Origin of the sequence: Flavobacterium bernardetii, from assembly GCF_011305415.1 — a bacterium.
Lineage (GTDB): Bacteria > Bacteroidota > Bacteroidia > Flavobacteriales > Flavobacteriaceae > Flavobacterium > Flavobacterium bernardetii.
This window is the reverse complement of sequence record NZ_JAANOQ010000003.1, coordinates 230,686-288,356: the sequence shown is the minus strand read 5'-3', so window position 1 is coordinate 288,356 and position 57,671 is coordinate 230,686. Positions and strand designations below refer to the sequence as shown.

Genomic DNA, 57,671 nt, shown 5'->3' with positions numbered 1-57,671 from the left:
TATGGTGAATAGCCTCTGCGATTTTGAAACAACATAATTTGTTCATTATTCGCTAAGGTTTCGTGCATTCTCTCCAATAATTCATCGGAAAAATGACCGTCCATTCGTTTACGGAAATATTTATCTTTTAAATCAATCAGATGAATTTCGGGTAAAACCACATTATTAAATCGGGTAAACAATTCAATTAAGCCATATTTATTGGTTTTCGCATTGTGATACGATTCTAAACTTGGCGTCGCACTTCCTAACAACACTTTTGCATTATGAAATTTTGCTAAAACAATTGCAGCATCTCTGGCGTGATAGCGTGGCGCTGGATCTTGTTGTTTGTATGTCGCCTCGTGTTCTTCATCTACCACAATCAAACCTAAGTTAGAAAATGGTAAAAACAACGCACTTCGTACACCTAAAACCACTTTTGCTTTTTCAGAATTCTGCAACACATGATTGTAAACCTCAACACGTTCATTAGAATTGTATTTCGAATGAAAAACCGCAATTTGATTTCCAAAATACGCCGATAAACGTTGAACTAATTGTGTGGTTAAGGCAATTTCAGGCAACAAGAATAATACTTGTTTGTCTTGTTGTAAAAATTCTTCAATAAGTTTTATATAGACTTCCGTTTTACCAGAAGCGGTAACGCCGTGTAATAAATTGACATCAAACTGTTGAAATTTTTCTTTAATACTTTCTAAAACCGTAGTTTGAGATTCGCTTAACTGAATTTCGTAATCAGCTTCTTTTTCGAAGGAAACACGGTCAGTATTGATATAATATTCTTCGAAAATTTGTTTATCGACTAACGATTTAATAACCGCAGCACTTACACCAGAAGTTTCGATTAATAATTTTGCAGGAATTGGTTTTTTCTCCGTCGCTTGCAATTGAAAATAGGATAAAACAATTTCTTTTTGTTTTTTTGCTTTACCTAAAATTTCTAATAATTCTTGAAGTTTTTCTTGTTGTAAAAATGCATCTTGAAGTTTGATGTATTTTACTAATTTGGGTTTGTAATTGTCTTGCACCTCATCTTGCATTGTTAGCAAACCTTTCGCTAGCAAACTTTGAACAATTGGAATTACATTTTTCTTATTTAAAATCTGAGTAATTTCAGAAATAGTTATGGAAGATTTATTTTCTAACGCTTCTAAAACTAGGAATTCTTCATCAGTTGCCAATGTTTTATCCGATTCTGTATGCGAAGAAGAAATCATCGTTTCACTTTCTAAAATCAATCCAGAAGGCAAAGCCGATTTAAAAACTTCTCCTATCGAACACATATAATACGAGGCAATCCAACTCCAATGTTTCAGTTGAATTTCGTTTACAATAGGAACCTCATCAATAATTTGACTGATTTCTTTGGCTTCGTATAATTCTGGTGGATTCGTATGCTTCTCAACCACTAAAGCCGTGTACACTTTTGTTTTCCCGAACGGAACTGTAACTCGCATACCAGGTTGCAAAAACTTATATTCTTCCACATTTACGGAATACGTAAACGTTTTATCAAGATTTAAAGGAAGAATGACGTTGATGAAGTGCATGTATAGTTGGGAGTTTGGAGTATTTAGTTGGAAGTTTACCTGTTTTTGTCTTCTAAAATAGATTTTAAATCTTCAATTCTAACATTTGTACGTTCTGATAAACAAGTCGAATAAATTAATGGCGAAATACTACCTCCTTTGAATTGTTCAATTTCAAATTTACAATGTGAATCTCGAAATTTCAACCAATCTTTTTGGGCTTTAATCATTAATTGCTTTTCGGTTACATCCAAAACTTCAATTACTTTTTTATAGACTTTATTAAGTTCCGCATCTGCTTTCTTAAAATCATCATGAGCAATTTTATTCATTTCAGCTTGAGTTTGTGCACTCAGGTTAAAACTAAAACATAAAAAAAACAGTAAAAATATTTTATTCATATTGAAATTAAAAAAGAGATTCTTTCTTCGTGAGAACGACAAACTAAACTTTTAACTTTTGCCTTTTTACTTTTGCCTTTTTACTTGGCTCTTTAACAATTAATCCAACTTCTCTGTTAATTTACTGAACACTGCTTTCGCATCTTTTCCTTCGTATAAAATTTGGTAAACGGCATCTATTATTGGCGTTTTGGCTTTGTATTCTAAATTTAGATTGTAAGCACTTTTTACAGCGTAATAGCCTTCAGCCACCATGCTCATTTCCATTTGAGCCGATTTTACGGTGTAGCCCTTCCCTATCATATTACCAAACATTCTGTTTCTGGAGAAAACGGAATATCCTGTTACTAACAAATCGCCCAAATAAGCCGAGTCGTTAATATTTCGTTTCATTCTATGTACTTTTTTAATGAATTTCTTCATTTCACGAATGGCGTTACTCATTAAAACCGCTTGAAAGTTATCTCCATAACCTAAACCGTGAGCAATACCTGCTGCAATAGAATAAATATTCTTTAATACCGCTGCATATTCTGTTCCAACAATATCGTCAGACGTTTTGGTTTTTATATAGTACGAAGAAACATTTTTAGCTAAATATTTGGCTTTTACTTTATCTGAACAAGCAATAGTTAAATAAGATAAACGCTCAAGAGCTACTTCTTCTGCGTGACAAGGTCCTGTAATTACACCAATATTTTCATAAGGAATATTAAATTGCGAATGAAAATGTTCTCCAACAATTAAACTGGTTTCTGGCACGATTCCTTTAATGGCAGAAAAAATAGTTTTTCCTTCTAAAGATTCGGTCATTTTTTCTAATTCTCCGCTTAAAAACGCAGATGGAATAGCAAAAATAAGTATATCAGCAAATTTTATAGCTTCATTAATATCATTAGTTAATTGTAATTTATCGGTGTCAAAAGCAACTGAACTTAAATAATTTGGGTTGTGTTTTTGGTGCTTCAAATGCTCTAAAGCATAAGTACTACGCATGTACCACGCAATTTTTTCTTGATTCTCACATAACATTTTAGCGATGGCTGTTGCCCAACTTCCTCCTCCTATTACTGCAAATTTTTTATTGTTTTCCATATTCAAAATAATGAACATCAAAAATACACTTTTTCAATTAGAAGTGCAAGTTCAAAAATCAACATATAGGAACACAGATTGAACAGATTTTAAAAATTTCTATAATATATGTTTTAAAAAACAACTTCAATACGATAAAAACACAGAAAGTAGATCTTTAAAAAAATTATGTTGCGGTAAATCTTCTGAAGCCTTAATTATAAAGATACTTCTTCATCTTGGTTCTATAAAAATTTGTTAATGAGTTGTGAATAAACCATTTTTGGCACGGCAATTGAAATATACTTTATAACCTTAAAACTTAAAAAGATGAAAGCAAAATTACTTATAGTGGCATTTATTTCACTCTTCACATTACAATCTTGTACAACTGATGTAGTAGTAAATGATTATCAGGATAATATTAGTTTACCTGATTTGATGGAAAGTTATGATGTATGGTATGTAGATTATAATATGACCACTGGAAATGGAGATGTTCCGTTTTTATCAAAAGCTTTTACAGTTTCTTTTTTAGGAGGAGATTTATTTGCTAATAATAATTTGGTAGGAATTGGAAGCACAGGGAATGGTTACGGTGTGAATATTGGATATTACAATTACACTTCAAATTCAGTTCGTGTCTATCACAATATTTATGGATTTTATGAGTTAGATGTATATCAGATTTCTCCAAATGAAATTAAGTTAGTCGATCCACATACAAATACAACATATTATTTGATTGGCTACCAAAGAAGTTCTTTTGATTATGATAGAGTGTTTTATGACAACATGCATTATTTCTTACAAGAATATGTAGCTTGGGAAGAAGTATACACAAGTGCTGGAGGGAATCCGAATGCTTTTGATGCTGAAAACTATCTGAAATTTGTAATTGGAAGTAACGACACGTTTCGTTCATCACAAGATTATATGATTGGAAATGTGAACAACATTTATTGGGATTATACTGGAAACTATAACATTCAGAATTTAGCCGGTAATTTTTATATGAAAAAATTGAATCTTTACTACAATAGTAATGATTATGAAGGATTTAACATCACCGTTATTAACGATGGCAGAATAAGGTTATACCACATAGCAAGTGGAACAACATACGAATTTGTAGGAAGAGGCTTTATTCCAATTATGAGAAATGCAGCCTCAAGAACCAAAACAAATTTAGAATCGGTTTCAAATGCGAAAAAATAGTTAGTAGTTTTAGTTTAGTTTGCAAAAAGCGTCTCGAGGTTTAGTCTCGGACGCTTTTTCTTTTTTATTTACTGCCACGAAGACGCAAAGGCACGAAGTTTTTTTCTTTTTACTTGGCTCATTTGCCTTTTTACTTGGCTCTTTTTATTTGCCTCTTTGCTTAATAGCTCATTTCTACAATTTCTCTAACTTTTTCTGGAGTAATATTTTGTTTTTCTCCTAAAGCTTTCCAGCCTCTTTCTTCAAAACGGTTTACAATGAAATCAGCTGTTTTAGCATATTCTTCTGTATTCTCAGATAACTTAGTTTTCATTCCCATGGTGTGGAAAAATTCTACTGTTTTTTCGATAGCTTTATGAGCAATTTCCTCTTCTGAATCTCCAGTTAAATGAAAAACTCTTTCACCAAATTGTGCTAATTTTTCTTTTTTTGTTTCGAACATTACTCGGTATAAATTCGGACCGATAATTGCTAAAGTTCTAGCATGATCAATTTCATACAAAGCGGTTAATTCATGTCCAATCATATGCGTTGCCCAATCTGAAGGAACTCCTTTTTGAATTAAACCATTCAAAGCCATTGTGGCGCTCCAAACAAAATTGGAAGCTAATTTATAATCGGTTGGGTTTTCTACTACTTCTGGACCAATTTCAACTAAAGTTTGCAAAATTCCTTCTGCAATTCTGTCTTGTAAAATGGCATCATGCTTAAACGTTAAATATTGCTCCATAGTATGCGTAAAAGCATCTACAACTCCATTTTGCAATTGTCTTTTTGGTAAAGAAGCAATAACTGTCGGATCAACAACAGAAAATTTAGGAAATAAAGCACTTCCGCCTAATGTTAATTTTTCATGAGTAGCGTTAATAGTAACTACTGCACCAGAATTCATTTCCGAACCCGTTGCTGGTAATGTTAACACAGTTCCAAAAGGAATAACTTGAGATAAATCTGTAAAAAGAATTCTCTTTCTTAAAATTTCAGCGGCATCACCTTTATAATTTACAGCAGCAGAAATAAATTTCACGCCATCAATTACACTTCCACCACCAACAGCTAAAACAAAACCAATTTTTTCGGTACGAATAATTTCTACCGCTTTCATTAACGTTTCATATCTTGGATTAGGCTCTATTCCACCAAATTCTACAATATTATTTTCTTCAAATTGTGTCGATAATGCAGCTTTTACTTGATCATACACGCCATTATTAAAAATACTTCCACCACCATAAGCAATCATGATTTTAGTATTCGCAGGAACCAAATCTTTTAATTTTTCAATTTGTCCTTTTCCAAAGACATAATTTACAGGATTATACAATTCGAAATTATTCATAGTATTATTTATTTAATTGTTCTAATAATTTTTTGGCAACTAATTTTGATGAAGCTGGATTTTGACCCGTAATTAACAAACCATCTTCCACAGCATATGGTGCCCAATTTTCTCCTTTACTATATAATGCGCCATTGGCTTTCAAAGCATCTTCTAATAAAAACGGAACGATTTTGGTTAACCCAACAGCTTCTTCTTCTTCATTGGTGAAACCTGTAACTTTTTTATCTTTAACCAAATAAGCATCATTTACTTTTACGTTTTTTAATACTGCTGGAGCATGACAAACAAATGCAACTGGTTTATTGGTCGTATAAAAAGTTTCGATTAAAGATATAGAATTTTTATCAGAAACCAAATCCCATAATGGTCCGTGTCCTCCAGGATAAAAAATTGCGTCATAATCATCCGCATTAATATCTGCTAATTTAACTGTGATTTTTAATTTTTCTTGTAAAGCTTTATCTCCATCAAAACGTTTGGTATCTTCAGTTGCTGCACTTGGATCTGAGCTTTTCGGATCAATAGGTGGCTGTCCTCCGTTTGGTGAAGCGATTGTAATTTCTACACCTTGATCAGCTAATTCATAATAAGGCGCTACAAATTCTTCAATCCAAAATCCTGTTTTTTCTCCAGTGTTTCCTAGTTCATCATGACTAGTTAATACAAATACTACTTTTTTCATGTTTTCTTTATTTATTAATTGATTTTTTTGAGATGTGGTTGCTGTTGATTTTACTTTACAACCGAAAGATAAAATTACAAGTAAGCTGACTAAAATACGTTTCATGATTTCTTATTTTTTTTTCAAAATTACGACTTATATGATATTAGTAAAAATAATTTAAATTATATTTGTGATAAATAAAATTATATCATGGTAAATTTAGAATGGTATCGAACCTTTAAATCTGTATATAAAAACGGGAATTTTTCACTTGCGGCTAAGGAATTATTTATTAGTCAGCCAGCTGTTAGTCAGCAAATGGCTATGTTAGAAGCGCATGTTGGCTATAAACTATTCAATAGAAAATCGAAAGGTGTAGAACCCACCGATTATGCCAAGTTACTCAATAATTTGATTATAGAAGCTTTAGATAGGTTGGAAAGTGTAGAAAACGGTTTTCGAGAAAAAGCTTTCAATGCGAATAAAGTAGTTTCTGTTGGAATTTCACAACATTTATTCACGAGTATAGGTTCGAAGTTACTTTCAAAATTTGATTTTATTGATTTTTCTTTTGGAACGAATGATGAATTATTTCAGTTGGTAGATAACAAGAAAATTGATTTCGCTATAGTTTCTAAAAAATACGACACGTTTGATACGATACAAAGAATAGTAGGAACTATAAAACAAATACTTGTTGCCAGTAAAGATTTAGAACTAGTTACCGTTAAAAAAGAGATTGAAAATGAAAAGTATACCGCGATTGAAAACTGGTTGAACCAACAAAAATGGTATAATTATGATGCACAAATTCCACATGTGAAATTATTTTGGCTATATGTTTTTGATAAAAAAAGACCGTCAATAATTTCAAACTATATTATTCCTTCTGAATCGGAATTGTTAACCACATTATCTGAAAACTCAGGAGTTTCTGTTGTTTGGGATATTAATGCGAAACCATTTATCGAAGAAAAAAAACTGCAATTACTATGGAACAGCACAAAAATGCCAAGTACAGAAATTTATATTTTATCAAGAAAAAACGACACTTTAAGTTCGATATTAGAAGAGGTTCAGAAAGAAATCAGTGTGTATTTGGTATAAAAATCTTAGCCTTAAATTCCATTAAAATTGTATTAATCTCTTCTTGAATTATATCTATTTCTGAAAAAATTCATGGTTATTATAATTTCTTCTGTGTCAAAATAGTTGTATAAGCCATAACTCACTTTCTCACCAAGAGTCGTAAAGATTACAAGATAATAGGTAGAACTTTTGTGCTTAGGTTCGATTGTAAAACCATAATCATAAATTTGATTCCAATAATATTGGGTCTTTTCAATTATAATTCCATCTTCAGATATTTTAATTTCTTCTAATTTTCTCTTTTTATTATACCAAAAAACAAGAAGCAAAACAAGTAAAAAAAACAGAACAACATACCTGCTAAAAACGTCTCCAATCGCTCGAAAACCAAAAATAAAAATCACAAATCCAAATACGAAATAGATGTAATTATCAGAACCCGTATTTTTGAAAACGATTTCTTTACTATACTTTTTAATGATAGAACCATATTTAGTTGACCTAACAAAATAAGGTGTATCAAAAACAAAATCGATTACTGTGTTCTTCTTTTTGGGTTGATTTTCAATCAGATTTTCTAATTCCAGATTTTGCATTTCATTACTTCTTATAAAACAAATTATGCTCTACATATTCCCAAACTTTGTGTGGCAACATAGGAATCACATTTTTATTGTTTTTAATGCTTTCGCGAATGAATGTTGATGATAATTCGACAACTGGTGCTCCTACTCTATGAATTTTTGGATGATTGACAAATTGTTCGTCTATTTCTCCAGAATTTAATCGTGGATACACATAAATTTCATGATGTTGTAAAATGGCTTCGTAGTTTTTCCATTTATGAAGAGAATTCAAATTGTCTTCACCCATAATTAAAGAGAATTCGTAATTAGGATGTTTCTCTTGTAAATGCACTAACGTATTTATCGTATAATTAGGCTGTGGCAATTTAAACTCAATATCAGAAGGTTTAATTTTCGGAAAATCTTCTGTTGCTAAATGCACCATGTGTAACCGATGGTAATCATCTAACAAAGTGTTTTTCTGTTTGTGTGGATTGTGCGGCGTTACGACCATCCAAATTTGATCTAAATCCGAATGCTCCGCCATATGATTAGCGATAATTAAATGCCCAACATGTATGGGATTAAACGTTCCGAAATATAAACCTATTTTCATTTTTTATTGTTGTTTCGCAGAGATACACAAAGTTTTTTCACAGAGCATCGCAAAGAATAAAAGTTTTGTGTAACTCTGAGAATCTTTGCGAAACTCTGTGTAATATTTATTTGTTTACAAATTCTTTTACCAAATTATATGCATCAACCTTTGCAACGTCTAAATCGTAATTTTTAATGATGGTGTCAAATTGTGGTGCAGTGGCTAATTCTACTGAAGCTTTTGCAATTCGCATGTTGATTTTATCATCACTTTCTGTAGAACGCTTTTTCAATCGGATTTTCAACTCGTCAATACTTGGTGGTTTTACAAATACTGCCAATGTTTCTTGTTTGAATTTCGATTTAATTCGTAATCCGCCCGATACATCAATATCGAAAATGACATTTTTTCCTTTTGCCCAAATGCGTTCCACTTCGTTTTTTAAAGTACCGTAGAAATTATCTCTATATACTTCTTCCCATTCTACGAAATCTTCCGCTTTAATGTGCTTTTTAAATTCGTCTAAAGAAATAAAATAATAATCTTTTCCATGAACTTCTTCGCCACGTGGCTCACGAGTCGTACAAGAAATTGAAAATTCTAAATTTAAATCTTCTTGTTTTAATAAATGCCTTACTATAGTTGTTTTTCCCGACCCTGATGGTGCTGAGAATACTAATAATTTACCTTGATTCATTGTGTGTTATGTTGTTATCCTGCAAGGTTTCCAAAACCTTGTAGGTTTAATTTAATAGATACCTACAAGGTTTTGGAAACCTTGCAGGAATTTTATAATACGTTTAGTACTTGCTCTTTAATTTTTTCTAATTCGTCTTTCATCATCACGACCAATTTTTGCATTTCGGCATGGTTTGATTTGGAACCCATGGTATTGATTTCTCTACCCATTTCTTGCGTGATGAATCCTAATTTTCTTCCGTTAGCTTCACTTCCGTTTAAAGTTTGTAAGAAATAATCTAAGTGATTGGTCAAACGTACTTTTTCTTCTGTGATATCTAATTTTTCTAAATAATAAATCAATTCTTGTTCGAAACGATTTATATCCACATTGACTTTTAATTCATCAATAGCGGTTTGTAAACGTTCTTTAATTGCTGTTACTCTTTCTGGATCTAAAGCTAAAGCCTGATTCATGTAACTTCTAATATTTTCAATTCGTAATGTGAATTCTTTTTCTAAAGACGCACCTTCAGAAGTTCTGAAAGACAACATGTTTTCAATCGCTTCGTCAATTACAGTTTGAATTTGTTTCCATTCGTTCGGATCAATTTCTTCACGCTCGGTTTTCATCGTATCTGGCATTCTAACCGCCATTTTCATCAACTCCGTTTCGTCAGCATCTGGCAGAATAGCTTTCATTTGAGCGATGTAAGCTTTTACAATAGCCGCGTTAATTTTAGAAGAGGTTTCTTCACCAGTTACCTCAACAAATAAAGAAAAATCAACTTTACCTCTTTCTAACTTTTGAGCTAGAAGATTTCTTAAAGCCAATTCGTTTTCTCTATAAACAGAAGGCATTCTTGTGTTTAAATCGAGTCCTTTACTGTTTAAAGATTTAACTTCTACTGTAATTTTCTTGGTTGATAATTGCAAACTTGCTTTACCAAAACCGGTCATTGATAATATCATATATTTTTATAAAAGAGTGTAAAGATAAGTTTTTTTAGTGATTCGTAAAAAGTGAATAGAGATTAGTCGCTACTAGTCTCTTTCTTTTTATGAATTACCAAATAAACGCCAACAAATATCAATGTAGCAGAAATAATTTTAACTAGATTCAAATTGTCTTTTCCTAAACCAATTGCGAATATCGTAGCGAAAAAAGGTTGTAAATAAATAAAAACGGCTACAGTTGTTGGTTTTAAATTTCGCATGGAAATTAAGTTTAGCAAATACGTAAAAAACGTTGAAAAAATCACTACAAATCCAATTTTCAGACTAATATCTAAAGGAATTTCGTTCCAATTTACCATTTGTAATTCGTTATAACCAAACGGTAAAACCATAAAAAACCCGAATAAATAAATGTATTTCACAAAAGTAAACGCGTTATATTTATCCATTAATTTCTTTACGAAAATCAGGTAAAAACCATAAGAAACTGCATTTACAAACACCAATAAATTTCCTAAAGTGGCATTTGGTGCGTTGTTTAGCGCTTTTCCGTATAAAATTAAAGTGATGGTTCCTGCTAATCCTAACAAAATACCAATGACTTTTTTAGATTGCATTCTTTCTTTCATAATAATCGAAGAAAGTATCAACACAATCATTGGTGTGGTTACCATTAAAACTGCTCCCATAATTGGAGAAGTATAACTTAATCCTTTAAAAAAGGTCAGCATGTTAAAAGCTACTCCGAAAAAGGCACAAGCAGCAATTCGAAGAAAATCGTTTGTAGCAATTTTTTCTTTTGGTCCGAAAAAAGAAACCAACCAAAATAGAATTGTCGCACCACCAACTCGCAATACAATAAAGCCAAACGGATTTACATATTGTGGCATTACATCTTTAGCGATGGTGAAGGTAACTCCGTAAATAATAGCTACAATCCAAGCGCAAACTAACGCCCAAGAACGACTATTCATTACTCAAAGCCTTTTGTAATTTTAAAATATTAGGTTGAGTGTTTCCTATGAAAATTTCATTCTCTAAAATCACCACGGGACGACTCAAAAAAGTATAATGTTCTAATATAAATTTTTTATAATCTTCTTCAGATAAAGCGATGTTTTTCAAACCTTTTTCTTTGTATAATTGGGCTTTTTTACTAAAAAGTGCTTCATAACTTCCAGAAAGTTGGTGCATGAATTCTAGTTCTTCAACTGTAATTGGATTTTGACGAATATCGTGAAACTCTAAATTTGCATTTGAAGGTAACGACTTAATTATTTTTCGACAGGTATCGCAAGAAGCGAGATAATATATTTTTCGCATAATAAATTTAAAGTGCAAAGGTAAGAAAGTTATTTTTTATTATGATTTAGAAATAAAAAACATCATTTAATTTTCAAATTTAATATTTACTTAGTTTTGCCACGAATTAACGAATTTGAATCTTCATAATTGTGAAATTTGTTCGTCTTTGACGAATATTCGAATTAAATCGAATTAAAAAATAAAAACATTCGAGAATTCGTGGCAAATAAAACATATTGACTTTATTTTTTTAATAAATTTACGGAAACAATTTAAATGCAGGTTATGAACACCCTTTTCAAATCCATAAAAAGAAGTCGAGAAATTTACGCTTCTTACATAGAAAACTATACTTTAGAGCAATTGAACCTTATTCCTGAAGGTTTAAGAAATAATTTGATTTGGAATATCGGACATATTATTGTTTCGCAACAACGTTTAGCCTATTTACTTTCTGAAAACGAAACGTTGTTAACTGAAGAATTCACCAATAAATACGTAAACGGAACCATTCCTGATGGAAAAACTACACAAGAAGAAGTGGATGAAATTAAAAGTCTATTATTTTCTACAATTGAACAAACCATTTTAGATTATGAAAATGGAAAATTTGAAAATTACACCGAAACACAAACTAGAACAGGATTTTTATTAACAAACTTTGAAGAAGGCATGCTTTTCAATCATTATCACGAAGGTGTTCACTTAGGATTTATGATGAAAATTAAACGTTTTATTTAATTAGTAAATATTTGTCGATTTCTTGATACGTTAAAAAAACCTCGTAAGAACCTTTATCGTATGAAGAAATTTCGTTGATATTGTAAATGAATTTCACACCTTCAATATTGAAAAATATATTATTTGTAAGATAAAAAGAACCATTTTCAAAACAATAACCTTGTTGGTTTAAAGGAATAGAATTATTCACTTTATACTTATCTCTAAATTTGGCTTCCACTAATTTAGATACTGCTTTTGTATTTAAAAAAACATCTTCGGTTTTTAACTGATTCCCCGTTTGTTTATTAAAAACAAGGGAACGTTTTCCTCCAAAACCTGATGCATCACCGTAAGAAGAAGTATAATTAATGCCAATATTTACAAATTCTTCGGTTTCATATTCAATGATTGATTCTAGTTCGAAATCCCAGTTTTTAATATTATTTTCAGGAGTTTTATTTTTTGCGTTTTTATATGTCTCAACAAACCCTTTAGTAAGTTGATTATAATTATTTATTGTTAAGTTTTGACTGTCAATAAAGCTAGAAAGCTCTTTAATATTATCAAATATTACTTTATTAATATTTTCGTCATTCTTAGCTTCTAAAACTTCCATTTTAATGTTCGCAGAATTATAACTAGAAGTATAATTTGGACTATAGGAAGAATTGTATTGCTTGCGTTCAAAAACTAATTGTTGCGCGCAACCAGAAAGCAGGAATAAAAGAAGTATAAATATTGAATTTTTCATTTTGAGTTTTGCAAGATTTTGCTTTGTATTACCTATCAAAAATCAAGCCAAGCGAATGGTTTAAAAAAAAACAATGCTTTCTCTTTATTTCATTCACAAAAAAAAATATATTTACTATACAAAAATCACTAAAAATTACCTTTATAAATATATAATAACCAAAACTTTAACTTATGAAAAACAAAATTCTATTTGGTTTAAGTCTGATTTTCGGACTAATGATGCTTAATGCAGGATTGGATAAATTATTTCATTACATGCCAATGCCTGAAAATATGCCTGAAAGTTTAACTAATGCTTTTAAAGCATTTAGCGATATTGGTTGGTTATTACCTTTAGTGGGAATTGTAGAAATTATTGGTGGAATTTTATTTATTTTTCCAAAAACAAGAGCTTTAGGTGCCATTATAATTTTTCCAGTAATGGTAGGAATTATGTTGACCAATACCGTTACAGACATGTCAGGTTTCCCAATTGCTTTAGCGTTCTTTTTAGTTAATCTTTGGGCAATTTATGACAATAAAGAAAAGTATTCTATATTGGTTGGTTAATCAATTAAAATAAAAAAATCGGATATAAAATCCGATTTTTTTATAAATATGTGATAAGAACTTAGTCTTTACTTGCTAAATATCTTTCCGCATCTAACGCAGCCATACAACCTGTTCCAGCAGCAGTAATTGCTTGTCTGTACACGTGATCCGCAGCATCTCCACCAACAAACACACCTGATACATTTGTTTTAGAAGTTCCTGGTACATTTACAATATAACCAGTTTCGTCTAACGTTAAATAATCTGCAAAAATATCTGTATTTGGCTTGTGACCAATCGCTACGAAAAATCCAGTTGCAGGAATATCGAAATCTTCATTAGTAGTTTTGTTTTTAGCTTTAACACCAGTAACCACTTGTCCGTCTCCTAAAACTTCAACCGTATCGTGATTCATTAAAATAGTAATGTTTTCTGTATTTTTCACACGTTGTTCCATGATTTTAGAAGCTCTAAATTTTTCACTTCTAACCAACATGGTAACTTTTTTACATAATTTAGATAAGTAATGTGCTTCTTCACAAGCGCTATCTCCTGCTCCAACAATTACAACTTCTTGGTTTCTATAGAAAAACCCATCACAAACCGCGCAAGCAGAAACACCACCACCAGTTTGTAAATAATGTTGTTCAGAAGGTAAACCTAAATATTTTGCTGTTGCACCTGTAGAAATAATAACCGTATCAGCGTGAATTTCTTTAGTATCGTTAATCCAAATTTTATGTGGTTCAGAGCTAAAATCTACTTTTGTTGCCCAACCATCTCGAACATCTGTTCCAAATCGTTCAGCTTGTTTTTGCAAACCAACCATCATTTCTGGACCTGTAATTCCTTCTGGATTTCCTGGCCAGTTTTCTACTTCATTCGTAGTTGTTAACTGTCCACCTGGTTGTGTTCCTTGGTATAAAACCGGGTTCATATTCGCTCTAGCCGTATAAATTGCAGCAGTATATCCTGCAGGACCAGAACCGATTATAAGGCATTTTACTTTTTCTATTTCGTTTGACATTGTCGTGTTTTTTTTAATTTGTAGCAAAAATATAAAATTCAAATGCTTTTTTATGTAATAAAAGTTACATTTTTTATTATTGTGATATAAATGTTTTCAATGCCGAAATCCCAATCTAAGTTCAAAACAAATTACAATTTAGCTTTTAGAACATCCGCCAACTTGAAACCTTAAACTTGAAACAATATTTTAAACCTACAATTGATCCAATTGATTTGTTTTTTTATTATCGGAAATCGTCCAAAAGAAACCTATAAAGAAAAAACGGCTTGCTGGTTGTGTAACTGCTTGTCTTTTAAACGTTCCAGAAGCATCAGGAGAATTGGCATATTGATATCCGAAAACGTTATTCGCACCTAATAAGTTGGAAACGGATAAATATAATATTTTCTGTTGTGATAGTAAATACGACCAACCTAAACTAAAATTGTTATACGATTTGGTTTTCTGATTCATAAATTCTGTTTCATTTGGATTATCGTAAGGTCGTCCCGAATTGAAACTATACGTTAACCCAATTTGCGATTTCAATTTATCTATCCAATATTTCGTTACAACTGAAAAATTATGATTGGCGATAAAACTTGGCGTGACTTGTTTCTCATAATTTTTATAATCTCTTTCCGAATCTATAAAAGAATATGTTACCCAATAATCTAAACCTTTGAATGTTTTATTATCTCTCCAAAACAAATCGATTCCTTTGGCGTAACCCAATCCATTATTGTTGAAATTTGAAGTGTTACTGGAAACATTCGAATCGAATTTCACTAAGTTATCATAGTCTTTAAAATATGCTTCTGCACGAAACATTTTTCCATCATTATTATATAAATAATTCAAAATATAATGATTGGTGTTTTCATATTTTAAGTTTTGAGTGAACTTTAAATAATCAGGATTGGCGGTTTGATAAAAACTTCCATAAGCTAAAGAAAGCTGACTCTTTTTTGCGATTTTGTAAGCAACTGAAACTCTTGGTTCCATCGTAAATTCATTCACAATTGAAGCATTTGATGAACGTAATCCAACATTAAAAGCTAAATCTTGTGATAAGAACACTTCTGCTTCTGTAAAAAGAGCTACCGTGTTATTTTGATAACCATAATCGAATCTGTTTTGAGAAAAAGGTTTGTAATTTTCGTTGAAATTTGTGTGAAAAAACTCTCCACCAACATTTAACTTGAACATATTAGAAAACGTTTTTCGTAACTTCAATTTATAATGTAAAGCGCGTTCGTAATTATTCAATTTATCTGAATTAATTCCGATTTTATTGTTTCCGTATCCGAAACTAAAACCAGTTTGCAATTGTAAAGCGGTTGCGATATTTCCTTTATATACAGAATTGATGTAAAAATTATTGTTAGTCAATCCGAACTTAATTTTGTCAGAATAGTTTATGTCTTTCTGATTAACATTCATGGTTGAATGATCAAAAGCCGCATACACTTTTAGTAATCCATCTTTAATTTTAGTTCTATAAACCGTTTCACCTGACATAGATTCTGGAGCTTTATTCCAATCTAAACTTTGTGGTGCTAATAAATAATAAGGTTTCAAATTGATATAACTCGAGTTAAACGAAATCGAACTATTTTTCCATTTTTTCGATTTTCCTAATCCTACTCCAACCGTCATAATTGAAATATCAGTCTGATTTTGAGCGGGTTCATCTACTGTATTCAATAAAAGCACACTTGATAAAGCGTCACCAAATTCGGCACTATAACCACCTGTTGAAAACGTAATTCCTTTAAATAAAAAAGGCGAAAATCGACCACGAGTTGGAATATTATTAGGTGATGCTCCGTAAGGTTGTGCGACACGAATCCCATCAACATAAGTCTGAGTTTCTCCTGCTTCACCACCACGAACAAACAAACGTCCGCTTTCACCAACAGCATTTACACCTGGCATAGTTTCCAAAGCTGCAACAATATCACCAGAAGAACCTGCTGTAGTTACAATATCTAAAGGTTTCAAAGCGGTGACTTTACTATTATCACCCGCTTTTATTGTTCCTGCAGAAATAACAACCGTGTCAATTGTATTCATATCTTGAAAAAGTGTGAAAACCCTATTCGTATAGGTTTCTATCACAATATTTTCGGTAACATCTAAAAAGCCATTCAAAGTAAATTTTAAAATTTGATTTTCTTTAGCATCAGTTTCGAAACTAAATTCTCCTTTTTCATTGGTTAAAGCGCCATCGTAAGTTCCGTCAATAAAAACGTTTACGCCTTGCATTGGTACATTTTTCTTATTAATTACTTTTCCAGAAATTTTAGTTTGAGAAAAAGCAGTTACACTGAATAGCGTTACTAAAATAAAGATAAAATTTTTCATGTTTTGTGTTTTTTGATGAAGCAAAGTTGTTATAATTGACTGAAAACAGAAAAAGTAATGTGCCGAATTGTAGAATTTTGCATCTGAATTGTAAAACAAGTATCTTTATATTTTCCAAAAACAATATATAATGAAAAAATTACTAATTACTCTTTTATTTATAGCTTTCAATCAAGTTGGATTTTCCCAAGAAACTTCTAATTATGACGAAGCTTTGTCCAAAAAATTGGGTGGAGATGAACGTGGCATGAAAACCTACGTGTTTTGTATTTTAAAAACTGGCACCAATACAACAGCAACTGCCGAAGAAAAGAAACTACTTTTTGATGGTCATATGGCGAATATTAAAAAGTTAGCTGATGAAAATAAGCTAGTTGTAGCCGGACCATTTATGAAAAACGAGAAAAACTACAGAGGAATTTTCATTTTTAATTGTACTACAATTGAAGAAGCAGAAAAGTTAGTCAATTCTGATCCTGCAGTTCAAGCTAAACTTTTCGAAGCAGATTTAACCATTTGGTACGGTAGCGCAGCATTAGGAGCAACAAAGGAAATTCACGATAAAATTACGAAACCAAAAAAATAATTTTGGCCCGAAATAAACAATTCAAAATTCTTAAAAACTTATAACTGAAAACGATACTGAATTTATTAACAATCGTAGTTTTCAATAAAATAAGTTTCAAATATTACGTACTTTTGCGTTTTAAAATTACATATTATGATTTATAAGTTTAGAGCCATTTTAGACAACGAAGAAGATATTTTTAGAGATATTGCTATAGAAGCGAAAGATACTTTAGAAGATTTACACAACGCTTTAGTCAACGCTTTTGGCTTTGATGGTTCCGAAGTTGGTGCTTTTTACACTTGTGGTGACGATTGGGCTTGGCATGAAGAAGATGGAATTCCAATGTTTGACACAGGAGATATTCCAGGTGAGATAAAAACAATGGCCGAATATAAATTAGACGATTTAGTACACGAACAAAACACCAAATTGGTTTATGTGTACGATTTGTTTTCGATGTGGACATTTTTCGTAGAATTAGCTGCCATGGAAAATAATAAGGAAGGTGTGGATTATCCAGCTTTACTTTTTTCTCACGGTGTTTTACCTGATGAAGCTACAACAAGTGGTTTCAGAGGTGGCGATTTAGAAAACGAAGACTTATTTAATGACTTTGAAGATGATTTAGACGAAGATGATTTAGATGCTTATGGCGATACAGAATCTTATGACGATCCTGGTTTTGAAGAAAATTGGAACTAATCTAATTAGCCAATAAAATAATGTGGCAATACGCCAATTAAAAAATAAAATACTAATAATTGGCTGATTGAAAATTGGCTAATTGACTAATTGACTATGATAAACTTATTTAATACACACGTAGAAAACCTTTCTATACACCGAGTTGGAAATAAAAATAAAGAAGAACAAATTTTCTTATCTGAAAGTCCGTATTCGTTGAATGATGAAATTATGCCGATTTTAAAGGAATATTTCTTCAAGGCGTTTCGTGAAAAAGAAGAAAACTACTATCAGTTTGCACATGATGTAGATTTAGAATACAATGAAATGTTCAACATGGCGACGGAAATTTTCAATAAACCAAGCGAAATTCATAACGTTTCTAAAAAAATTACACAGCATTTATTTGAGCAATCTAATCATCCACACATTAAAAGTGGTGAAGTATATATTGCTTATTTAACTAACGTTTCTATCGATAATAATGTGGTAGATGCGATTGGTGTTTTCAAAAGTGAAATCAAAACCGACTTCTTACAATTTCAAGAAAACGGAAGTAATTTAGAAATGATTTTACAAGACGGTATCAACTTAAACAAGTTAGATAAAGGTTGTTTGATTTTCAATTACAAAAAAGAAGAAGGTTATAAAATTTTAACGGTTGACAGTAATAGATACGATGCACGTTACTGGTTAGAACATTTTTTAAGTGTAGATGTGTTTCAAGATGAAACGTTTATGACTAAAAAATACTTACAATTTTGTAAAGATTTTGCTAAAGAAGTAGTTTTACCAGCAGAAGACAAAAAAGAAGAAGTTTTATTTATGAACCGTGCCGTAAATCACTTTGCGAAAAACGACGAATTTGAAGAAACGGCTTTCTTAAACGATGTTATCAATAATCCAGATTTGATTCCAGAATTTAAAAACTATAAAGTAGATAAAGGTGCGAAATACAGCATTGAAGATGTTTCTAATTTTCCAATTGCAAATGCAGCAGTAACAGATGTTCGTAGAAAATTAAAGAACACCATTGAATTAGACACCAACATACAAATTAGATTAGATTTCATCAATCCGGAAAGTGCAGAAAAATTTGTAGAAAAAGGTTGGGACGAAGAAAAACAAATGTATTATTACTTAGTTTACTTCAATAAAGAGAATAAATCTTAAGTTACCTTCGAGAGCCTCAGGCAACTTAAAAAGCAAAAATATAATATTCCTCAATTAGCGATAATTGGGGAATTTTTTTTTAGATTTACCGCAGTTATAAATCTCAAAAAAATGAAAAAAGCATTCTTAATCGCAATAATTTTATTAAATTTAAAAGGATATTCTCAACTTAAAGAAGGTCAAAACTTCTGTAGTCCAAATGAGGATGGTGTATATTTTCCTTTGGCAATCGATTCAAAAAAAATATTTTGGAAAAACACCTATTATATCGAAACTAATAATGGTAAAAAGATAATTAAAGAAAAAGAGTATACTGAAATCAAACAAGAATGGGAAAATAAGACTGTTGATTTAATGTATTTGAGAGAAGAAAACAACATTGTTTATGAATTTGATGAATGTTGTGAAAATGAAACGATTCGTTTTAGTAAAGATTTTAAAATTGGTGATAAATGGAATAAAGTTGATAATTCTATGGAATATGAAATTATATCCTTTAGTGGTGAATTAAAAACTCCTTATTGCGAATATAAAAACTTGCTTGTCATGCAAGCAAAAAGTGCTTCTAATACATTTCAATTCTATTATTTGAAAGGACATGGGTATATTGGTGCAACTGTAAATATCAATGGTGCAACAGTTACAAAAAAACTAATTTCCTGTGTAACACCTGAATAGTCATTTTAAAAAATTGTGAAGCATTATGAAAAAAACCGCTACAATACTTCTCCTCTTTTTTACCTTTTGGAGTCAAGCTCAAAATGACAAAACTACTACGCCTATTTTTGAAAAAATTGCGTTAGAAATGAAAGAATTTAAGTTGGATACGACTTCGGTTCCAAACGATAAACTTTCCAAAAGAATAGAAAAATTAAGAAGTTTAAAAGGTGGTTTTAATATTAATGAAGCCATAGAATTTAAAATTGCTGAAGAACGAAGTAAAGAAAATGCACCAACGGAAGAATTAGATAAAATTGAAGCTTTTTTCAAAAATGGAAATGGTAAAAAATGGTTAAATAATGCAATCATCTGGATTTATAGAAAGCAATTTACTTTAAAAGAAATCAACCAACTTATTCGGTTTTACAAATCGTCTGCTGGACAAAAAATGGCTGATAAACTTCCAATATTAATGCTACAGTCTTTAAAAGCGGGTGAAGAAATTAAAGAAAATTTCGTGCAACAATTGAAAAAGTAACTCTCCATCCAAAACAATACTTAATGGACGGAAGAACTGGAACTTGTGGCTTCCATAATTAACAAACTTCCTTTATATAAAACCCATATTTTACAAGGAATTGGCTTGAATGATAAATACAAATAAAAAAAAACGGAACCAACTTTAAATGTTGTTCCGTTTTTTGTAATGCAAAAAAATTTGAGTTTTATCTAACAAAAACTTCAATATTTCCAGCATCATCTTTTAATTTCAATTGATTAAATGTAAGATTCACAATATCTTGAACTTTTGTAACACCGTTTACAACTCTGGTTAAATCATTATGAGAACGAGAGTAAATTCCATTATCAGTGAATAAAGCACAAGGATCAATAGTTGAATCATAATTTCCTTCAATTACAGTGTTGTCTAATTTAAGATCAATGTAATCTCTATTACATCCTGATTGATTTTGTGGTGCATCAATTAATGTTTCTGTAGTACCTGATGTAGTTCCTACTTTAGAATAATTCCATTTTCCAGCTAAAGGTGCAATTGTTTCTCCTCCATTACTGTCGTCATTGTTACACGAAACTGCAAATAATCCGATACTTGCTACTAAGGCTAATATTATTCTTGAATTTTTCATATCTAATTTGTTTAAATTATTAAATACGAAATTAGGTGTAACACCATAGAAGGCTGTTACATGATTATAAATATAACTTATATAATTAATTCTTCACTTATGAAAAGACCTGGTTAAGAAGAATTTTAGTCTTTATGCACATCTAATTCGTTAATTTGAGCTTTATAATCTGATGGAAGAAGTATGTTTTTTAACAAATCGTCTATTTTTATGACTCTACTAAATTTATAAATTGGAATGAATGGTGTTATGATAGAAAAATTACTAAAATGCATCAATTCTTTAACTCTTTTTGGTACAACTAATTTCTGACCTTCGAGTAAAACCTTGTATCGCATCGCACCTAGATGTTTTTTATATTGTTTAAATAAATCAATGGTGAATTCGCTCTTTTGCAAATTTTCCATTAAATGCGATTGCCTTACAGGAAGCCATTCTATATAATTTTCTGGTAATTCTTTCAATCCCATTCTGATACCAACACGATAAAAAACATTATAAACTTCTTCTTTTTCGGCATCGCTTAATTTTTTTTCCAATACTTCATAAGCCGCAATTGAATAATGAATTAGCATGAACAAAACATCTCTATAGGCCCAATCTGGAATAACATCACCCCGATTTTGTTCCACAGCAGAATGTATTTTTCGCATCGTATCAATAGCAGCATTCGCATCATCCATGGAAGAAAAAACAATTTTTTTAGCATATCGAACCGTTGAAAAAAGTCGCCCTAAAGGATCGGAAGGCAATTTTCCAGTAAAATACAACCAATCTACGGCTTTATTAAGAGCAAATTCTGCAGAAGCACCTGCAAAAATAAAAAGTATGGTATCACTTTTACCCCATATTTTTCTAACAACCGAATCGTTTTCAACAAAGTTTATCATAGAATCAAATATACAAAAACACACCTTTAGTGATATTAATTATGTAGCATCTGAAATTGAATTTTGACCATTTTAAAAACGAAAACCTACTTTAATTCCGCCCCATTTACTGCTATTTCCAACTTCAAATTCTCTTGTAATTAGAGAACGTGAATATTCAAAAAACATTGTTCGAGTTTGCATAATCATACCGAAATTTATTTGAGCAGTCAAACGTTCAATTTCACTATTGGAAATCCTATATGGACTTTTCTTGTTGAAAATTCCGCCTTGTAAAGTCGCATCATAACCAATAACATTCACCATAGATTGTGCAAAACCATACAATGAAAAGCTTTTTTTGGTTTTTATTGACGAAAATGGTGTGTTAACAATTCCAAATGTAGTAGTTACTCCAATTCCAGCATTTGTAAATAAAGTTCCTAAACGCAATCTTGTATTAGAGGATAATGAAAATAAATTCCGATAACTTATCAATTGTTTTTCATAACTAACTTCGTAATTTAAAACTACATCATTTTTTATTTGATTTTGCCAACCTTCTGGAATCGTATTTCCAGTTGCTTCATGAATAGCGACTTGCATTTCTTTTCCAAATGCACCTGGACCAATTAATCCAATATTCATAGAAGAAATTAAACGAGATGTATTGATTGTATCTGTGGCAATCGCAAAGCTTTTTAGCATAATTGTTGCAGCGAAAGGACGATCGCCATATTCAATTTTAGAATTTTTAATATTGAAAGGTGTAAAACCGATGTGTTCAATGGTAATTCCGTACTTATTTTCGGTGTTTTTGGGATTAAAAAGCATCTTATTTATTGGATTATTTTTCATATTCGGTGAAACCAATTCAAAACTATAACCTTGTGTATAATCTTGATCTTGTGATGCAAAATAATCGTTATCATAATTAAAACGGAAATAGCGTTTCGCATTCATATCACGAAATGATGCCATATTATCAATCTTCTGAGCCAAAAGACAAATCGGAAATAGAAATGTAAATAAGAAATATAGTTGGTAATTTTTCATACTTTTATATACGCAAAATAGATCCAAATAGTTTTCAATTTGTTTAGAAAAAAAACATTTAAAAGACAAATTAATCTTCTTTTGGTACATTATTTGCTAACTATAGAAATGAAAAATCTAAATAAATTAGAATATGAAAAAGATCACTTTTGCCTTTGTTAGCCTTTTAACACTTGCATTTAATTCATGTACCACATTAAAAAACACTACAACTCTTTCAAATGAAACTTGGGAATTAGAATATATAACTGGACCAAGAATTGCTTTTGACGGTTTGTTTCCTGAAAATAAACCTCAAATTACGTTCAATACAGCAAAAAAAGAAGTTAGCGGAACAACTGGTTGCAATGGCTTTTCGACGAAATATACTTTAGATGTGCAAACTATTAAATTTGATGAAAATTTCCCAATGACTATGAGATATTGTGAGGGCGGTGGCGAACAAGTTTTCTTAAAAATGATAAAAGAAGTAAACTATTATTATATTGATGCAGAAGGAAAACTCTTTTTAAATAAAGGCGATGTTCCAATGATGCGATTCAAAAAAATCACTAAATAAGTTATGAAAAAGTCAATTTTTTTCGGAATTTTAGTTTTGACGATTTTAAGTTGTAAAACAGCTTCGGTTTCCAACACAACAGTTGTAAATGATACCGAAAAACTTCCGTATTTTAAAGCAAGTGGAACAGAACCATTTTGGAATATTTCAATTTCAGAAGAACAAATTGTGTATAAAACTCCAGAAGATTCTATTATTTTGCCTTATGTTAAACCAATTTTTGCAATGGATAGCAATGTGAAATTATATAGAGTTAAAACCGAATCGGCTGAGTTTACTATTCAAATTTCACAACAAGAATGTCAAAATGAAATGTCGGGAGAACTTTCTCCATACAAAGTTTCTGTCGATTATAGAAAAAATAAGACTTCTGCATTTGAGAACATTAAAGGTTGCGGACAATATATTACAGATTATCGTTTGCATGATATTTGGGTTTTAGAAGAATTAAATGGCAAAAAAATAAGCTCTGAAGATTTTGGTAAAAAATTCCCAATGATCGAAATTTATGCCAGTACAAACAAATTTTCTGGGTTTTCGGGATGCAATCAAATGAATGGCACTTTATTTTCGGAAAAAGAAAAACTACGATTTATCAATATTGTAACCACTGAAATGATGTGTGATAATTCATATAAAGAAACGGAATACATAACCACACTTCAAAATATAACAAGTTATTCCATTGGAGAAAATAGATTAATTTTATCAAATCCATCAGGAAAAAAAATCATATTTAAAAAAATTGATTAGACATTTAAAAACTTAAAAAGATGAAGAAGTTTACTATCCTATTTTTTACGTTATTAACAATGTTACATTGTAAAAACAAAGAAGAAAATCCGGAAAACACAAATAATCAAGAGATTACAACTGAAGAAAAAAAGTTGGATACGTTAGCAATGGGAAACTATCTTTTTGAAGATGGGAAAAACTTAATCACTTTTGTAATTGAAGAAAATGGAAATAAAATTAAAGGTTTTTTAACTTATGAATTAGCTGAAAAAGATAAAAATTCTGGAAAATTCTCTGGAAAATTTGAAAATGGAATTTTAATTGGAAAATACACTTTTAAGTCTGAAGGAAAAGAAAGCACAAGAGAAGTAGCTTTTAAAGTTGATGGAGACAAATTAATTGAAGGTTATGGTGAATTAAATGATGATGGAACAACATTTAAAGATGCTTCAAATCTGAATTTTACTTCAAAAATGCCATTAACAAAAATAGATGGCGTTTTTGAATAACTAAATCTTTTTAAAATATTTTGGAAATATCAGGAATCGGTTTCTGATATTTTCAAATTTTTTATTGAAAGGATAAATTCTGTTGGAAGTCATGTTGTTAAAAACAAGTGCTATCAATAATAGAATCAAAACTCCACTTAAAACGGGAGAAATCACATAAAAATATCCCATTTTTTTAATCGCAACAGAACCAGTAACGGCAATCAAAGCTGTTGCGCCTCCTGGTGGATGAAGCGTTTTCGTAATCTGCATAAAAACAATAGATAAAGAAACCGCTAATGGTGCGGAAATCCATAAAATATCTGGAATTAGTTTTTGAACTGTAACTCCAATTATGGCAGAAACTAAATGTCCGCCAACCAAATTTCGCGGTTGTGCTAAAGGACTTTGAATCACACCATAAACCAAAACACTTGAGGCTCCAAAAGAACCAATTAGAAAAACCAAATCAGAAGTTTCTAAGGTTTGACTTTGCAAATACGCAATAATTCCAATTCCGAAAAACGAACCAATAAACGACCAAAAATGTTCTTTAAAGTCGATTAAAGTTTCCTTATAAAAGATATATCTTGTTTTTCTATAACCACGTTTTATCTTTTGAATGGGCATACTAACTATTTAGTTTAATTTAGGTGCAATACAAAAATAGTCAAATTTGCTTTTGAAAATTTTAATCTTCTTACTTTTAAGATAACTTTATACTAATTTATATTAGAAAGAAAAACGGTAAATAATCGCCTTAATAAGTTTATTTATTAATTATAAATTTAGACTTTGTTTTGTACTTTTGAAAATAGTACTACTATTATTTACGACACAACTTTTTAAAAATAAACATTTTATGAGGAAATACATAGACATTTTAGGATTTCTTATTGGTTGGTTAGCAATTATTGGACAGTTTATTTTGATGATTCAAAACAGGCAAGCAGATATTCAAGAAACTATAATTCGCTTTTTTAGTTTTTTTACCATATTAACCAATATTTTAGTAGCTTTATATTTCACTTCTCGAATATCAATTTCCAAAAACACTTCTTTATCAAGATTAACAAATAGTGGCAATTTGACCGCATTAACAGCTTTCATTTTAGTTGTCGGATTAGTATATCAATTCATTTTGAGAGGAACTTGGCAACCTACTGGTTTACAAAGAATCATTGATGAGTTATTGCACTCTGCAATTCCTCTTTTTGTGTTTCTATATTGGCTAAAATTCGCAAATAAAACTGATTTAATTTTTAAAAATATTAAAATTTGGCTTTGGTATCCAATTGGTTACTTTTTATACGTAATTATCCGAGGACATTTCTCGAATTTCTATCCTTATCCTTTTGTTAATGTTATTGAAATTGGTTACTCACAAGTTTTCATTAATGCTTTAATAATCAGTCTATTTTTTTTATTTATAATGTGGGTTTTAATCTTAATTGGAAACAAAACTCGTAAATCGTAAATTTTCTATATCGTAATTATCCTAACCAACCTTCTCTGTCTAAACTTCTATATTGAATGGCTTCAGCGATATGATGTGAATACACATTTTCAGAATTTTCTAAATCGGCTATTGTTCGGGAAACCTTTAAAATTCTATCATAAGCACGTGCCGATAAATTCAAACGTTCCATAGCCGTTTTTAATAGTTGTAACGAAACTTCATCTAAAGCACAATATTCTCGAATAAGTTTACTGCTCATTTGTGCATTATAATGTATGTGATTGTAGTTTTCAAAGCGTTGTGTTTGAATGTTTCTGGCTGTTGTTACCCGTTTTCTTATTTCTACACTACTTTCTGCTTTTCGAGTTTCTGATAATTTATCAAAAGGAACTGGTGTTACCTCAATATGAATATCAATTCTATCTAAAAGTGGTCCTGAAATTTTACTTAAATAGCGTTGCATTTCCATTTGTGAAGCTCCATTTGAATTTTTAGAATCATTAAAGAACCCACTCGGACTAGGATTCATACTTGCCACTAACATAAAAGAAGATGGATAAGTAATGGTGAATTTAGCTCGAGCAATGGTTACTTCTCTGTCTTCCAAAGGTTGTCGCATCACTTCTAAAACTTCCCTTTTAAACTCGGGCAATTCATCTAAAAATAAAACGCCGTTATGTGCCAAAGAAATTTCTCCCGGTTGCGGATAACTTCCACCACCCACTAAACTCACCGAACTCGCTGTATGATGAGGAGCACGAAATGGTCTTTGCGTTAACAAACCCGCATCTTTAATTCTGCCTGTAACGGAATGTATTTTTGTGGTTTCCAGAGCTTCTTGCATACTCATTGGTGGTAAAATACTTGGTAAACGCTTGGCTAACATTGTTTTTCCTGCTCCAGGCGGACCAATTAAAATAATATTATGTCCGCCTGACGCAGCAATTTCCATACATCTTTTAATAGACTCCTGCCCTTTGACATCAGCAAAATCAAATTCTGGAAATTCTAAGTTTTTAGAAAATTCTTCTTTGGTATCAATTACGGTCGGAATTAAAGTCTCTTTTCCTTCAAAAAAATTAATGACTTGTAACACATTATCGACACCATAAACATCTAAACCATCTACAATTGCGGCTTCTTTCACATTTTGTATTGGAAGAATAATTCCTAAAAAACCTTCTTCTTTCGCTTTTATAGCGATGGACAACGCGCCTCTGATAGGCTGTAAACCGCCATCTAAAGACATTTCTCCCATAATAATATACTTACCAACTTCTTCCGCATTAATTTGGCCTGAAGCAGCTAAAATTCCGATAGCGAGTGTTAAATCATAGGCAGAACCTTCTTTCCTTAAATCGGCGGGTGCCATATTTATGGTGATTTTCTTTCCGGGAAGATTGTAATTGTTGTTTTTGAGAGCGGCAGCAATACGATAACTACTTTCTTTAATGGCAGAATCTGGTAATCCTACCAAGTGGTATCCGATTCCTTTATCGATATTTACTTCTACTGTAATGGTTGTGGCGTCAACACCAAAAACGGCGCTTCCGAAGACTTTTACTAACATGGCTTGTACTTTAAAAATTGGCTTATAAGGTTACAAATGTAGAAAAGTTTTCGAAATAAAAAAACCTGCATGAAATTTATCACACAGGTTAACTTTATTTTAAAAAGAGAGATTCTTATTTTTTAGAAGCTTTGGCAATACCAACTTCTAACCATTTTTTGTATTCTTGAATGTCAGTATTAAATGCCATTGGCTCAAAACCTTCTATATCATTTCCATCATTATCAATAATTACATATAACGGTTGTGAATTACTGTTATATCTCGTAATTTGTAAATCTGTCCATTTATTACCAATTGTAACTACTTCTTTTCCAGTAGTTTTAGAAACATATTGTTGTTCTTTTGGCAATTCAATTTTTCTATCGCAGTATAATGAAATTAAAACTACTTTTTCTTTTAAAATTGGCATAATATTTTTATCCGACCAAACATTATCTTCCATTTTACGGCAATTCGCACAAGCATCTCCTGTAAAATCTAATAATACTGGTTTACCAACTTTTTTCGCGTAAGCTAAACCATATTCATAATCTTCAAAAGCAATAATCCCGTGTGGACCTTTGTGTGCATGTTCTGGCAATTCAGCTGTACTAGAACCTCCTCCGTTTCCGAATCCCGAAGCACTTTCCGAATAATTAATTGGAGGTGTTAATCCGCTTAATATTTTTAAAGGTGCACCCCATAATCCTGGAATCATATAAAAAGTGAAAGTTGTAACAATGATTGCCATAATTAAACGACCTACTCCAATTTTATCTGCTTTTTCATAATCGTGTGGCAACATATATTTTCCGAATAAATATAAAGCCCAAGCTGCAAAAACGGCAATCCAAATGGCGATAAATAATTCACGTTCTAACCAATGTTTTTGCAAAACTAAATCGGCATTAGATAAAAATTTGAAAGCAAAAGCTAATTCTAAAAATCCTAAAGAAACTTTAACTGTATTTAACCAACCACCTGATTTTGGCATAGAATTTAACCAACCCGGAAACATGGCAAATAACATAAATGGTAATGCAATGGCTAAAGAAAAACCAAACATTCCAACAATCGGTGCAATCCCACCGTTTCTAGACGATTCAACTAAAAGTGTCCCAACAATTGGACCTGTACAAGAGAAAGAAACAACGGCTAGTGCTAATGCCATAAAAAAGATACCAATTGTTCCGCCTTTATCCGCTTTTGAATCGATTTTTGTTGCCCAAGAACTTGGTAACATAATTTCAAATGCTCCTAAAAATGAAAGAGCAAAAACAACTAATAAAACAAAGAAAATCACATTAAAAGTGACACTTGTAGATAATTCGTTTAATGCTTCTGCACCAAAAGCCCAAGAAATAAAAGAACCTAATAACACATAAATAGCAATAATAGCTAAACCATATATTACAGCATTTCTAATACCAGCTGCTTTAGTTTTACTTTGTTTGGTAAAGAAACTTACCGTCATTGGAATCATAGGGAAAATACACGGCATCAAAAGTGCTGCAAATCCACCTAAAAAGGCTAAAAAGAAAATAGTCCATAAACTTTTTTCTTCTTTGTTTGAAGGTTTTTCAATGTTTAAATCCTTTACTGGTGCAACCTCAGTATCTGTTGTATCAGTTACTGTTGTTGCTACAGAATCTGTTGGTTTAGAAACAGAATCATTAACTGATTCAACTGTTGTAGTTTCTGCAACTTTAAGTTCTGGTAATTTAAATTTTAAATTAGATTCTGTTTGTACACATTTTCCATCTATACAAGCTTGCCCGTCTGCAAGAACATCTATTGTTTTTAATTTTGTATTTAAAATTTTTATACGTTGCGTAAATTTTGCTGAACCTTCAAAATAATATTCATCAATTTCAAAAGTTTCATTAAATGATTTTTTATATTTACCTTCCTTAGTTTTTCCAACTAATTGATAATTTCCTTTTTGATTTTTATAAGTTAAAACCAATGGTAAAGCGCCACCATCTGGTGTAAATTGTGAATATAAATGCCAATGATCTTCAATATCAGCAGTAATAACTAAATCTAATTCTGTATCTGAAACTTTAACAACACTTGCACTCCATTTTACGGGTTCTACAATCTGTGCTGTTCCTAAAAAGGTAATTAGTAGGGCTAATAAACTAAATATTTTTTTCATTATTAAATTCTATTTTTATTTGGGTTTGAGTTGAGTTATTTGCTATAAATCGTTCGTCGGCTCTATGTCCAATTATCCAAACAATTTGATTATTACTTTCTAAAATCCGAGTTTCTTGCTTTTGAAATAGTGTGAATTTTTCGTCTTTAAAATACTTACTAACTTTCTTTTTTCCTTGCATGCCAGATGGATAAAAATAATCCCCTTCTTTCCATTTTCTAATAGTTAACGGAAACTGGATTTTATTTTCATTCACAAATATAACATTCTTCATTTGATTTGAAATGTTACTTAAGTTACATAAGGTCAATTTTAACGGAAAATTAGTTTTTTCTGTTATAGAATTCACAATAATCGCTTTAAAATCAGCTGTTTTCTTAGCTGAAAGAATTAAAAAACCTCTGTCTTTCAGCAAAATATAGTTTTCGGAGAAAATTTGTTTACCCGATTGGGATTCCACCAAATTATACACATCATTCCAGGCCGAAAACCCGAATTTATGTAACCATTGATATAAATAAGCTTTGTAATTTTTATATTGAAGTAACACAGAAATATCAATCTTTAGTTGCTCATTTTCTTCAGACACCACTTTTTCATACACCATTTGAACTGCATCATTCACTAATGATTGGTCTTGATTTATATGTTCTAGCGTATTTTGAAATGATTGTAAAAATGAATCATTAATTTCCTTAAAAACAGGAACAATGTGATGACGAATTTTGTTTCTCAAATATTTATCTGAGGCATTGCTGCTGTCTTCTCGCCATTGCAAGTTATTTTCTGAAACATACTCTTCAATTTCTTTACGAGAAAAAGGCAACATCGGTCGAATAATGTTTCCGTTTTGTGATGGGATTCCAATTAAACCATCCAAACCTGTTCCACGAGAAAGGTTAATCATAAAGGTTTCTACCACATCATCAGCGTGATGCGCCGTGACAATATAATCGAAATTATTTTGCTCTAAAATCTCGTTAAACCAATTATATCGCAGATTTCTAGCAGCAACTTGAGTGGATAATTTATGTTCTTCAGAATACTTTTCAGTATCAAATTTTGTTATAAAACAATTAATAGTGTTAGATTTAGCATACTCTTTTACAAAATTTTCATCGCCATCACTTTCCGATTCACGTAATTGAAAATTGCAATGAGCTAAAGCAAAATTTAGGTTTAATTTTTGAAATAAATGTACCAAAACCATACTATCCATGCCGCCACTTGTGGCAACAAGTAGTTTCTTATCTTGTAGAAAAGAAAAATTTTGCTGGATATGATTTTGAAATTTTTGTTCCATTATTTTAGTTTAAAAGGGATAAGTTATAAGGGATAAGTTATACACCTTTCAACTTAGACTTTTAATTTATTAATTAGCGAATTTAGCATTTTTTCTACTTCTAAAGTTAAATCAAAAATTTCTTTTACATCCATTTCTGAAATAAAATTTAGATTTTTAGAAATTTCAATTTGAGTTTGCATTTCATATAATGAACCTCTAGCTATTTGAAGAAATCTTGAATAATCCTTTGTGTAATTTCTTCCATAACCTTCAGCTATATTTGAAGGAACCGAAACTGAACTTCTTTTAATTTGGGAAACTAAACCAAACTTTTCTTCATCTGGGAATTTCTTTAAAATAGTATATATTAATGTTACTAATGACATGGATTTATTCCAAACTATTAAATCTCTATAACTTTTCATGGCGTCAAATTAATTAATTTTATATTTCTATTGGCGTATAAACTTCTTCCTTATCTATTTCTCTTTTTTCTTATGCCTTACTAGTTATACCTTATGCCTTTTCACTTATGCCTTTTGCCTATTCACTTATGCCTTTTCACCAAAACCTCAAACATTGCTTTGGCTTTCAGTAAGCATTCTTCATATTCCTTTTCAGGAATGGCTTCCGAAGTAATGGCACTTCCGACAGAAAAACTCAGATATTTATTTTCCGAATTATACAGAATACTTCGAATGACCACATTGAAATCGAAATTTCCTGTTGGTGTAAAATAGCCAACGGCTCCGCTGTATAAACCGCGTTTGGTTTCTTCCAATTCTTCAATTATTTGCATGGCAGAAATCTTTGGAGCGCCTGTCATACTTCCCATTGGGAAAGTCGTGCGTAAAATTTCAATTGGTGAAGTCGTGTGTTCTACATTGGAAACAATGGTTGAAATCATTTGGTGGACTTGCTTAAATGTATAAATTTCGCATAATTCTTCCACTTCTACTGAACCTTTTGTTGCAGTATGAGACAAATCGTTTCGAACCAAATCGACAATCATGATATTTTCAGAACGTTCTTTTGGATTATTTTGAAGATCAATTTTGCTTTGTTCGTCTAATTCAATATCCAAATTGCGTTTCGCAGTTCCTTTGATAGGTTGCGAAATCACTTTTTCGTCTTCCTTTTTTAAATAACGTTCTGGTGAAGCCGAAAGTAAATAATGCTGATTTTTCTTGAAATAAACCGCAAATGGTGAAGCTGAGATTTCATTCAATTTCTGATAAATGTCAACTGGTTCTATATTCGCATCTTCAGCAAAAAATTCCATACAAAAATTAGCTTCATAAATGTCGCCACGATGAATGTGAGCTAACATTTTTTCTGTTTTTTTAAGGTAATTTTCTTTGGAAATTCGTTGTTGGATATTTATTGGTAACTTTTGACTTTTGACGTTTGACATTTGACTTTGAGTAATTTCTTCAAAATCAGATTCCACTTCATCATCACACATGTTCAAATATTGAATTTCAACTGTATCTCCTTTTAGTAAGAAGATTTTTTTAGGTTGAAAAAAGTATAAATCAGGAAATTGTAAGCCATCAAAATTTTGAGATTTTAGATGTTCTACGTCGTTTTTTAAATCGTAAGATAAATAACCAAATAACCAATCGTTTGCTTTGGATTGGTATTGATACACATCTTCGAAAGCTTTTTCATAATCTGTTTGAATAGAAGTAAAAGCTTCAACAGCCACAACTAAATCGTAAGATTTATATAACTGATTTTCATTGTTTTCGATATTACTATCTAAAACAACAACTTCTCGGAACTGATTGCTCCAATACAAAAGTTGCTCTTTAAAAAGAGCAACATTGTGGATATATTTTGAAATATTTGTACGCAAGAATTATTTTTTTTCGCCTAAATAAATTAAGTCGTATTCAATGATCATTTCTTCGTTAGCAATGTAAATTTGTTTACTACTTCCTGCATCTTTTGGAGATACGATTGTAATAACTGTTTCTAAACCCACATTATCTACACAAAAATATTTGTTTGAAGTTCCGGTTTCGTTTTCTACTTTATCTTCATATTTAACAATACTATAAAGTTGAATAATTTCTGAATGAACTACAAAACGATGTTTATCTCTATCTAAATTGATTAACAATTCTGTAGGTTGCACTTTTGACCATTTTGTCCAAGTTCCTTTTTCAGTTTTTTGAGAAACAGAAAAATTAACGGTTTTAAATTGATAGGTTTGAGAAAATCCTAATTGTGCACACAAACCAAAAAATAAGATGGCAACTAATTTTTTCATTTTTCTTTATTATTAAAATTGAATTTCATTTATAGCAACTTTTGCCGAATTGAACTCAGCAATAACATTGCCAATTATGGTTTCCACTGGTAAAATATCGTGAATTAATCCTGCAATTTGTCCAATTTCTAATTCGCCTTCTACTAAATCACCTTCAAACATGCCGCGTTTTGCTCTTGCTCTGCCTAATAAAGTTTTCAAATCTTCTGTTGAAGCGCAATTCGCGTAAGCTTCTTGAACATCATTAAAAAACTTATTTTTAATTAAACGAACAGGTGCTAATTCTTTCAAAGTTACCAACGTTTCGCCTTCTTGTGTTTCTAAAATAGTTTTCTTAAAATCGATATGCGCGCTAGATTCTGTTGAAGCTGCAAAACGGCTTCCCATTTGTACACCATCTGCGCCTAAAACCATTGCGGCTAACATTCCTTTTCCTGTAGCGATTCCACCCGCTGCGATTAATGGAATTGTAATATTTTCTTTAACCATTGGGATTAATGTCAATGTAGTAGTTTCTTCACGACCGTTGTGTCCGCCCGCTTCAAAACCCTCAGCAACAACTGCATCTACACCAGCTTCTTGTGCTTTTAATGCGAATTTAGAACTACTCACGACATGAACTACTGTTATTCCATTTTCTTTTAAGAAAGGCGTCCATGTTTTTGGATTTCCTGCTGAAGTGAAGACAATTTTCACGCCTTCCTCTACGATAATTTTCATGATTTCTTCCACATTAGGATATAACATGGGAACGTTAACACCAAAAGGTTTTGTGGTAGCTTTTTTACATTTTTGAATGTGTTCTCTTAATACTTCTGGATACATGGAACCTGCACCAATAAGTCCTAATCCGCCAGCATTACTGACTGCGCTTGCTAATTTATAACCACTATTCCAAATCATTCCTCCTTGAATAATTGGATATTTTATGCTAAATAATTTTTTAATTCTATTCATTTTATTGGTACACGGATTTAACGGATTAAACAGATAAACGCCGATTTTATTTAAATATTATTCTTTCTAAAAAACCTATTAACTTTTTACTTGGCTCTTTTTACTTTTTACTTGACTCTTTTTACTTGGCTCTTTTGTTTTGCGTTAGGGATTGTAGCGGCATCTTTTTTAAAAGCTGCCTGAGGCACTCGAAGGCAATTTTTAAAAAAATATAGCGAAAAGCCCGACCCTTGTGGTAACGCCCAAATTATTTTTTTATTATTTTTCCTTTAAATACTTTATTCGATTCAAAATTATAATAATAAACGCCGTTTGACAAATTTTGGATGTCAATTGCATTATTGTTCTCTGAAATTTCTTTTGTTAGTATATTTTGACCTAAAACATCGTATAAATAAAGGATCCCTTTTTGTTTATTTTCCAATTGAAAAGTGATTTGATTTTCGGCTGGATTTGGATACACTACAAAACTCTTATTTGATGAAACTTCTTCTAAATTTAACGCGTTCGTTAAAGCCAATTGAAAATCTGGAATTCCGTATCCTTTTTGAGTGGTTGGCGCGTTATAATTATCAGCAGATTGCTTTATAAAATTAACAACTTGTTGTGCAGTTAAATTTGGCACTGCAGACCAAAAAGTAGCCACCATTCCGGCCATAACTGGACTTGAAAATGACGTTCCACTTGAAGTTGTTATGGTACCAGTTGTAGAACTAACTGTGGTTTGCAATCCTTTTGCGCAAACATCAGGTTTAATTCTTCCATCAAAAGAAGGTCCGATGGAACTAAAACTAGCATATGCTTCTAAACTATTTACAGCTCCAATTGTTAAAGCACCAATTGCATCAGCTGGAGTTGCAATATGTGGGTCTGAAGTAGCACCAGAATTTCCAGCACTTATTACTACAACAATTCCTTTATTAAATGCCATATTTACACCTCGAGAAGCGAAAGTTTTGTTACCAATCATGTCATCATATTGATGCGAATAGGCTGTATTATCATAAGCGAAATAGCCTAAAGAAGAATTAATTACATCCACTCCATAATAATCTGCTAATTCGGCTGCCTCAACCCAATATGATTCTTCTACTGGATTTTCTGAATTCACATCTTCGGTAATAAATAAATAATATTGTGCACTTGGAGCCGTTCCTACTAATTGTCCGTCAGCAAAACCACCCATTGTAGACAATACATTTGTTCCGTGATTATGTCTGAAGAAATAATTTGTATTTGCATCAGGGAAATTATATCCACCTAAAATTTGATTGTTTGTGATTAAGTTTTGAAACGGTGCTACTGTGTTAACTCCTGTAAAACCTGAATCTAAAACGGCAATAATTTTTCCTTGACCTGTAAAATTTTGTTGATGTAATAAATGGCCATTCAACATTTCAATTTGATTTTGAGAACCACCATAATTGTAGTTTACTTGAACATCATATTGTTTGTTTACTGGCTTAATCGCTTTTGGAGTTTGAGAAAATTTTCCACCCGGATTTAAAGAATGATTGGCAAATTTTACATTATTCACAAAACTTAAAGCCGTTAATGCTTGAATATCAGTTTGTGTACCACGAATATGTAAGGCATTTAACCATTTTGATTTGGCCATAACCGTAACTCCGGTAGCGGCTGAAATTTGAGCAATGTACGTTTGTTCTACAGGAACATCTGTAATATCTAGTGAAATATTTTGAGCTGTTCTTCTGTCCAAAGAACGTTGCGTTAGCATTGTCAGTGGGTTTGAAAGAAAAGTTGCAGAACTTGGCTTATCATTAAAATATACCCAAGCATCTTCAATTTGTGCGTATCCAAAATTGGCTACTACTATGATCAGTAAAAAGTATAGTTTTTTCATATCAACAAAGTTTTACCAAATATAATAAATTTCTAATTAAGAAATCACACCACTTCCCTGCAATTCATCATCCATATACCAAGCTACAAATTGTCCTTCAGTAATGGCAGATTGCGGATTATCGAATTGCACATACATACCGCTTTCAAATTGATGTAAAATAGCTTTTTGCAAAGGTTGACGGTATCTAATTCGCGCCATTACTTCAGTTGTCTCACCAACAGCTAATTTTAAATCTTGACGAATCCAATGTACTTCATCAACTTTCACAAATAAAGTATTTTTGAATAATCCAGGATGGTTTGCTCCTTCTCCAACGTAAATAATATTATTTATGACATCGGTTTGAATGACAAACAAACCTTCTTTTGTCCCACCAACATTAAGTCCACGACGTTGTCCGTTTGTGAAATAATGCGCACCTTGATGCTTACCTTTAACAATTCCGTTTGCGTCAGAATACTCTTTATTTTGAGATTCGAAAGCCAATTCAGCTTCTAAATTTTCGAAACGAGGTTTTGGGTTAAGATATATTTGAGTATTTGCTGGAATTTCAATAATTAAACCTTCTTTTGGTTGTAATTTTTGTTGTAGAAACTCTGGCAAACGCACTTTTCCGATGAAACATAAACCTTGAGAATCTTTTTTCTCAGCAGTTACTAATTCCATTTGAGTGGCAATTTCTCTTACTTCTGGTTTGGTTAATTCACCAATTGGAAACAACGCTTTTGCTAATTGATCTTGCGATAATTGGCATAAAAAATACGATTGATCTTTGTTATCGTCTTTTCCAGCTAATAATTGGTGTACTTCTTTTCCGTCAACTTCAATTGTGTTTTTACGACAATAATGTCCGGTCGCAACATAATCAGCACCAAGTGAAACCGCAATTTTCATGAAAACATCGAACTTAATTTCTCTATTGCATAATACATCAGGATTTGGCGTTCTTCCGTTTTCGTATTCTTTAAACATATAATCGACGATTTTTTCCTGATATTGCTCAGATAAATCAACCGTTTGAAAAGGAATACCTAATTTTTCTGCTACTAATAACGCGTCATTACTATCTTCTAACCACGGACATTCGTTTGAAATAGTAACCGAATCATCGTGCCAATTTTTCATAAAAAGCCCAATCACTTCATAACCTTGTTCTTTTAAAAGATAGGCTGCAACGCTTGAATCTACACCTCCGGAAAGTCCTACTACTACTCGCTTCATTATTTTTTCTCCTCTACTTTTTTCTCTTCTACAGTTTGTTCAACTGGTTTGTTTTTTGCAGCTTTTTTAGCTAATTTTTCTTCGAATTTGATTAATTCTTTTGAGAATTTTTCTGCTTTAACTTGTTTTACAACTTTGTCATTTTCGTAAAATTTCCATGTACCAATTTTCGAATTATTTTTATATTCGCCTTCGTACATTTTTTTCCCACTAACATTAAAGTAAATGGCTTTTCCTTCAAAAACATCATTTACAAAAGTATGCTGATGAATTTGTTTTCCGTTTTCACCGAAAGTCTTACCTATTCCGTTTTTCTTTCCATCTACATAATTAACTTCTTCAGCCAATTCATTTTCCTTGTAAAACACTTTTTTTGGACCATTTAACTTTCCATTTTTGTAATTCTCAAGGGTCATAATGTCTTTTGATTCTTTATGATAATATTTCCATTGTCCTTCGAAAAGTTTGTTTTTTACTAAACCTTCGCTGACTTTATTATTTTTTTGGTCGAAAAAAATCGTGTAACACGAACCGTCACCTTTTGAAAAATCACGTGTTGCAATTACAGTTCCTGCTTTTGTATCATCGAAATAATTAAAAGTTCCTGTTTCTTTTCCGTGGTCGAAAGTTCCTTCATAACGCGGACGTTTACTTTCGTCGTGATATCCTTTCCAAAGTCCATGACGTAAACCTTTATCATCAAATTGATTTAATTTATCTTGTGCTGAAATAAAATTTGAAATCGCTAAAAAGGCAATAAATACTATCTTTTTCATATGTTTTTTGTTGTTTTTCTTCTCTTTTTCTAACGTTAAAATCTTAAAAAAATTGCTTGGTAAAAGTATATAATAATATTTATTTATCAATTACTTTGCCAAGTTCTTTTGCTCTTGCATTCGCTTGGATAATTCCTTCGTTTATTTTCGAATTTAAATCGTGTGAATAAAACACATTTAAAGCAGCTTCAGTTGTTCCGCCTTTAGATGCTACTTTCTCAATCCACTCTAAATTTGATAAATTACTTCTGTTTTGCAATTGTGTAGACCCTAAAAAAGTCTGTTGCACCAAAAACTCTGCTTCCGATTTGGTAAAACCTAAATTTACGGCTGAATCCACCATCGCATTCATAAAATAATATACATAAGCCGGACCGCTTCCAGAAATGGCAGTTGCTGCATTTATCATTTCTTCATTTTCAATAAACAACGATTTTCCTGTGGTATTAATTAGATTCTGAATGATGAATAAATCCTTTCTATCTACTTCTTGAGAAGCTGTAAAAACCGTCATTCCTTGTCCGATTTGAGTCGGAATATTAGGCATAGAACGAATGACTTTTTTGACTTGTAATTTTTCTGAAATATTTTCAATTGAAATTCCTGCCATTACTGATAAAATCAAATGGTTTTCTGTAATGAAATCTTTAATTTGAAAACATAAATTTTCAAAATCTTGGGGTTTTACGGCAATAATTACGATATCAACCGACAAAAATGACGCGCTGATTTCTGTAAAAAAATTCTCGTTGGGAATATTGTATTTGTTTGAAATTTTAGACAAATCTCGTGTCAATACAAAAATATCTTCCGATTTAATAAAACCTGAACTGACAAAACTACTTGCGTACGTTTGTCCCATATTTCCAAAACCAATTATTGCTATTTTCATATATGTAAAATATATTTTTTAGTGGTCATATCCCGAATTATCGGGACAAGTTATGTTATCACCTTTTTATTTATTGGTGTTTGCTTACGCAAACTTTTTGTTAATGGTGATTTCATATTTTATTTAAATAAAAAAGCCTGTTCACAAAATGAACAGGCTTTTAAAGAATTTATTTTTTCTTTTGATTTAGAGCTTTTTGAGCTTCTTGCTGTTCCATTATTTCACGCATTTTCTTTTGAAATTTCGATTCCGTTTTCGGTTTCGTTTTATTCACTTGAATTTGTGCGTGGATTTTTTTCTCGTCAACTACGTAGTTTTTAATTACTAACATGATTCCGATAGTAATTAAGTTAGAAATAAAGTTATATAAACTCAATCCAGAACCGTAATTATTGAAGAAAATCAACATCATAATTGGAGAAACATAAATCATAATTTTCATGATTTTTCCCATATCTGGCATTCCTTCTTGTTGTGGTGTTTGCATGGCTTGATCTCCAGTTGTCATTTTCATGTAGAAGAAAATCGCTATAGCCGCTAAAATCGGGAATAAACTTACGTGATCACCATAAAATGGAATATTAAATGGTAATTTATAAATTGAATCGTATGAAGATAAATCATCTGCCCAAAGGAAGCTTTTTTGTCTTAAATCGAATGCAGAAGGGAAAAACTGAAACGAAGCGTACATGAATGGTAATTGAATTAATGCTGGAATACAACCCGCCATTGGGTTTACTCCGGCTTTAGAATACAAGGCCATTGTTTCTTGTTGCTTTTTCATTGGGTTGTCTTTGAATTTTTCACCCAATTCTGCAATTTCTGGTTTCAATACTTTCATTTTTGCTTGAGACAAGAATGATTTATAAGTAATTGGCGACATGGCAATTTTAATGATTATCGTAAAAATAATAATTGCAATTCCGTAAGACATAAACCCTGATAACAATCCGAATAAAGGAATGAAAACAAACATATTTATCCAACCGAAAATTCCCCAACCTAATGATACAATTTCGTCTAAGTTTTTATCGTATGCACTTAATGTTTTATAATCCGTTGGACCATAATACATATTCATATCGTAATTTAAAGCCCCATTTTTAAACTCTAATGGCATTTTAGCTGTGAAGTTCTTAGTAAAAACAGTATCTATTTTTTCATCGTCAACTAAATTATCAGATTTTAATTCAGCTGTTTTAAAAGGCGTATTTGTTAATAAAACCGAAGTATAAAAATGTTGTTTGAAAGCCACATAAGAAACTTCTTCAATAGTGTCATCATCATCAGTTGTATTACTTAAATAAGAATCTTTTCCATTTTCAAATTCATAAGCAATTTCCGTATATCTGTTTTCGTATGATACACTTTTTTCGTTACGATAAGATTTTAAATTCCATTCTAAACTTGGAGATTTAGACGTATTTAATACATTTTCTAAACCTTGAGTACGAATAGAAAATTCTAACATATGGTCATTATTTTTCATCACATAACGGTACTCTAAAAACTGATTTTCACCTGTTCTTAATTGCATCGTAAGTACTTGATTTTTTCCTTCTTTAGTGAACTTTGGTTCGAAGTATAAATCCTTAGTATTGATAACTTTACCATCTTTCGTAGTTAAAGTTAAGTTGAAATTCGCGTTATTATCTTTAATAATTTGAACCGCTTTTCCTGAACCTTTTTTAAATTGTTCTTGATTTAAAATGGTTGCTTCAGAAATGTAACCACCTTTGTTCGCAATTTTTAAACTTAATAAGTTGTTTGCTAATAAAGTTGTTGCATTTTTGGCAGAAGGTAACGTTTCGGCATAAGCAAATGCACCTAATTTAGCTAAAGCTTCTGGTGAAACTTTTGCTGTAGAATCAGTACTTTGAATAGTTGGAGATGCAGAAGTTACACTTTTTGGTGTTTTTGCTTCTTTTTCCGCTTGTTCTTTTTTTGCTTTTTCGGCTAATTCTTCTTTTGAAGGTTGATTTGAATACATCATCCACATTAAAATTCCGAAGATTAATGTGAAACCAATTAACGACTTAATGTCGAACTTTTTTTCTTCCATGTTATAAATGTGCAACTCGGTTGGAGTTGAGTTAGTTATTATATGTCTGCTTTTATTATAATTCGTTACGTTTTATTTGTTTTTAACAGCAGCAGCAACCAATCCCAAGAATAATGGATGTGGATTTAACACTGTACTTTTGTATTCTGGATGGTATTGCACTCCGATAAAGAAAGGATGATTTGGTAATTCTACAATTTCTACCAATCCTGTATCTGGATTTAAACCTGAAGCTACTAAACCAGCGGCTTCCATTTCTGATAAATAATCTCCATTGAACTCAAAACGGTGACGGTGACGTTCTAAAATATCCGTTTTTCCGTAAATTTTGTGTGCTAAAGTATTTTCTTTGATGGCACATTTCCAAGCACCTAAACGCATGGTTCCACCTTTTTCAGTAACTGTTTTTTGCTCTTCCATTAAACTGATAATTGGATAGCTTGTATTCGCGTTCATTTCAGTTGAATTGGCGTCTTTTTTTCCTAAAATATTTCTAGCAAATTCGATAGAAGCCATTTGCATTCCTAAACAAATTCCTAAAAATGGAATATTGTTTTCACGCACATATTTTATCGCTTCAATTTTACCTTCAATTCCTCTTTCACCAAAACCTGGAGCAACTAAAATTGCATCTAAACCTTTTAATTTATCAGCTACATTCGATTTATCTAAAAATTCTGAATGAATACTTACTACATTTACTTTCGTTTGTTGTGTCGCACCAGCATGAATAAAAGCTTCTAAAATTGATTTGTAAGAATCTTGTAATTCCACATATTTTCCAACCAATCCGATATTTACTTCGTGTTTTGGATGTTCTAATTTATATAAAAACTCGTTCCATTGTTTTAAATCTGGAGTCGCTTTTTCTGGTAAATTTAATTTCTTTAAGGCTACTTTATCTAAACCTTCTTCTTGCATTAAGTTAGGCACTTTGTAAATCGTTGAAGCATCAATAGATTGAATTACTGCTTCTTTTTTCACATTACAAAACAAGGCTAATTTCTGACGTAAATCTTGAGACAATTCGTGTTCTGTTCTACAAACTAAAATATCAGCTTTGATTCCGCTTTCCATTAAAGTTTTAACAGAATGTTGTGTTGGTTTTGTTTTTAATTCTCCCGCAGCAGCCAAATAAGGCACTAACGTTAAATGAATTACAATTCCGTTATTATCACCTAATTCCCAAACCAATTGACGAACTGATTCGATATAGGGTAAAGATTCAATATCTCCAACTGTTCCACCAATTTCAGTAATTACAATATCATAATCGCCAGAATTTCCTAGCAATTGCATGCGTTCTTTAATTTCGTTGGTAATATGAGGTACGACTTGAACCGTTTTACCTAAAAATTCACCACGACGTTCTTTTTCGATAACAGATAAATAAATTCTACCTGTCGTTACGTTATTTGCTTGAGACGTTGGAACATTTAAAAAACGTTCGTAATGTCCTAAATCTAAATCTGTTTCTGCTCCATCATCTGTTACATAACATTCACCGTGTTCGTAAGGATTTAAAGTTCCTGGATCTACGTTTATATACGGATCAAATTTTTGAATAGTTGTTCTGTAACCTCTTGCTTGTAATAATTTTGCTAAAGATGCTGCAATGATACCTTTTCCTAATGAAGAAGTCACACCACCTGTAACGAAAATGTATTTTGTTTGATTCATGTTGTTGTTTGTTGTGTTGTTGTATGTTGTACGAATTCGTACTGATATTGTGTTAAAAACCGTGCAAAGATACTATTAATTAGTAAATGTGCCAATTCTAATTAGCCAATTTTCAATTAATTCAATGTGTAGTTAAAAATGAAAGAATTTCTTTGTAATTAAAAATACTTGGACCAATTCACAAATCGTTTGATCCAAATTAATTTATTAGCAGAATAAGCGGAATATCTTAAAGGAATTTCAAAAAAAGTAGGTTTTTCTAGGATACTTTTGAAGTGAGAAAACGTTTTAAATCCTTCGTATCCGTGATAAGCGCCAATTCCACTAGAACCTACACCACCAAATCCGAAATTTCCGTTTACTAAATGCATAATCACTTCATTTACACAACCACCACCAAAAGAAAACTCATTTAAAAATTGGTCTTTATATTTGGAATTCTCTGTAAATAAATAAGCCGCTAATGGTTTTTCTTTGGTTTTTATTTGTTGAATAGCATCGTTGAAATTTTCGTAAAATAAAATAGGTAAAACAGTTCCGAAAATTTCCTCTTGCATAATTGGACTTTCCCAAGTTGGATTTAAAACTAAAGTAGGTTCAAAGTCTCTATTTTCGATATGATAATTTCCTCCAAATATTACTTCTTGATTTTCGAGTAAATTTACTAATCGTTGTGTATGTTTTACAGAAACTATTTTTGTGAAATTCTGATTTTCAATAGAATACTTTCGTAATTTAATTTTTTCTTCAATTCCCTTTAAAAAATCCTTTTTTAGAGATTGATGCACTAGTACGTAATCTGGTGCGACACAAGTTTGACCTGCATTTAAAAATTTTCCCCAAACTAAACGTTGAATGCTTCTTTTCAAATGACAATCTTCTGTTAAAATTGCTGGTGATTTTCCGCCTAATTCTAAGGTGACGGGAATTAAATTTTCTGCGGCAGCTTTATAAACAATTTTCCCAACTTGTGTAGAACCTGTGAAAAATATTTTGTCAAATTTAGAATGAATTAACTTTGTGGTTTCTTCAACTCCACCTTCAATAACAGCTAAATGATTTGCATCAAAATTTTCAGAAATTATTTTTTTTAAGGCATTACTTGAATGAATCGCTACTTCGCTGGGTTTAATAATAACTGTATTTCCAGCAGCTAAACTTGCAATAGCTGGAGCTAAAGCCAATTGATACGGATAATTCCAGGCGCTAATTATTAAAGTTACACCTAATGGTTCTGGTAGAATATAATTTTTAGAAGGGAAATTTATTAAACTTGAGGAGACACTTTTTTTAGAAGACCATTTTTTAAACTTTATAACGGCTTCATCTATTTCTATATATAAAAAACCGAATTCAGTTAAATACGTTTCAAATTCTAATTTATTAAAATCTAAATAAATAGCTTCAGACAGCAACTTTTCATTTTGTTACAAAACCTGTTTCAACTTTTTTAAAATAGCTATTCTAAAAGAAATTGATTTAGTTTCATTCGTTTTAAAAAACTCCTTTTGGCTATTTAAGATTTCTTCTATCATTGCGGTTTTGGATATTTTTTTTGAATGTTATGAATTAATTCTTCTAATCCATTTAGTTTTAATTCGTACACCAATTTAAGTTGTTCACCTAAAGTTCCAGCAGGAAAACCTTTGTTTTTATACCAAACAATATAATGTTCAGGTAGATTTATAAGATAACGCCCTTTGAATTTTCCAAAGGGCATTATAGTATGTGCTAATTTAATAAGTTGTTCTTGTTGAGAAAGCATTATTCTTGAGGAACTCCGATTTCTTGAATATCGTCATTATTTCCAACTCCTTTTGGATTTAAACCATATTGGTTTTTTCCTGGAAAACCATCTGCAAACAACATCCACAAACTATAAAACGGAATGATTTGATACCAACCCGAATTATCTCTGTCGTGACATCTTTTTGCACCTTGGGCTAATAAAAACCAAATTAGCGGTAACAACAATAGCAACAAATATGACATATCTGGATTTGCTTCAATTGCAAAAATAATTGGCAAATAGACAATTAAATAAATTAAATAAGAGATCCCAAATTCTAATCTACGAATTCTACCATTAAAAGAGAAAGCATTTTTAAACATAATTTTTAGTTTTTAGTTATTCTCAAAAATAACGAAATTGTAATAATAATTGTAAGAAAAAAACTTGAGTTAAAATAAAGTTATTAACATTTCAAACAATTACTTCCAATTAAAAACTACTTCTTTTTTAATATCTGGATGTAAACTATTGAAAACTGGACAAGTCATGGCTGTTTTTTCTAAAATGGTTTTTTCTTTATCAGAAACAGAAACATTCATAGAAAAAGTTACATGAATTTCAGTAATTCTGCGTGGTTCAGTACCCATAACTTTAGTAACCTCAGCGGTTGAATTAGAAAAATCGACTTCTAAATCGCGTGCTTTTATTCCCATTACGGTAAACATACAACTTGCTAAGGCATTCGCAACTGTATCAGTTGGTGAAAAGTCTTCTCCTTTTCCGTTATTGTCAACTGGCGCATCAGAAATAATTTCTGAGCCAGAAGCTAAATGTATGGATGATGTTCTTAAATCGCCTAAATAAGTTACTTTAGATGTTGCCATTATTGTGCTTGTTTAATAGTTAAATCGGAATTATAATACATCATATAAACTCCCCAATTGTTATTATTTGAATAGTTGAATTGACTTTCAATTTGCTCTGAAATTTGACTTTCTGTAGATTTAATAAAACCTTCTTCTTGACACATTCTTAAAATCGCATCAAACGTCACGTCAAATCCACGAGTGGCATATTGATTTGGCTGTATTTTATTGTCTTTTTTGTATGCTTTTGCGAAATTCATAGCTTCAATCGATTCATTTTCACGAATCGCAGAAGGATACAACATTTGTAAAGCGGCTAAATTTTTAGATGGAATTTCTTCAAAATCTAAGGCATCGTTTCTTTCTACAACGACTAATTGAATATCAAATTCTTTCTTCAATTTCAATAAATTATTGACTACAGAAATCACTTGCATAATTTTATCGGAATCCAAAATCACAAAATTCTTTTTTCCTTTTTGTAAAGTGGTTTTGAAAACCGTATAGTCAAAAAGTCCTTTATCATTAAAACTTGACGACTGTACTTCTGGATAATTAGCTGCGAAATAACTACTCAAACTTGTTTTTGATGCAGAATGAATGGCAAAAATAGCATCTGATTTCGATTTCAAATACGACATCAACTTTACTTTCTGAATATTTTCATTTGGCATCGCATAGAAAACATTACTTCCACCTTTTCCACCTTCGTTAGTTAATGGAGAAATTATTGCCGTGTTTTTGTCTAATAAAAGACCAGCCGTTTCCACAAATGAATTTGTAAATGGCCCGATAACCACATCTACATTTGAAAAGTTATTATTCTTGATAATTGTAGCAACGTTTGAAGAATATTTAGAAGTTTCAGCATCGTATACCTTAGCATTAATAGGTAATCCCAACACTTTAGCTGAATCGATTGCTTTTAACGCACCAGCATAAAAATCAAGTGTAATGTTTAGGAATTTATCCGTTTTTAAATATTCGCTTTTTGTTTTAGCAGAATCTTTTTCAATTCTATTAATATTGAAAGGCATTAATAAAACAAGGTTTCTTTGCTTGGTTTTATTCGCCGTCTCTAATAAGTTCAATTTTTTTTTTAACCCATCTGCAGAATCACTCTGGATAGTTGAATTAATTTCTTTTTTCTCTGGAAGCAGGAGTTCCATTCCGACAGTTAAACCTGTTGAAACAGCGGGATTCTTTTTTGTAATTTCATCAACAGAAATTCCGAATTTTCTTGAAATAGAGAATAACGTTTCACCTTGTTGCACCGCATAAAACATTGTTTTTGTAGCTGTTGGCTGAACATCTGAAACTACAACTTTTGGTAAAACCGTGTTTTTGTTTAATCGGATTTGCATACCGATTTCGAAAACATTTTTAATATGTGGATTTAATTCTTCTAATTCAGGAATAGAAATACCGTATTTTTTAGACACACTATATTTTGTTTCTTCCGCTTGAATGGTATGAAGATTTACGATTTCCTTTTTAGAAACTACTTCAGTTTTCACTACTTGTTGTGTAGCTGCGTGTTTTTTAGCTGCAAAATAAATTAAAGATTGTCCAGTTGAAACTCCTTCTTTAGAAGCTGGATTGTTTTTAATCATTTCGTCAACAGAAACTCCTAATTTTTTAGAAATAGCATATAAAGTTTCCCCTTGTTGTACTTGGTATTCGTACTTGTTTAAAGTCGATTTTGGCGCAACTACTTTTACACTAGAAGGCAAAGTTAAAACCGTATTTTCTTTTACACCATCTTTAGCATCTGGATTCAGTTTTAATATATCGTCTGGTTTTACATTGTATTTTTTTGAAATACTATATAAAGTTTCTCCTTTTACAACAGTATGTTTGCTTTGCGAATAACCTGCAAAACTTACTAAAAATAAAATAATGTATATATGTGCCTTTTTCATACGTAAATATTTATTGCTTTTATATTGAATTTCTAATAAGAAACAATTTTAATGCCAAGATTCAGAATGACAAAATCAATTTCAATATCAATTTTCAAAAATAAGCATTATAATTTCATTTACAACATTTCAAAATAAAAAAAGCAATGCCAAATTTTATATTAAATATTGACATTGCCATTGCTTTTTGAAATTGTTATTTCTTTTTTATTCCCATTCAATAGTTGCTGGTGGTTTTGAACTAATATCGTAAACTACTCTATTAACACCACGAACATTATTTATAATATCATTTGAAATTTTTTGCAAAAACTCATAAGGTAAATGTACCCAATCTGCTGTCATTCCGTCTGTAGACTCAACAGCTCTTAAGGCCACTACTTTTTCGTAAGTACGCTCATCACCCATTACACCAACACTGTTTACTGGTAATAAAATCGCACCCGCTTGCCAAACTTTATCGTACAAACCGTGTTCTTTTAATCCGTTGATAAAAACAGCGTCAACTTCTTGTAAAATCGCTACTTTTTCTGGTGTGATATCACCTAAAATACGAATTGCTAAACCAGGACCAGGAAAAGGATGACGACCTAATAATTCTGGATCGATTCCTAAAGTTGCTCCTACTCTACGCACTTCGTCTTTAAACAACATACGTAAAGGTTCAACAATTTGTAATTTCATAAAATCTGGTAAACCACCCACATTATGGTGTGATTTTATTGTTGCAGATGGACCACCAGTTGCAGAAACTGATTCGATTACATCTGGATAAATGGTACCTTGACCTAAGAATTTCACATCCGTTAACAAATTTGCTTCAGCATCGAAAACTTCAATAAATGCGTTTCCAATTGCTTTACGTTTTGCTTCCGGATCATCTAAACCTGCTAAAGCATCGTAGAATCTTTGTGAAGCATCAACACCTTTTACGTTTAATCCCATTCCTTTGTATTGATCTAATACACCTTGGAATTCGTTTTTACGTAATAAGCCGTTATTTACGAAAATACAATATAAATTATCTCCGATTGCTTTGTTTAAAATTACTGCCGCAACAGTAGAATCTACTCCACCAGATAAACCTAAAACTACTTTATCGTTTCCGATTTTAGCTTTCATATCCGCAATTACTTCTTCTACAAAAGCATTTGGTGTAAATGTTTGTTCCACTTTAGCAATTTTCACTAAAAAGTTTTCTAACATTTGTTTTCCATCTGTTGAATGGTAAACTTCTGGGTGAAATTGAATGGCATATGTTGTTTCACCTTCAATTTTATAAGCAGCATTTTCTACATCTTTCGTACTAGCGATTTTAACACCGTTAGTTGGTAAGCTTTTAATCGAATCTGAATGTGACATCCAAACTTGACTATTTTCAGAAACACCTTCTAAGAATGTTTCGTTTTCTTTTATGTAAGCTAAATTAGCTCTTCCGTATTCTCTAGTGTTTGAAGCCGCAACTTCTCCACCTGAAAAATGAGCTAAATATTGTGCACCATAACAAACTGCTAATAATGGTTTTTTTCCTCTAATTTCAGATAAATCTGGATGTAACACTTCTTCTGAACGAACAGAAGCAGGACTTCCACCTAAAATTACAGCTTTATAAGAAGATAAATCTGCTGGGATTTTATCGAAAGGAAAAATTTCGCAAAAAATATTTAATTCTCTTACTCTACGAGCAATTAATTGTGTGTATTGCGAACCGAAATCTAAAATTAATACGTTGTTCATTATGTTGAGTTGTTGTTTTATTATTGTTAGGAACAAGTCGCGACTTGTCCGTACGAATTTATTTTATTTAATATTCAAAAGTTCCGTATTCGGAATTGATGGTTAATTTTGTTGTCTCTGAAGCTTCCACTCGACCAACAATTTGTGCATCGATATTGAAAGATTTAGAAATTTCAATGATTTCATTAGCGATTTCAGCTGGAACATAAATTTCCATACGATGTCCGCAATTGAAAACCTGATACATTTCTTTCCAATCCGTTTTAGAATTTTCTTGAATTAATTTGAATAATGGCGGTACTGGAAATAAATTATCCTTAATAACATGAACCTCTTTTACAAAATGCAACACTTTCGTTTGTGCACCACCACTACAATGCACCATTCCGTGAATTTGATTTGGTGTGTAGGTATCTAATAATTTTTTAATTACTGGAGCGTAAGTTCTTGTTGGAGAAAGCACTAATTTACCTGCGTCTATTGGACTATTTTCAACGGCATCTGTTAATTTCGTTTGTCCAGAATAAACTAATTCATTAGGAACTGCGGCATCAAAACTTTCAGGATATTTAGTAGCTAAATATTTCGCAAAAACATCATGACGAGCTGAAGTCAAACCGTTACTTCCCATTCCACCGTTGTATTCTGTTTCGTATGTTGCTTGTCCGAAAGAAGCTAAACCAACAATAACATCACCAGCTTGAATATTGGCATTATTGATGACTTTATTTCTTTCCATACGAGCCGTTACGGTAGAATCTACTATAATTGTACGAACTAAATCACCTACATCAGCAGTTTCTCCACCAGTTGAATGAATTGTAACTCCGTGTTTTTTTAATTCAGCGATTAATTCTTCTGTTCCGTTGATAATTGCTGAAATAACTTCAGCTGGAATTAGATTTTTATTTCTTCCAATTGTAGAAGATAACAAAATATTATCTGTTGCACCAACACATAATAAATCGTCTATATTCATAATTAAAGCATCTTGAGCGATTCCTTTCCAAACCGAAATATCACCAGTTTCTTTCCAGTACATATAAGCTAAAGCCGATTTTGTACCTGCGCCGTCAGCATGCATAATAATGCAGTACTTTTCGTCGTTCGTTAAATAATCTGGGATAATTTTGCAAAACGCTTGAGGAAACAATCCTTTGTCGATGTTTTTAATAGCATTATGCACGTCTTCTTTAGAAGCAGAAACTCCTCTAAGATTGTAGCGTTGGCTCGTTTCAGAACTCATTTTTATGGTGTTGATTGTTGTGTGCGGCAAAGATATAAATAATTAGGCAATTAGGCAATTCGAAACAAATCAATTTAGGAACAAATGATATAACAGAAAAATTCACAACCTTTGCAGATATGTTTTATATTGAATCAATAAAATAATAATTGGAAAAATTAGAAAATTCATTTGCTAGCTGGATTATTTGTGAAAGTTGTAAAGGTCTAGGTAAAAAAAGTCGGAAGCTCAGTAAGAAAGTGCTACTCCGCTACCAATTGGCGTGCGATGAATTTGAAAAAACTAAAGCTGGTGAAAATGCTCCAGTTCGTCCTAAAGCAGAGCAATATTCTTGCTTAAATTGTTCTGGATCTGGTTTAGTTCTTTCTGATCATTTTCCGAAATCAGACAATGAGAATTATCCACATGTTGCAATTATTGGCGCTGGAATTGGCGGAGTGGCGCTAGCTGTAGCTTGTTTGCATCGTGGAATACCGTTTACGCTTTATGAACGTGATATCAGTTTTACTGACAGATCTCAGGGTTACGGACTGACTTTACAACAAGCTAGTAAAGTAATTAAAGGATTAGGATTAATTTCTTTAAAAGAAGGCGTAGTTTCTACAAGACACGTGGTTCATAACACAGATGGAAAAGTGGTTGGTGAATGGGGAATGCGAAAATGGTTACCATCAGAAACGAAAACAACTTCGAAGCAAACCAATATGCATATTTCAAGACAAGCTTTACGTTTAGCGTTATTGGAACAACTCGGAGAAAATACTAGAGTTCAATGGGGTCATCAATTATTAGATTTTAAAGAAAATAAAAATGGTGTCGATTTGAATTTTCAAGTAAATGGTGAAATTAAAAATGTAAAAGCTGATCTTGTCGTTGGAGCCGATGGTATTCGTAGTTCGGTGCGAAGATTACTAATTGGTGAAGAAAATACACCTTTACATTATTTAGATTGCATTGTAATTTTAGGAATTTGTCCTTTGAATGCATTAGAAAATATGGATTCTCCTCTACTCGATTCAGCTACAGTTTTTCAAACCGCAAATGGAAATGAGCGAATTTATATGATGCCTTATGATTCAAATTCGATAATGTGGCAACTTAGTTTTCCAATGTCGGAAAAAGAAGCTATTGAATTGAGTGCAAAAGGTCCGAAATCTCTCAAAGAAGAAGCATGTCGAAGAACACAATGGCACCATCCTATTCCTCAGATTTTGACTGCAACATTAGAAACGCAAATTTCCGGATATCCTGTTTATGATAGAGAATTACTCACATCAGAATTAGTATCAAAAGGAAAAAACATAACTTTAATTGGAGATGCAGCACATCCTATGAGTCCATTCAAAGGTCAAGGTGCGAATCAAGCACTTTTAGACGCTTTGAAACTAGCTCGAGAAATCTCAAAAAAATGTAAACCTTCTTCAAATTGGAGAGAAATTGGAATTCGAAAAAGCATATTAAACGATTTTGAATCAGAAATGTTAGAAAGAAGCGCTACCAAAGTCAAAGATTCAGCTGAAGCGGCAAAATTTTTGCATTCTGAAATGGCACTTCATGAAGGTGATGAACCTAGAGGAAGTGTTGTAAAAAGAAAAGGATAATTAGCCAATGTGACAATTCATCAATGTGCCAATTATTAGCACCTAAATTATTTAAAAGAAAGTTTGAATTTTCCTAATTTTTCTAATCGATAAAGCATCAATATTGTAAATTTCATACAATCGGCACATTGACGAATTGTAAAATTGACGGATTAAACTATTTCTCCAAAATCATAATTTCCACTCTTCTATTTGCAGCCGCTTGTTCTTCCGTAGCTTCAGGAATTGGGAATTTTGGTTTCGTTACACCAAAACCTTTTACTTTTACACGGCGTTCTAAAATGTAGTTTGATTGTAATACACGACGTACTTGTTTCGCACGCTCTAACGATAATTTTCTAACATCGTTATCCGTACAACAAATATGACCTTGAATTTCAATATGTAATCTTGGGTTTTCTGTCATAATTCGGATCAATTCGAAAACTTCTCTTTGCGAAGAAGGCATAATTCCGAATGAATTTTTATAGAATTGAATTTCTGGTAAAACAATCAATGTTCCTGGTCGAGATAATTCAATTTTTTCTGCTAAAGAAGCACCTTCTGGGAAATGCATATCTACTTCTTCAATTGGCGTTAACCCGTTTGTTGGAATATCTTTTGGTTCTTCTATTTTTGGTTTAATTAATTCCGCTTCTTTGGCTAAATCTTTTTCCTGTAAAAAAACAACAATTGCTTTTCTGTTTTCTGCTTTTGTGTTTGATTTTGCTCCTGCTTCACCAAGTGAAATCGATTTAAAATCTTCTCTAATTTTTACAGAAGCTTTAACTTTATTGAAAATATAATCTACACGTTTTTGTGATAACGTATCGTTATAACCTGTTGAACCTACTTCATCCGTAGAACCAGTTATAGAAAGAATTTTAGATGTTTTATTTGCAGCAATCCATTTATTCAATTTTACCAATTCTACTTGATTTAGAGCTGATTTGTTGTTTTCGAAATAAAACGAAACACTTTCTTGACCAAAAAAGAAAAAAGGCAAAAAGAAAAAGGCAAAAGCAAATAAGATTTTCATTATTTAAAATATTTTATGTTTTGAGATTTACAAATATAGAATTAAAAACTTTGAATAAAACAGGTTCTCGATACATTCCGATGAAAAATCGGAACACTCGAACTGACGGTTTAATATAAAATTTGCTAAAACTGTGCCAATTATTTATCGACGATTAAAATTTCAACCCTACGATTGGCTTTTCGTTGCTCTTCATTTTTTTCTGGAATGGGATAAATAGGTTGCTTAGCATCAAAGCTTTTATAGCTTAATCTCGATTTATCAATTCCATTTATCACCAAATATTCAACTGTTCCAACACAACGTTTTAAAGCAATTTCTTCATCATCTTTTCCTGGAGTACAACAAATATGTCCTTGAATTTCAATTTTTAATTTCGGATTATCTTTTAAAACTTGTAATAATTCTTCCCGAATTTTATACGATTCTGGATATAAAATATCAGTTCTGTCGTAAAAACTCAAATTCTTTAATACTAATTTATCTCCAATTTTAGATTTTTTGACCACATCTGCTAATTCATTGTCTTTAGTGATTTTTATTGCAGCTTGTTTTTCAATTTTGAAATGAATTTCTACTTTTCTATTTAAATCTAAATTTTTCAATTGGTTAAAATTTTCTCCTTTAGATTTTACTTCAAAAACAGTATTGAAAGTTGCTAGTCGAAGTAAACTTGCAATAAAACTCGCTCTTGCTAAAGCTAAAGAATCATTGTATTGATTTGATGATCTTAAGTCACAAAACCCAATAACTTTTAAGATTTTTAAATCTTTTGTTTTAACGAAATTGTTAAACTTATCCAATTCCGTTTTGTTTAATTCACTTGAATTGGTTTCAAAAAAAAGGGTGAATTTTTTCTGTGAAAAAGAATTTAAAAAGAAAATAAAAAATAAACTTACTAATACCGACTTCATAAAAACAATAGTTCTTTATAATAACTCAAATCAATAGAAATTATTAAATAAAAAGAATGCTTGATATTTCTAACAAGCATTTTCAATTTCTATATATTAGTATAGCGTTTCATTATTTTGTAACAGTTTATTTTTCTAAAATCAAAATTTCAACTCTTCGATTGGCTTTTCGTTGTTCTTCATTTTTTTCTGGAATTGGAAAAAGTGGTTGTGTAGCATCAAAACCTACATATGTCATTCTATCTGAAGAAATTCCGTAATCAATTAAAAAATCATAAACCGCAATACATCTTCTTAATGAAAACTCTTCAACATCTCTTCCTGGTGTACAGCAAATATGACCTTGAATTTCGATTTTAATTTTTGGATTTTTCTCTAAAACTTCATACAAATCTTCTAAAAAAGGAATAGATTCTGGATAAAACTCCGCAGTTCTAACGTAGAAATTTAAATTATTCAGTAAAATTTTATCACCAACTTTACTATCGATAATTTTCTTTTGTAATTCTGTTGGATATTCATCAATTACAACTTCTTCAACAAGTGGTTTTTTAATAATTTCAATTTCTTTGGTTGGAATTGATTCAATAACTACCTTGTTAACTTCGTACTCAATTTCAACTTTTCGATTTAAAGATAAATCGGTTTTTTGTTTGAATTCTTCTCCTTTAGAAACTACAATAATTGAAGATTTATCAGCAATTGAAAGTGAATTTAAAATAGTATTGGCACGATTTAATCCTAATTGATAATTATAAGCATTGCTTGCTCTAAAATCACAAAATCCAGAAACCTTGTTTACTTTAACGTCTTTTTTCTGAATAAAACCATTCAGAATACTATCTTGTTTTTGATTTAATACATATTTATCAGTATCAAAATATACTGTGAATTTTTCTTGAGAATATAAAGATGATGTTACAAGTAACATTAATAATAAAAAACGCATAATTGCTTCATTTTAGGACTTTGGAAAAGTATGGTTTTTTATTTTATAAACCAAAAAAAAGCTTACCATTTCTGATAAGCTTTTAACATATTTATAAACAATTATTTAATAAAAAATAATTCTCTGTATTTTGTTAAGGGCCACATTTCGTCATCTACTAACAATTCTAATTTATCAGAATGTTCTCTAATGATTTCAAAATATGGTTTTACTTTATTACAGTAAGCCGCAGCCATTTTTTCTGTATTATCTAAATTATTTGCTTTTTTACGTTCCGAAATCATTTCGTCAATATTGTGGTGAATTCCTTCAATATGTTCTGAAATTTCTTTAATTAACGAAATTTGTTCTTTTGCGATTTTTTCGAAATCTTTACCGAAAATTTCTTTTAAACCTCTAACGTTTTCAATTAACGTATTTTGATATTTAATAGATGTTGGAATTACGTGATTACGAGCGATATCTCCTAAAACTCTTCCTTCAATTTGAATTTTCTTCGTGTATTCTTCTAATTCAATTTCGTAACGAGATTCTACTTCCACATGATTCATTACGCCTAATTCAGCAAATAAATCGAATGCTTTTTTAGAAACTTTAGCTTTTAAAGCTTCTGGAGTTGTTTTATGATTGCTTAATCCACGTTTTTTCGCTTCTTTTTCCCAAGCATCACTATAACCGTCACCTTCAAACAAAATCGCTTTTGTTCCTTTGATGTATTCTCTTAAAGTATTGAAAATCGCTTCGTCTTTCTTTAAATCTTTTGTTTCAATTAAATGATCTACTTCTTTCTTGAAGTCGATTAATTGTTTTGCTACAATTGAATTTAAAGTTGTCATTGAAACCGCACAGTTTGCAGTAGAACCAACCGCTCTGAATTCGAATTTGTTTCCTGTAAAAGCAAATGGTGAAGTTCTGTTTCTATCTGTATTATCTAATAAAACGTCTGGTAATTTACCAACTACGTTCAATTTTAAATCTGTTTTTTCTTCTGGAGATAATTTCCCTTGAGTTACACCTTCTAATTCAGCTAAAACTTTAGTTAATTGTTGTCCGATGAATACCGAAATAATTGCTGGTGGCGCTTCATTTGCTCCTAAACGGTGATCGTTACTTGCAGATGCAATTGATGCTCTCATTAACTCTTCGTAATCATGAACCGCTTTAATCGTATTGATAAAGAACGTTAAGAACATTAAGTTACTCATTGGCGTTTTTCCTGGCGCTAATAAGTTAATTCCAGTATCTGTTGCTAATGACCAGTTGTTATGTTTACCAGAACCATTTACGCCTTTAAAAGGTTTTTCGTGGAATAACACTTTGAAATCGTGTCTTTCCGCTACTTTTTCCATCACATCCATTAATAAAGAGTTGTGGTCAACTGCTAAATTAGTCTCTTCGAAAATCGGAGCTAATTCAAATTGTCCTGGAGCTACTTCATTATGACGTGTTTTAACTGGAATACCTACCAACATACATTCGTATTCTAATTCTCTCATATATTGTAATACACGAGTTGGAATTGAACCAAAATAATGATCATCTAATTGTTGTCCTTTAGAAGAAGTATGTCCTAGTAAAGTTCTACCTGTTGCTAAAATATCTGGTCTTGAAGCTGCTAATGCTGCGTCAATTAAAAAATATTCTTGTTCCCAACCTAAAGTTGGTGTAATTTTTTTAACGTTTTTATCGAAATACTTAGCTACTTCAGTTGCAGCAGTATCGATGGCACTTAAAGCTCTTAATAAAGGTGTTTTATTATCTAAAGCTTCACCAGTATACGATACGAAAACAGTAGGAATACATAAAGTACTACCAAAAATAAATGCTGGAGATGTTGGATCCCAAGCGGTATAACCACGAGCTTCGAAAGTATTTCTAATTCCTCCATTTGGAAAAGAAGAAGCATCTGGTTCTTGTTGCACTAATTGCGTTCCACCAAATTTTTCAACTGGATCAGAACCGTCCATTGATGTTTCAAAAAAAGCATCATGTTTTTCAGCAGTTGTTCCAGTTAAAGGTTGAAACCAGTGCGTGTAATGCGTTACATTTTTAGTTAAGGCCCATTCTTTCATTCCCATTGCCACATAGTCAGCAATTTTACGATCGATTTTAGTTCCTAATTCAATGGCACTTTTAACTGCTTTGTAAGCATCTGGAGTTAAAAACTGTCGCATTGCTTTGTCACCAAAGACATTTGAACCAAAAATTTCAGATTTTCTTGCTGTTTCTTCAAAAGAAACTGGTTTTCTACTAGTAGCTTTGTCTAAAGCTTGGAAACGAAGTGTAGCCATAAAGTTATGTTTTAAAAATTATATCCTTAATTTTATGGTGCAAAAATACAAATAAAACACAAATAAAAAAATTTACCCCTAAAAAAATAGGGGTAAAATAAAAATAAATTGATTTTAATGAATTTAAACTTCAAAAAAACAGGGCACAACTTTAAAAAACAATAAAAAAAGAAAAGCTCGATGTGTTTTTTTAGAACTTTAACTTTACCAAGTTCCTAATTTCTTAATTTTAATTTATATTTGCTAAAAAATCAATTATTATGACAGTTTGGATTATTTTTCTAATCGCTATATCTATTTTCTTAGCCTTAGATTTAGGAGTTTTTAATAAAAACCCTCACATTATTAGCAGTAAAGAAGCCTCAAAATGGACCATTTTATGGGTTACACTTTCTTTTATGTTTTCTGGAGTAGTTTACCTATTATATAGTGGTAATCATATTGCTAACCCAACTAATTTA

The 57,671-nt window shown here is 31.3% G+C and carries 57 protein-coding genes (2 of these 57 only partly in view); 15 read left to right on the top strand and 42 right to left on the bottom strand.

The features are described from left to right. The 3 genes from priA to G6N05_RS08340 all read right to left on the bottom strand — a co-directional run. Positions 1–1,553, bottom strand: partial view of a replication restart helicase PriA gene (gene priA / locus G6N05_RS08350; RefSeq protein ID WP_166126666.1) — the 5' portion only. It extends 889 nt beyond the left edge of the window; only the first 1,553 of its 2,442 coding nucleotides appear in the window; it begins with the start codon at positions 1,551–1,553; the stop codon falls past the left edge of the window. A 35-nt stretch (positions 1,554–1,588) separates the two neighbouring features. Continuing rightward, entirely contained in the window at positions 1,589–1,933 is a 345-nt protein-coding gene (locus G6N05_RS08345) for a lysozyme inhibitor LprI family protein (RefSeq protein WP_166126661.1), read from the bottom strand. Between the two features lie 99 nt (positions 1,934–2,032). Beyond that, on the bottom strand, positions 2,033–3,028 hold the full coding sequence (locus G6N05_RS08340) for an NAD(P)H-dependent glycerol-3-phosphate dehydrogenase (protein WP_166126658.1): 996 nt from the start codon (positions 3,026–3,028) through the stop codon (positions 2,033–2,035). A 309-nt stretch (positions 3,029–3,337) separates the two neighbouring features. Between G6N05_RS08340 and G6N05_RS08335 the strand changes: the two genes are divergently transcribed. Further along, positions 3,338–4,225, top strand: a complete 888-nt coding sequence (locus tag G6N05_RS08335) for a nicotinic acid mononucleotide adenyltransferase (RefSeq protein WP_166126655.1) — start codon at positions 3,338–3,340, stop codon at positions 4,223–4,225. Between the two features lie 160 nt (positions 4,226–4,385). On the opposite strand, the gene G6N05_RS08330 is transcribed toward G6N05_RS08335, so the two are convergent. Then, positions 4,386–5,564 (bottom strand): iron-containing alcohol dehydrogenase, encoded by a 1,179-nt coding sequence (locus G6N05_RS08330; protein WP_166126651.1) that lies wholly within the window; start codon positions 5,562–5,564, stop codon positions 4,386–4,388. A 4-nt stretch (positions 5,565–5,568) separates the two neighbouring features. Then, complete coding sequence (locus tag G6N05_RS08325) at positions 5,569–6,354, bottom strand: type 1 glutamine amidotransferase domain-containing protein (protein ID WP_166126647.1); 786 nt, start codon at positions 6,352–6,354, stop codon at positions 5,569–5,571. A gap of 87 nt (positions 6,355–6,441) precedes the next feature. On the opposite strand from G6N05_RS08325, the gene G6N05_RS08320 reads away from it, so the two are divergent. Further along, positions 6,442–7,338, top strand: a complete 897-nt coding sequence (locus G6N05_RS08320) for a LysR family transcriptional regulator (RefSeq protein WP_166126643.1) — start codon at positions 6,442–6,444, stop codon at positions 7,336–7,338. A 32-nt stretch (positions 7,339–7,370) separates the two neighbouring features. Here the strand turns inward: G6N05_RS08320 and G6N05_RS08315 are convergent, their stop codons facing one another. The 6 genes from G6N05_RS08315 to G6N05_RS08290 all read right to left on the bottom strand — a co-directional run bounded on the left by G6N05_RS08315 (position 7,371) and on the right by G6N05_RS08290 (position 11,442). Next, a complete protein-coding gene (locus G6N05_RS08315) occupies positions 7,371–7,916 on the bottom strand; it encodes a hypothetical protein (RefSeq protein WP_166126639.1) in 546 nt (181 codons plus the stop codon). 4 nt (positions 7,917–7,920) lie between these two features. Then, positions 7,921–8,502, bottom strand: coding sequence for a nicotinate (nicotinamide) nucleotide adenylyltransferase (nadD, locus tag G6N05_RS08310; protein WP_166126634.1), 582 nt, complete (start codon positions 8,500–8,502; stop codon positions 7,921–7,923). Between the two features lie 106 nt (positions 8,503–8,608). Next, positions 8,609–9,181, bottom strand: coding sequence for a guanylate kinase (gene gmk, locus G6N05_RS08305; protein WP_166126630.1), 573 nt, complete (start codon positions 9,179–9,181; stop codon positions 8,609–8,611). Between the two features lie 92 nt (positions 9,182–9,273). Continuing rightward, entirely contained in the window at positions 9,274–10,134 is an 861-nt protein-coding gene (locus G6N05_RS08300; protein WP_166126627.1) for a YicC/YloC family endoribonuclease, read from the bottom strand. Between the two features lie 62 nt (positions 10,135–10,196). Continuing rightward, complete coding sequence (locus G6N05_RS08295; protein WP_166126624.1) at positions 10,197–11,093, bottom strand: DMT family transporter; 897 nt, start codon at positions 11,091–11,093, stop codon at positions 10,197–10,199. After that, complete coding sequence (locus G6N05_RS08290; protein ID WP_166126620.1) at positions 11,086–11,442, bottom strand: arsenate reductase family protein; 357 nt, start codon at positions 11,440–11,442, stop codon at positions 11,086–11,088. The genes G6N05_RS08295 and G6N05_RS08290 overlap by 8 nt, the downstream gene beginning before the upstream one ends. A 267-nt stretch (positions 11,443–11,709) precedes the next feature. Here G6N05_RS08290 and G6N05_RS08285 point away from each other — a divergent pair, with 267 nt between their 5' ends. After that, positions 11,710–12,165 (top strand): DinB family protein, encoded by a 456-nt coding sequence (locus tag G6N05_RS08285; protein ID WP_166126616.1) that lies wholly within the window; start codon positions 11,710–11,712, stop codon positions 12,163–12,165. Here the strand turns inward: G6N05_RS08285 and G6N05_RS08280 are convergent. Continuing rightward, complete coding sequence (locus tag G6N05_RS08280; RefSeq protein WP_166126613.1) at positions 12,158–12,898, bottom strand: DUF3298 domain-containing protein; 741 nt, start codon at positions 12,896–12,898, stop codon at positions 12,158–12,160. The genes G6N05_RS08285 and G6N05_RS08280 overlap by 8 nt on opposite strands. Before the next feature lie 173 nt (positions 12,899–13,071). Between G6N05_RS08280 and G6N05_RS08275 the strand changes: the two genes are divergently transcribed. Next, on the top strand, positions 13,072–13,449 hold the full coding sequence (locus G6N05_RS08275; RefSeq protein ID WP_166126610.1) for a DoxX family protein: 378 nt from the start codon (positions 13,072–13,074) through the stop codon (positions 13,447–13,449). Positions 13,450–13,510: 61 nt separating this feature from the next. On the opposite strand, the gene trxB is transcribed toward G6N05_RS08275, so the two are convergent. Further along, positions 13,511–14,458 carry a thioredoxin-disulfide reductase gene (trxB, locus tag G6N05_RS08270; RefSeq protein WP_166126605.1) on the bottom strand — a complete coding sequence of 316 codons (948 nt, stop codon included), beginning with the start codon at positions 14,456–14,458 and terminating at the stop codon, positions 13,511–13,513. 195 nt (positions 14,459–14,653) lie between these two features. Then, positions 14,654–16,807, bottom strand: coding sequence for a TonB-dependent receptor (locus tag G6N05_RS08265; protein WP_166126602.1), 2,154 nt, complete (start codon positions 16,805–16,807; stop codon positions 14,654–14,656). Positions 16,808–16,937: 130 nt separating this feature from the next. On the opposite strand from G6N05_RS08265, the gene G6N05_RS08260 reads away from it, so the two are divergent. The 5 genes from G6N05_RS08260 (at position 16,938) to G6N05_RS08240 (ending at position 20,433) form a co-directional block, all read left to right on the top strand. Next, on the top strand, positions 16,938–17,393 hold the full coding sequence (locus tag G6N05_RS08260) for a YciI family protein (protein ID WP_166126598.1): 456 nt from the start codon (positions 16,938–16,940) through the stop codon (positions 17,391–17,393). Positions 17,394–17,528: 135 nt separating this feature from the next. Then, positions 17,529–18,080 (top strand): plasmid pRiA4b ORF-3 family protein, encoded by a 552-nt coding sequence (locus G6N05_RS08255; RefSeq protein WP_166126595.1) that lies wholly within the window; start codon positions 17,529–17,531, stop codon positions 18,078–18,080. Positions 18,081–18,176: 96 nt separating this feature from the next. Beyond that, a complete protein-coding gene (locus G6N05_RS08250) occupies positions 18,177–19,235 on the top strand; it encodes a nucleoid-associated protein (protein WP_166126591.1) in 1,059 nt (352 codons plus the stop codon). Positions 19,236–19,346: 111 nt separating this feature from the next. Further along, positions 19,347–19,913 carry a hypothetical protein gene (locus tag G6N05_RS08245; RefSeq protein ID WP_166126588.1) on the top strand — a complete coding sequence of 189 codons (567 nt, stop codon included), beginning with the start codon at positions 19,347–19,349 and terminating at the stop codon, positions 19,911–19,913. 25 nt (positions 19,914–19,938) lie between these two features. Next, on the top strand, positions 19,939–20,433 hold the full coding sequence (locus tag G6N05_RS08240) for a DUF2059 domain-containing protein (RefSeq protein WP_166126583.1): 495 nt from the start codon (positions 19,939–19,941) through the stop codon (positions 20,431–20,433). A gap of 187 nt (positions 20,434–20,620) precedes the next feature. Here the strand turns inward: G6N05_RS08240 and G6N05_RS08235 are convergent, their stop codons facing one another. The 3 genes from G6N05_RS08235 to G6N05_RS08225 form a co-directional block, all read right to left on the bottom strand. Next, entirely contained in the window at positions 20,621–21,043 is a 423-nt protein-coding gene (locus G6N05_RS08235; protein WP_166126579.1) for a lipocalin family protein, read from the bottom strand. Positions 21,044–21,168: 125 nt separating this feature from the next. Beyond that, the gene (locus G6N05_RS08230; protein ID WP_166126576.1) at positions 21,169–21,933 is read right to left on the bottom strand and encodes an oxygenase MpaB family protein; all 765 of its coding nucleotides are present in this window, start codon (positions 21,931–21,933) and stop codon (positions 21,169–21,171) included. A gap of 72 nt (positions 21,934–22,005) precedes the next feature. Next, positions 22,006–22,968: a lipid A deacylase LpxR family protein gene (locus G6N05_RS08225; RefSeq protein WP_166126572.1), complete on the bottom strand. Its 963-nt coding sequence runs from the start codon at positions 22,966–22,968 to the stop codon at positions 22,006–22,008. 133 nt (positions 22,969–23,101) lie between these two features. Between G6N05_RS08225 and G6N05_RS08220 the strand changes: the two genes are divergently transcribed. The 3 genes from G6N05_RS08220 to G6N05_RS08210 are packed head-to-tail and all read left to right on the top strand — an operon-like array spanning position 23,102 to position 24,771. Beyond that, complete coding sequence (locus G6N05_RS08220; RefSeq protein ID WP_166126568.1) at positions 23,102–23,527, top strand: META domain-containing protein; 426 nt, start codon at positions 23,102–23,104, stop codon at positions 23,525–23,527. A gap of 3 nt (positions 23,528–23,530) precedes the next feature. Next, a complete protein-coding gene (locus G6N05_RS08215) occupies positions 23,531–24,280 on the top strand; it encodes an META domain-containing protein (RefSeq protein ID WP_166126564.1) in 750 nt (249 codons plus the stop codon). 20 nt (positions 24,281–24,300) lie between these two features. Continuing rightward, positions 24,301–24,771, top strand: coding sequence for a hypothetical protein (locus G6N05_RS08210; RefSeq protein WP_166126560.1), 471 nt, complete (start codon positions 24,301–24,303; stop codon positions 24,769–24,771). On the opposite strand, the gene G6N05_RS08205 is transcribed toward G6N05_RS08210, so the two are convergent. Beyond that, positions 24,772–25,380: an HPP family protein gene (locus G6N05_RS08205; RefSeq protein ID WP_166126553.1), complete on the bottom strand. Its 609-nt coding sequence runs from the start codon at positions 25,378–25,380 to the stop codon at positions 24,772–24,774. It lies immediately after the preceding gene. 232 nt (positions 25,381–25,612) lie between these two features. Between G6N05_RS08205 and G6N05_RS08200 the strand changes: the two genes are divergently transcribed. Next, on the top strand, positions 25,613–26,227 hold the full coding sequence (locus G6N05_RS08200) for a Pr6Pr family membrane protein (RefSeq protein ID WP_166126548.1): 615 nt from the start codon (positions 25,613–25,615) through the stop codon (positions 26,225–26,227). Between the two features lie 16 nt (positions 26,228–26,243). On the opposite strand, the gene G6N05_RS08195 is transcribed toward G6N05_RS08200, so the two are convergent. The 20 genes from G6N05_RS08195 to G6N05_RS08100 all read right to left on the bottom strand — a co-directional run bounded on the left by G6N05_RS08195 (position 26,244) and on the right by G6N05_RS08100 (position 50,437). Next, positions 26,244–27,779, bottom strand: a complete 1,536-nt coding sequence (locus tag G6N05_RS08195; protein ID WP_166126544.1) for a YifB family Mg chelatase-like AAA ATPase — start codon at positions 27,777–27,779, stop codon at positions 26,244–26,246. Between the two features lie 115 nt (positions 27,780–27,894). Then, positions 27,895–29,919 (bottom strand): protein-disulfide reductase DsbD family protein, encoded by a 2,025-nt coding sequence (locus G6N05_RS08190; protein WP_166126540.1) that lies wholly within the window; start codon positions 29,917–29,919, stop codon positions 27,895–27,897. Further along, on the bottom strand, positions 29,903–31,222 hold the full coding sequence (tilS, locus tag G6N05_RS08185) for a tRNA lysidine(34) synthetase TilS (protein ID WP_166126537.1): 1,320 nt from the start codon (positions 31,220–31,222) through the stop codon (positions 29,903–29,905). The genes G6N05_RS08190 and tilS overlap by 17 nt, the downstream gene beginning before the upstream one ends. Positions 31,223–31,275: 53 nt before the next feature. Then, entirely contained in the window at positions 31,276–31,629 is a 354-nt protein-coding gene (locus G6N05_RS08180; protein ID WP_166126532.1) for a four helix bundle protein, read from the bottom strand. A gap of 122 nt (positions 31,630–31,751) precedes the next feature. After that, on the bottom strand, positions 31,752–33,062 hold the full coding sequence (locus G6N05_RS08175) for a chorismate-binding protein (RefSeq protein WP_166126527.1): 1,311 nt from the start codon (positions 33,060–33,062) through the stop codon (positions 31,752–31,754). A 3-nt stretch (positions 33,063–33,065) separates the two neighbouring features. Next, complete coding sequence (locus G6N05_RS08170) at positions 33,066–33,479, bottom strand: hypothetical protein (protein ID WP_166126524.1); 414 nt, start codon at positions 33,477–33,479, stop codon at positions 33,066–33,068. Positions 33,480–33,491: 12 nt separating this feature from the next. Continuing rightward, on the bottom strand, positions 33,492–34,436 hold the full coding sequence (locus G6N05_RS08165) for an NAD(P)H-dependent flavin oxidoreductase (RefSeq protein ID WP_166126521.1): 945 nt from the start codon (positions 34,434–34,436) through the stop codon (positions 33,492–33,494). 247 nt (positions 34,437–34,683) lie between these two features. Then, complete coding sequence (locus G6N05_RS08160; RefSeq protein WP_166126516.1) at positions 34,684–36,300, bottom strand: S8/S53 family peptidase; 1,617 nt, start codon at positions 36,298–36,300, stop codon at positions 34,684–34,686. Between the two features lie 36 nt (positions 36,301–36,336). Further along, on the bottom strand, positions 36,337–37,524 hold the full coding sequence (gene mnmA / locus G6N05_RS08155) for a tRNA 2-thiouridine(34) synthase MnmA (protein ID WP_166126511.1): 1,188 nt from the start codon (positions 37,522–37,524) through the stop codon (positions 36,337–36,339). Beyond that, entirely contained in the window at positions 37,524–38,300 is a 777-nt protein-coding gene (locus G6N05_RS08150; RefSeq protein WP_166126508.1) for a toxin-antitoxin system YwqK family antitoxin, read from the bottom strand. The genes mnmA and G6N05_RS08150 overlap by 1 nt, the downstream gene beginning before the upstream one ends. Before the next feature lie 79 nt (positions 38,301–38,379). Continuing rightward, positions 38,380–39,192: a pyrroline-5-carboxylate reductase gene (gene proC / locus G6N05_RS08145; protein ID WP_166126503.1), complete on the bottom strand. Its 813-nt coding sequence runs from the start codon at positions 39,190–39,192 to the stop codon at positions 38,380–38,382. 169 nt (positions 39,193–39,361) lie between these two features. Further along, complete coding sequence (gene yidC, locus G6N05_RS08140) at positions 39,362–41,254, bottom strand: membrane protein insertase YidC (RefSeq protein WP_166126500.1); 1,893 nt, start codon at positions 41,252–41,254, stop codon at positions 39,362–39,364. Between the two features lie 72 nt (positions 41,255–41,326). Continuing rightward, positions 41,327–42,934, bottom strand: a complete 1,608-nt coding sequence (locus tag G6N05_RS08135) for a CTP synthase (RefSeq protein WP_166126497.1) — start codon at positions 42,932–42,934, stop codon at positions 41,327–41,329. A 158-nt stretch (positions 42,935–43,092) separates the two neighbouring features. Beyond that, positions 43,093–44,349, bottom strand: coding sequence for an aldehyde dehydrogenase family protein (locus tag G6N05_RS08130; RefSeq protein WP_317167479.1), 1,257 nt, complete (start codon positions 44,347–44,349; stop codon positions 43,093–43,095). Positions 44,350–44,465: 116 nt separating this feature from the next. Further along, on the bottom strand, positions 44,466–44,699 hold the full coding sequence (locus G6N05_RS08125; protein ID WP_166126492.1) for a DUF3820 family protein: 234 nt from the start codon (positions 44,697–44,699) through the stop codon (positions 44,466–44,468). After that, complete coding sequence (locus G6N05_RS08120; RefSeq protein ID WP_166126490.1) at positions 44,699–45,046, bottom strand: DUF805 domain-containing protein; 348 nt, start codon at positions 45,044–45,046, stop codon at positions 44,699–44,701. The genes G6N05_RS08125 and G6N05_RS08120 overlap by 1 nt, the downstream gene beginning before the upstream one ends. A 99-nt stretch (positions 45,047–45,145) precedes the next feature. Further along, a complete protein-coding gene (locus G6N05_RS08115) occupies positions 45,146–45,550 on the bottom strand; it encodes an OsmC family protein (RefSeq protein ID WP_166126488.1) in 405 nt (134 codons plus the stop codon). Beyond that, the gene (locus G6N05_RS08110) at positions 45,550–47,454 is read right to left on the bottom strand and encodes a LysM peptidoglycan-binding domain-containing protein (RefSeq protein ID WP_166126485.1); all 1,905 of its coding nucleotides are present in this window, start codon (positions 47,452–47,454) and stop codon (positions 45,550–45,552) included. Before G6N05_RS08110 ends, G6N05_RS08115 begins: the two co-directional genes overlap by 1 nt. A gap of 207 nt (positions 47,455–47,661) precedes the next feature. After that, positions 47,662–49,194, bottom strand: coding sequence for a glutamine-hydrolyzing GMP synthase (gene guaA / locus G6N05_RS08105; RefSeq protein ID WP_166126865.1), 1,533 nt, complete (start codon positions 49,192–49,194; stop codon positions 47,662–47,664). A 64-nt stretch (positions 49,195–49,258) separates the two neighbouring features. After that, positions 49,259–50,437 carry an AIR synthase related protein gene (locus G6N05_RS08100; protein WP_166126483.1) on the bottom strand — a complete coding sequence of 393 codons (1,179 nt, stop codon included), beginning with the start codon at positions 50,435–50,437 and terminating at the stop codon, positions 49,259–49,261. 149 nt (positions 50,438–50,586) lie between these two features. Here G6N05_RS08100 and G6N05_RS08095 point away from each other — a divergent pair, with 149 nt between their 5' ends. After that, entirely contained in the window at positions 50,587–52,038 is a 1,452-nt protein-coding gene (locus G6N05_RS08095; RefSeq protein WP_166126481.1) for an FAD-dependent oxidoreductase, read from the top strand. 157 nt (positions 52,039–52,195) lie between these two features. On the opposite strand, the gene G6N05_RS08090 is transcribed toward G6N05_RS08095, so the two are convergent. The 4 genes from G6N05_RS08090 to G6N05_RS08075 all read right to left on the bottom strand — a co-directional run bounded on the left by G6N05_RS08090 (position 52,196) and on the right by G6N05_RS08075 (position 57,210). Further along, positions 52,196–53,056 (bottom strand): OmpA family protein, encoded by an 861-nt coding sequence (locus G6N05_RS08090; protein WP_166126480.1) that lies wholly within the window; start codon positions 53,054–53,056, stop codon positions 52,196–52,198. Between the two features lie 140 nt (positions 53,057–53,196). Next, entirely contained in the window at positions 53,197–53,970 is a 774-nt protein-coding gene (locus G6N05_RS08085; RefSeq protein WP_166126477.1) for an OmpA family protein, read from the bottom strand. Positions 53,971–54,097: 127 nt separating this feature from the next. Beyond that, on the bottom strand, positions 54,098–54,919 hold the full coding sequence (locus G6N05_RS08080) for an OmpA family protein (protein ID WP_166126475.1): 822 nt from the start codon (positions 54,917–54,919) through the stop codon (positions 54,098–54,100). Positions 54,920–55,020: 101 nt separating this feature from the next. Further along, positions 55,021–57,210: a glutamine synthetase III family protein gene (locus tag G6N05_RS08075; protein ID WP_166126473.1), complete on the bottom strand. Its 2,190-nt coding sequence runs from the start codon at positions 57,208–57,210 to the stop codon at positions 55,021–55,023. A 260-nt stretch (positions 57,211–57,470) separates the two neighbouring features. Between G6N05_RS08075 and G6N05_RS08070 the strand changes: the two genes are divergently transcribed. Next, positions 57,471–57,671, top strand: the 5' portion of a protein-coding gene (locus tag G6N05_RS08070) for a TerC family protein (protein ID WP_166126470.1). The gene runs 747 nt beyond the window's last position; the window shows 201 of its 948 coding nt (coding positions 1–201); the start codon lies at positions 57,471–57,473; its stop codon lies off the right edge, out of view.

Coding starts and splice junctions, on each gene's coding strand:
- tilS (WP_166126537.1), bottom strand. CDS start 31,222: ATGGAACAAAAATTTCAAAATCATATCCAGCAAAATTTTTCTTTTCTA.
- G6N05_RS08215 (WP_166126564.1), top strand. CDS start 23,531: ATGAAAAAGTCAATTTTTTTCGGAATTTTAGTTTTGACGATTTTAAGT.
- G6N05_RS08230 (WP_166126576.1), bottom strand. CDS start 21,933: ATGATAAACTTTGTTGAAAACGATTCGGTTGTTAGAAAAATATGGGGT.
- G6N05_RS08335 (WP_166126655.1), top strand. CDS start 3,338: ATGAAAGCAAAATTACTTATAGTGGCATTTATTTCACTCTTCACATTA.
- G6N05_RS08255 (WP_166126595.1), top strand. CDS start 17,529: ATGATTTATAAGTTTAGAGCCATTTTAGACAACGAAGAAGATATTTTT.
- G6N05_RS08075 (WP_166126473.1), bottom strand. CDS start 57,210: ATGGCTACACTTCGTTTCCAAGCTTTAGACAAAGCTACTAGTAGAAAA.
- G6N05_RS08125 (WP_166126492.1), bottom strand. CDS start 44,699: ATGCTTTCTCAACAAGAACAACTTATTAAATTAGCACATACTATAATG.
- G6N05_RS08285 (WP_166126616.1), top strand. CDS start 11,710: ATGAACACCCTTTTCAAATCCATAAAAAGAAGTCGAGAAATTTACGCT.
- G6N05_RS08220 (WP_166126568.1), top strand. CDS start 23,102: ATGAAAAAGATCACTTTTGCCTTTGTTAGCCTTTTAACACTTGCATTT.
- G6N05_RS08260 (WP_166126598.1), top strand. CDS start 16,938: ATGAAAAAATTACTAATTACTCTTTTATTTATAGCTTTCAATCAAGTT.
- G6N05_RS08250 (WP_166126591.1), top strand. CDS start 18,177: ATGATAAACTTATTTAATACACACGTAGAAAACCTTTCTATACACCGA.
- G6N05_RS08100 (WP_166126483.1), bottom strand. CDS start 50,437: ATGAGTTCTGAAACGAGCCAACGCTACAATCTTAGAGGAGTTTCTGCT.
- G6N05_RS08090 (WP_166126480.1), bottom strand. CDS start 53,056: ATGAAAATCTTATTTGCTTTTGCCTTTTTCTTTTTGCCTTTTTTCTTT.
- G6N05_RS08115 (WP_166126488.1), bottom strand. CDS start 45,550: ATGGCAACATCTAAAGTAACTTATTTAGGCGATTTAAGAACATCATCC.
- mnmA (WP_166126511.1), bottom strand. CDS start 37,524: ATGAAGCGAGTAGTAGTAGGACTTTCCGGAGGTGTAGATTCAAGCGTT.
- G6N05_RS08205 (WP_166126553.1), bottom strand. CDS start 25,380: ATGCCCATTCAAAAGATAAAACGTGGTTATAGAAAAACAAGATATATC.
- G6N05_RS08080 (WP_166126475.1), bottom strand. CDS start 54,919: ATGCGTTTTTTATTATTAATGTTACTTGTAACATCATCTTTATATTCT.
- G6N05_RS08195 (WP_166126544.1), bottom strand. CDS start 27,779: ATGTTAGTAAAAGTCTTCGGAAGCGCCGTTTTTGGTGTTGACGCCACA.
- G6N05_RS08165 (WP_166126521.1), bottom strand. CDS start 34,436: ATGAATAGAATTAAAAAATTATTTAGCATAAAATATCCAATTATTCAA.
- G6N05_RS08225 (WP_166126572.1), bottom strand. CDS start 22,968: ATGAAAAATTACCAACTATATTTCTTATTTACATTTCTATTTCCGATT.
- G6N05_RS08135 (WP_166126497.1), bottom strand. CDS start 42,934: ATGAATCAAACAAAATACATTTTCGTTACAGGTGGTGTGACTTCTTCA.
- G6N05_RS08295 (WP_166126624.1), bottom strand. CDS start 11,093: ATGAATAGTCGTTCTTGGGCGTTAGTTTGCGCTTGGATTGTAGCTATT.
- G6N05_RS08300 (WP_166126627.1), bottom strand. CDS start 10,134: ATGATATTATCAATGACCGGTTTTGGTAAAGCAAGTTTGCAATTATCA.
- G6N05_RS08150 (WP_166126508.1), bottom strand. CDS start 38,300: ATGAAAAAGATAGTATTTATTGCCTTTTTAGCGATTTCAAATTTTATT.
- trxB (WP_166126605.1), bottom strand. CDS start 14,458: ATGTCAAACGAAATAGAAAAAGTAAAATGCCTTATAATCGGTTCTGGT.
- G6N05_RS08160 (WP_166126516.1), bottom strand. CDS start 36,300: ATGAAAAAACTATACTTTTTACTGATCATAGTAGTAGCCAATTTTGGA.
- G6N05_RS08170 (WP_166126524.1), bottom strand. CDS start 33,479: ATGAAAAAATTAGTTGCCATCTTATTTTTTGGTTTGTGTGCACAATTA.
- G6N05_RS08235 (WP_166126579.1), bottom strand. CDS start 21,043: ATGAAAAATTCAAGAATAATATTAGCCTTAGTAGCAAGTATCGGATTA.
- G6N05_RS08345 (WP_166126661.1), bottom strand. CDS start 1,933: ATGAATAAAATATTTTTACTGTTTTTTTTATGTTTTAGTTTTAACCTG.
- G6N05_RS08340 (WP_166126658.1), bottom strand. CDS start 3,028: ATGGAAAACAATAAAAAATTTGCAGTAATAGGAGGAGGAAGTTGGGCA.
- G6N05_RS08325 (WP_166126647.1), bottom strand. CDS start 6,354: ATGAAACGTATTTTAGTCAGCTTACTTGTAATTTTATCTTTCGGTTGT.
- proC (WP_166126503.1), bottom strand. CDS start 39,192: ATGAAAATAGCAATAATTGGTTTTGGAAATATGGGACAAACGTACGCA.
- G6N05_RS08085 (WP_166126477.1), bottom strand. CDS start 53,970: ATGAAGTCGGTATTAGTAAGTTTATTTTTTATTTTCTTTTTAAATTCT.
- G6N05_RS08320 (WP_166126643.1), top strand. CDS start 6,442: ATGGTAAATTTAGAATGGTATCGAACCTTTAAATCTGTATATAAAAAC.
- G6N05_RS08190 (WP_166126540.1), bottom strand. CDS start 29,919: ATGAAAAAAATATTTAGTTTATTAGCCCTACTAATTACCTTTTTAGGA.
- G6N05_RS08265 (WP_166126602.1), bottom strand. CDS start 16,807: ATGAAAAATTTTATCTTTATTTTAGTAACGCTATTCAGTGTAACTGCT.
- G6N05_RS08180 (WP_166126532.1), bottom strand. CDS start 31,629: ATGAAAAGTTATAGAGATTTAATAGTTTGGAATAAATCCATGTCATTA.
- G6N05_RS08245 (WP_166126588.1), top strand. CDS start 19,347: ATGAAAAAAGCATTCTTAATCGCAATAATTTTATTAAATTTAAAAGGA.
- G6N05_RS08210 (WP_166126560.1), top strand. CDS start 24,301: ATGAAGAAGTTTACTATCCTATTTTTTACGTTATTAACAATGTTACAT.
- G6N05_RS08275 (WP_166126610.1), top strand. CDS start 13,072: ATGAAAAACAAAATTCTATTTGGTTTAAGTCTGATTTTCGGACTAATG.
- G6N05_RS08110 (WP_166126485.1), bottom strand. CDS start 47,454: ATGAAAAAGGCACATATATACATTATTTTATTTTTAGTAAGTTTTGCA.
- G6N05_RS08200 (WP_166126548.1), top strand. CDS start 25,613: ATGAGGAAATACATAGACATTTTAGGATTTCTTATTGGTTGGTTAGCA.
- G6N05_RS08315 (WP_166126639.1), bottom strand. CDS start 7,916: ATGCAAAATCTGGAATTAGAAAATCTGATTGAAAATCAACCCAAAAAG.
- nadD (WP_166126634.1), bottom strand. CDS start 8,502: ATGAAAATAGGTTTATATTTCGGAACGTTTAATCCCATACATGTTGGG.
- G6N05_RS08120 (WP_166126490.1), bottom strand. CDS start 45,046: ATGTTTAAAAATGCTTTCTCTTTTAATGGTAGAATTCGTAGATTAGAA.
- G6N05_RS08240 (WP_166126583.1), top strand. CDS start 19,939: ATGAAAAAAACCGCTACAATACTTCTCCTCTTTTTTACCTTTTGGAGT.
- yidC (WP_166126500.1), bottom strand. CDS start 41,254: ATGGAAGAAAAAAAGTTCGACATTAAGTCGTTAATTGGTTTCACATTA.
- G6N05_RS08280 (WP_166126613.1), bottom strand. CDS start 12,898: ATGAAAAATTCAATATTTATACTTCTTTTATTCCTGCTTTCTGGTTGC.
- gmk (WP_166126630.1), bottom strand. CDS start 9,181: ATGAATCAAGGTAAATTATTAGTATTCTCAGCACCATCAGGGTCGGGA.
- G6N05_RS08290 (WP_166126620.1), bottom strand. CDS start 11,442: ATGCGAAAAATATATTATCTCGCTTCTTGCGATACCTGTCGAAAAATA.
- G6N05_RS08330 (WP_166126651.1), bottom strand. CDS start 5,564: ATGAATAATTTCGAATTGTATAATCCTGTAAATTATGTCTTTGGAAAA.